The sequence below is a fragment of the Vibrio sp. HS-50-1 genome (assembly GCF_024747315.1).
In the GTDB taxonomy this organism is placed as follows: Bacteria; Pseudomonadota; Gammaproteobacteria; order Enterobacterales; family Vibrionaceae; genus Vibrio; species Vibrio diabolicus.
Genome location: NZ_JAMPZF010000048.1, coordinates 173,015 through 230,685, shown reverse-complemented (window position 1 = coordinate 230,685; position 57,671 = coordinate 173,015). Strand labels below are relative to the sequence as shown.

The 57,671-nt window shown below is 45.2% G+C and carries 51 protein-coding genes and 1 pseudogene (2 of these 52 running past the window's edge); 32 read left to right on the top strand and 20 right to left on the bottom strand.

The window, feature by feature from the left end; genetic code table 11:
- Positions 1–1,927: the 5' portion of a glycoside hydrolase family 2 protein gene (locus NDJ01_RS20405; protein ID WP_258587237.1), read on the bottom strand. 482 nt of this gene lie to the left of the window's left edge; only the first 1,927 of its 2,409 coding nucleotides appear in the window; the start codon lies at positions 1,925–1,927; the stop codon falls past the left edge of the window.
- Between the two features lie 304 nt (positions 1,928–2,231).
- Here NDJ01_RS20405 and NDJ01_RS20400 point away from each other — a divergent pair, with 304 nt between their 5' ends.
- Positions 2,232–3,818, top strand: coding sequence for a BCCT family transporter (locus NDJ01_RS20400; protein ID WP_005392697.1), 1,587 nt, complete (start codon positions 2,232–2,234; stop codon positions 3,816–3,818).
- Between the two features lie 62 nt (positions 3,819–3,880).
- Here the strand turns inward: NDJ01_RS20400 and NDJ01_RS20395 are convergent, their stop codons facing one another.
- Entirely contained in the window at positions 3,881–4,609 is a 729-nt protein-coding gene (locus NDJ01_RS20395; RefSeq protein ID WP_258587236.1) for a UTRA domain-containing protein, read from the bottom strand.
- 210 nt (positions 4,610–4,819) lie between these two features.
- Here NDJ01_RS20395 and NDJ01_RS20390 point away from each other — a divergent pair, with 210 nt between their 5' ends.
- The 6 genes from NDJ01_RS20390 to NDJ01_RS20365 are packed head-to-tail and all read left to right on the top strand — an operon-like array spanning position 4,820 to position 10,080.
- A complete protein-coding gene (locus tag NDJ01_RS20390; RefSeq protein WP_258587235.1) occupies positions 4,820–5,887 on the top strand; it encodes an ABC transporter substrate-binding protein in 1,068 nt (355 codons plus the stop codon).
- A 12-nt stretch (positions 5,888–5,899) separates the two neighbouring features.
- Positions 5,900–6,724 carry an alkaline phosphatase family protein gene (locus NDJ01_RS20385; protein ID WP_258587234.1) on the top strand — a complete coding sequence of 275 codons (825 nt, stop codon included), beginning with the start codon at positions 5,900–5,902 and terminating at the stop codon, positions 6,722–6,724.
- Positions 6,721–7,611, top strand: coding sequence for an ABC transporter permease subunit (locus NDJ01_RS20380; RefSeq protein ID WP_033906313.1), 891 nt, complete (start codon positions 6,721–6,723; stop codon positions 7,609–7,611). Before NDJ01_RS20385 ends, NDJ01_RS20380 begins: the two co-directional genes overlap by 4 nt.
- Before the next feature lie 2 nt (positions 7,612–7,613).
- Positions 7,614–8,402, top strand: coding sequence for an ABC transporter permease (locus NDJ01_RS20375; protein ID WP_258587233.1), 789 nt, complete (start codon positions 7,614–7,616; stop codon positions 8,400–8,402).
- The gene (locus NDJ01_RS20370; RefSeq protein WP_005373862.1) at positions 8,399–9,418 is read left to right on the top strand and encodes an ABC transporter ATP-binding protein; all 1,020 of its coding nucleotides are present in this window, start codon (positions 8,399–8,401) and stop codon (positions 9,416–9,418) included. Before NDJ01_RS20375 ends, NDJ01_RS20370 begins: the two co-directional genes overlap by 4 nt.
- Before the next feature lie 2 nt (positions 9,419–9,420).
- Positions 9,421–10,080, top strand: coding sequence for an HAD family phosphatase (locus NDJ01_RS20365; protein WP_258587232.1), 660 nt, complete (start codon positions 9,421–9,423; stop codon positions 10,078–10,080).
- A gap of 643 nt (positions 10,081–10,723) precedes the next feature.
- On the opposite strand, the gene NDJ01_RS20360 is transcribed toward NDJ01_RS20365, so the two are convergent.
- The 3 genes from NDJ01_RS20360 to NDJ01_RS20350 form a co-directional block, all read right to left on the bottom strand.
- A complete protein-coding gene (locus NDJ01_RS20360) occupies positions 10,724–10,990 on the bottom strand; it encodes a hypothetical protein (protein WP_046873807.1) in 267 nt (88 codons plus the stop codon).
- 341 nt (positions 10,991–11,331) lie between these two features.
- The gene (locus NDJ01_RS20355; protein ID WP_258587231.1) at positions 11,332–14,484 is read right to left on the bottom strand and encodes an efflux RND transporter permease subunit; all 3,153 of its coding nucleotides are present in this window, start codon (positions 14,482–14,484) and stop codon (positions 11,332–11,334) included.
- A gap of 13 nt (positions 14,485–14,497) precedes the next feature.
- Positions 14,498–15,655 carry an efflux RND transporter periplasmic adaptor subunit gene (locus tag NDJ01_RS20350; RefSeq protein WP_006741362.1) on the bottom strand — a complete coding sequence of 386 codons (1,158 nt, stop codon included), beginning with the start codon at positions 15,653–15,655 and terminating at the stop codon, positions 14,498–14,500.
- Between the two features lie 518 nt (positions 15,656–16,173).
- Here NDJ01_RS20350 and NDJ01_RS20345 point away from each other — a divergent pair.
- Both NDJ01_RS20345 and NDJ01_RS20340 read left to right on the top strand, forming a co-directional pair.
- A complete protein-coding gene (locus NDJ01_RS20345) occupies positions 16,174–17,691 on the top strand; it encodes a phospholipase D family protein (protein ID WP_046873810.1) in 1,518 nt (505 codons plus the stop codon).
- Positions 17,692–17,780: 89 nt separating this feature from the next.
- Positions 17,781–18,368: a bifunctional 2-polyprenyl-6-hydroxyphenol methylase/3-demethylubiquinol 3-O-methyltransferase UbiG gene (locus NDJ01_RS20340; RefSeq protein ID WP_258587230.1), complete on the top strand. Its 588-nt coding sequence runs from the start codon at positions 17,781–17,783 to the stop codon at positions 18,366–18,368.
- 50 nt (positions 18,369–18,418) lie between these two features.
- Here NDJ01_RS20340 and NDJ01_RS20335 read toward each other — a convergent pair whose 3' ends face one another.
- Positions 18,419–18,889 carry an ASCH domain-containing protein gene (locus tag NDJ01_RS20335; protein WP_258587229.1) on the bottom strand — a complete coding sequence of 157 codons (471 nt, stop codon included), beginning with the start codon at positions 18,887–18,889 and terminating at the stop codon, positions 18,419–18,421.
- 199 nt (positions 18,890–19,088) lie between these two features.
- Between NDJ01_RS20335 and NDJ01_RS20330 the strand changes: the two genes are divergently transcribed.
- Positions 19,089–19,934 (top strand): tetratricopeptide repeat protein, encoded by an 846-nt coding sequence (locus tag NDJ01_RS20330; RefSeq protein WP_005392681.1) that lies wholly within the window; start codon positions 19,089–19,091, stop codon positions 19,932–19,934.
- 13 nt (positions 19,935–19,947) lie between these two features.
- Positions 19,948–20,343, top strand: coding sequence for a DUF2391 family protein (locus NDJ01_RS20325; protein ID WP_005373896.1), 396 nt, complete (start codon positions 19,948–19,950; stop codon positions 20,341–20,343).
- Between the two features lie 9 nt (positions 20,344–20,352).
- On the opposite strand, the gene soxR is transcribed toward NDJ01_RS20325, so the two are convergent.
- Positions 20,353–20,784 (bottom strand): redox-sensitive transcriptional activator SoxR, encoded by a 432-nt coding sequence (gene soxR / locus NDJ01_RS20320; protein WP_005392679.1) that lies wholly within the window; start codon positions 20,782–20,784, stop codon positions 20,353–20,355.
- Between the two features lie 201 nt (positions 20,785–20,985).
- Between soxR and NDJ01_RS20315 the strand changes: the two genes are divergently transcribed.
- The 5 genes from NDJ01_RS20315 to fusA all read left to right on the top strand — a co-directional run bounded on the left by NDJ01_RS20315 (position 20,986) and on the right by fusA (position 27,698).
- Entirely contained in the window at positions 20,986–22,194 is a 1,209-nt protein-coding gene (locus NDJ01_RS20315) for an MFS transporter (RefSeq protein ID WP_145534404.1), read from the top strand.
- A gap of 155 nt (positions 22,195–22,349) precedes the next feature.
- Positions 22,350–23,231, top strand: coding sequence for a LysR family transcriptional regulator (locus tag NDJ01_RS20310; protein WP_258587228.1), 882 nt, complete (start codon positions 22,350–22,352; stop codon positions 23,229–23,231).
- A gap of 101 nt (positions 23,232–23,332) precedes the next feature.
- The gene (gene dgcN / locus NDJ01_RS20305) at positions 23,333–24,337 is read left to right on the top strand and encodes an N-acetyltransferase DgcN (RefSeq protein ID WP_258587569.1); all 1,005 of its coding nucleotides are present in this window, start codon (positions 23,333–23,335) and stop codon (positions 24,335–24,337) included.
- A 50-nt stretch (positions 24,338–24,387) separates the two neighbouring features.
- Positions 24,388–25,380, top strand: coding sequence for an N-acetyl-D-Glu racemase DgcA (gene dgcA / locus NDJ01_RS20300; protein ID WP_139059291.1), 993 nt, complete (start codon positions 24,388–24,390; stop codon positions 25,378–25,380).
- A 293-nt stretch (positions 25,381–25,673) separates the two neighbouring features.
- Positions 25,674–27,698, top strand: coding sequence for an elongation factor G (fusA, locus tag NDJ01_RS20295; protein ID WP_258587227.1), 2,025 nt, complete (start codon positions 25,674–25,676; stop codon positions 27,696–27,698).
- Positions 27,699–27,773: 75 nt separating this feature from the next.
- On the opposite strand, the gene NDJ01_RS20290 is transcribed toward fusA, so the two are convergent.
- Positions 27,774–27,968, bottom strand: a complete 195-nt coding sequence (locus NDJ01_RS20290; protein ID WP_005392673.1) for a hypothetical protein — start codon at positions 27,966–27,968, stop codon at positions 27,774–27,776.
- Positions 27,969–28,178: 210 nt separating this feature from the next.
- On the opposite strand from NDJ01_RS20290, the gene NDJ01_RS20285 reads away from it, so the two are divergent.
- Positions 28,179–28,973 (top strand): aminoglycoside phosphotransferase family protein, encoded by a 795-nt coding sequence (locus NDJ01_RS20285; protein ID WP_258431890.1) that lies wholly within the window; start codon positions 28,179–28,181, stop codon positions 28,971–28,973.
- Here the strand turns inward: NDJ01_RS20285 and nqrM are convergent.
- The 3 genes from nqrM to NDJ01_RS20270 are packed head-to-tail and all read right to left on the bottom strand — an operon-like array spanning position 28,951 to position 29,964.
- Positions 28,951–29,160: a (Na+)-NQR maturation NqrM gene (nqrM, locus tag NDJ01_RS20280; protein WP_005392671.1), complete on the bottom strand. Its 210-nt coding sequence runs from the start codon at positions 29,158–29,160 to the stop codon at positions 28,951–28,953. The two genes, NDJ01_RS20285 and nqrM, sit on opposite strands and share 23 nt — an antisense overlap.
- Position 29,161: 1 nt before the next feature.
- Positions 29,162–29,677, bottom strand: coding sequence for a NifB/NifX family molybdenum-iron cluster-binding protein (locus tag NDJ01_RS20275; protein ID WP_065646366.1), 516 nt, complete (start codon positions 29,675–29,677; stop codon positions 29,162–29,164).
- Positions 29,674–29,964 (bottom strand): DUF134 domain-containing protein, encoded by a 291-nt coding sequence (locus NDJ01_RS20270; RefSeq protein ID WP_005392669.1) that lies wholly within the window; start codon positions 29,962–29,964, stop codon positions 29,674–29,676. Before NDJ01_RS20270 ends, NDJ01_RS20275 begins: the two co-directional genes overlap by 4 nt.
- Before the next feature lie 503 nt (positions 29,965–30,467).
- Here NDJ01_RS20270 and NDJ01_RS20265 point away from each other — a divergent pair.
- The 4 genes from NDJ01_RS20265 (at position 30,468) to ompV (ending at position 34,379) form a co-directional block, all read left to right on the top strand.
- Positions 30,468–31,367, top strand: coding sequence for a proline/glycine betaine ABC transporter permease (locus NDJ01_RS20265; RefSeq protein WP_046873819.1), 900 nt, complete (start codon positions 30,468–30,470; stop codon positions 31,365–31,367).
- Positions 31,360–32,589, top strand: a complete 1,230-nt coding sequence (locus NDJ01_RS20260; protein ID WP_258431889.1) for a glycine betaine/L-proline ABC transporter ATP-binding protein — start codon at positions 31,360–31,362, stop codon at positions 32,587–32,589. Before NDJ01_RS20265 ends, NDJ01_RS20260 begins: the two co-directional genes overlap by 8 nt.
- 257 nt (positions 32,590–32,846) lie before the next feature.
- On the top strand, positions 32,847–33,383 hold the full coding sequence (locus tag NDJ01_RS20255; RefSeq protein WP_258587226.1) for a copper resistance protein NlpE: 537 nt from the start codon (positions 32,847–32,849) through the stop codon (positions 33,381–33,383).
- A 219-nt stretch (positions 33,384–33,602) separates the two neighbouring features.
- Entirely contained in the window at positions 33,603–34,379 is a 777-nt protein-coding gene (ompV, locus tag NDJ01_RS20250) for an outer membrane protein OmpV (RefSeq protein ID WP_005392665.1), read from the top strand.
- 75 nt (positions 34,380–34,454) lie between these two features.
- Here ompV and NDJ01_RS20245 read toward each other — a convergent pair whose 3' ends face one another.
- The 3 genes from NDJ01_RS20245 to NDJ01_RS20235 form a co-directional block, all read right to left on the bottom strand.
- Positions 34,455–36,122 carry an ABC transporter substrate-binding protein gene (locus NDJ01_RS20245; protein ID WP_065646364.1) on the bottom strand — a complete coding sequence of 556 codons (1,668 nt, stop codon included), beginning with the start codon at positions 36,120–36,122 and terminating at the stop codon, positions 34,455–34,457.
- Between the two features lie 159 nt (positions 36,123–36,281).
- Positions 36,282–36,896 carry an outer membrane beta-barrel protein gene (locus NDJ01_RS20240; RefSeq protein ID WP_005373936.1) on the bottom strand — a complete coding sequence of 205 codons (615 nt, stop codon included), beginning with the start codon at positions 36,894–36,896 and terminating at the stop codon, positions 36,282–36,284.
- A 180-nt stretch (positions 36,897–37,076) separates the two neighbouring features.
- Positions 37,077–37,961, bottom strand: coding sequence for a LysR family transcriptional regulator (locus NDJ01_RS20235; RefSeq protein WP_005392662.1), 885 nt, complete (start codon positions 37,959–37,961; stop codon positions 37,077–37,079).
- Between the two features lie 94 nt (positions 37,962–38,055).
- Between NDJ01_RS20235 and NDJ01_RS20230 the strand changes: the two genes are divergently transcribed.
- Positions 38,056–38,952: a DMT family transporter gene (locus NDJ01_RS20230; protein ID WP_046873824.1), complete on the top strand. Its 897-nt coding sequence runs from the start codon at positions 38,056–38,058 to the stop codon at positions 38,950–38,952.
- A 64-nt stretch (positions 38,953–39,016) separates the two neighbouring features.
- Here NDJ01_RS20230 and NDJ01_RS20225 read toward each other — a convergent pair whose 3' ends face one another.
- The 4 genes from NDJ01_RS20225 to pncB form a co-directional block, all read right to left on the bottom strand.
- Positions 39,017–39,796 (bottom strand): methyltransferase domain-containing protein, encoded by a 780-nt coding sequence (locus NDJ01_RS20225; RefSeq protein WP_258587225.1) that lies wholly within the window; start codon positions 39,794–39,796, stop codon positions 39,017–39,019.
- 170 nt (positions 39,797–39,966) lie between these two features.
- Positions 39,967–40,485 (bottom strand): glycine zipper 2TM domain-containing protein, encoded by a 519-nt coding sequence (locus tag NDJ01_RS20220; RefSeq protein ID WP_226420366.1) that lies wholly within the window; start codon positions 40,483–40,485, stop codon positions 39,967–39,969.
- A gap of 214 nt (positions 40,486–40,699) precedes the next feature.
- Entirely contained in the window at positions 40,700–41,059 is a 360-nt protein-coding gene (locus NDJ01_RS20215; RefSeq protein ID WP_005373947.1) for a hypothetical protein, read from the bottom strand.
- 334 nt (positions 41,060–41,393) lie between these two features.
- Positions 41,394–42,704 carry a nicotinate phosphoribosyltransferase gene (pncB, locus tag NDJ01_RS20210; protein WP_074190011.1) on the bottom strand — a complete coding sequence of 437 codons (1,311 nt, stop codon included), beginning with the start codon at positions 42,702–42,704 and terminating at the stop codon, positions 41,394–41,396.
- A gap of 299 nt (positions 42,705–43,003) precedes the next feature.
- Here pncB and NDJ01_RS20205 point away from each other — a divergent pair, with 299 nt between their 5' ends.
- From NDJ01_RS20205 to NDJ01_RS20195, 3 genes are read left to right on the top strand one after another with little or no spacing between them, the layout of a single operon-like run.
- Positions 43,004–43,729 carry an NUDIX domain-containing protein gene (locus tag NDJ01_RS20205; RefSeq protein ID WP_005373953.1) on the top strand — a complete coding sequence of 242 codons (726 nt, stop codon included), beginning with the start codon at positions 43,004–43,006 and terminating at the stop codon, positions 43,727–43,729.
- Positions 43,730–43,761: 32 nt separating this feature from the next.
- Entirely contained in the window at positions 43,762–44,415 is a 654-nt protein-coding gene (locus tag NDJ01_RS20200; protein ID WP_005392655.1) for an isochorismatase family protein, read from the top strand.
- Positions 44,416–44,444: 29 nt separating this feature from the next.
- Positions 44,445–44,801 carry a VOC family protein gene (locus tag NDJ01_RS20195; RefSeq protein WP_048624733.1) on the top strand — a complete coding sequence of 119 codons (357 nt, stop codon included), beginning with the start codon at positions 44,445–44,447 and terminating at the stop codon, positions 44,799–44,801.
- A 3-nt stretch (positions 44,802–44,804) separates the two neighbouring features.
- Here the strand turns inward: NDJ01_RS20195 and NDJ01_RS20190 are convergent, their stop codons facing one another.
- Positions 44,805–45,545 (bottom strand): DNA-binding transcriptional regulator YciT, encoded by a 741-nt coding sequence (locus NDJ01_RS20190; RefSeq protein ID WP_258587224.1) that lies wholly within the window; start codon positions 45,543–45,545, stop codon positions 44,805–44,807.
- Positions 45,546–45,636: 91 nt separating this feature from the next.
- Positions 45,637–46,026: pseudogene (locus tag NDJ01_RS20185) on the bottom strand (VOC family protein).
- Positions 46,027–46,219: 193 nt separating this feature from the next.
- Here NDJ01_RS20185 and NDJ01_RS20180 point away from each other — a divergent pair.
- The 7 genes from NDJ01_RS20180 to NDJ01_RS20150 form a co-directional block, all read left to right on the top strand.
- A complete protein-coding gene (locus tag NDJ01_RS20180) occupies positions 46,220–46,693 on the top strand; it encodes a peptide-methionine (S)-S-oxide reductase (protein ID WP_193447441.1) in 474 nt (157 codons plus the stop codon).
- A gap of 300 nt (positions 46,694–46,993) precedes the next feature.
- Positions 46,994–47,434, top strand: coding sequence for a PTS sugar transporter subunit IIA (locus NDJ01_RS20175; RefSeq protein WP_005436338.1), 441 nt, complete (start codon positions 46,994–46,996; stop codon positions 47,432–47,434).
- Positions 47,435–47,445: 11 nt separating this feature from the next.
- Positions 47,446–48,846, top strand: coding sequence for a fructose-specific PTS transporter subunit EIIC (locus NDJ01_RS20170; RefSeq protein WP_152813424.1), 1,401 nt, complete (start codon positions 47,446–47,448; stop codon positions 48,844–48,846).
- A gap of 121 nt (positions 48,847–48,967) precedes the next feature.
- Positions 48,968–51,799 (top strand): GH92 family glycosyl hydrolase, encoded by a 2,832-nt coding sequence (locus NDJ01_RS20165; RefSeq protein WP_258587223.1) that lies wholly within the window; start codon positions 48,968–48,970, stop codon positions 51,797–51,799.
- A gap of 133 nt (positions 51,800–51,932) precedes the next feature.
- Positions 51,933–54,353 carry a GH92 family glycosyl hydrolase gene (locus NDJ01_RS20160; protein WP_258587222.1) on the top strand — a complete coding sequence of 807 codons (2,421 nt, stop codon included), beginning with the start codon at positions 51,933–51,935 and terminating at the stop codon, positions 54,351–54,353.
- A gap of 47 nt (positions 54,354–54,400) precedes the next feature.
- A complete protein-coding gene (locus tag NDJ01_RS20155; protein WP_258587221.1) occupies positions 54,401–57,106 on the top strand; it encodes a GH92 family glycosyl hydrolase in 2,706 nt (901 codons plus the stop codon).
- Between the two features lie 72 nt (positions 57,107–57,178).
- Positions 57,179–57,671, top strand: partial view of a GH92 family glycosyl hydrolase gene (locus tag NDJ01_RS20150; protein ID WP_258587220.1) — the beginning only. It continues 1,964 nt past the right edge of the window; the window shows 493 of its 2,457 coding nt (coding positions 1–493); the start codon lies at positions 57,179–57,181; the stop codon falls past the right edge of the window.

Genomic DNA, 57,671 nt, shown 5'->3' with positions numbered 1-57,671 from the left:
ACTTGCCTGTATGCTCGGAAAATACCAAATACTGCGGCGCAAAAAAGCGTTTTGCATGGTAGTGTAACTGCTTCCAACGACCACTGTATTCCAAGCTAGACCAAGAACTGACAGGCCAATTGTCGTTGAGTTGCCAGTACAGCGTGCCGCGACAAACTGGAGAAATGGCACGCCAATGATCGCATGCAGTTTTGATCGCGATTGCCTGCTGAACTTGACTTAAATACAGCATGCTCTCAAATCCAGAGGGAAAACGGAAATAGCGCGTGAACATCTCTGTGATAATACTATTACCACGAGGGTTCTTCTGATGTTGTTCGAAAGTTGGGGATGTAATATTCCAGTCTTGCTCAGGGACAAACCGCTTAACTTCAGCAAAAGATGGCCAAGATTGAAAACCAAACTCAGAGCAAAAGCGAGGATTCACGTCAAGGTAGGCACTGAATGATTTTCCTGAATGCCAAACGTCCCAAAAGTGCATATCACCTTTACTATCATCATGCCACGCATCACCGAAATCCAGTTCACCATTACACGGTGAACTTGGCCAGAAACGGCGAGTGCTATCTTGCTCGGTAATCACCTGTTCAATCATGCGGTTGAGGCGATCGTAGTTAACCGTGTATTTGACTTTACTGCGCTTAGATTCGTCGTACCAACCAATAGCTCCAATCACTTCATTATCACCACACCAAAGTGCGATTGATGGGTGCTCCTTAAGCCTCGGGATTTGGTATCGAAGCTCTTCTTCTACGTCTTTTAAAAACTCGTCGTTTGATGGATACAGTGAACATGCGAACATCATGTCTTGCCACACTAACAAGCCAAGCTCATCACACAGATTGTAAAAGATCTCGCTCTCGTACTGACCTCCACCCCACACACGTATCATATTCATGTTGGCGTCAACCGCACTTTGCAAAAGGTTGCGATAACGTGTTTCGCACTCTCGCCCCGGCATTGCGTCAATAGGGATCCAGTTGGCGCCTTTGGCATTAATTGGTACGCCATTGACGATAAATTCCATCGCAGAGCCATGTTCATCAGCTTGGTTATTTAGGGTTAACTGACGCAAACCAACGTTGCGCGTTAACTTTTGCTCTCTGCAAGAAATGGTAATGGGGTAAAGATAAGCTTCGCCATAACCCGATGGCCACCAGCGTTGAGGTTCCGAAATGTGGAACTGGCAATGATAGTGACCACTTCCTTTTATTTGAATACATTGACGCTCACCATTAAATTCAACCATCATTTCATGGCGTTGACTGTCCGTTTCCACTTCAACTAATACATCAAGAAACACACTCTCATCGGCTTGCCATTGCTGCTCTGTCGAAAAGCCTTTGAGCCAAAGCTCATTCACAATGTCGATTTGAATGGGGTCGTAAATACCCGATACCATCAAGCAAATGCCCCAGTCCCATCCGGAATGACATTGCGTTTTTCGGATCAAATTCATGTGCGGAATTTGATTATTTCCCATTGCGGAAGGGATTGGGAAAGGCAATTTTTTAGCACGTTCCACACCTTCTATATCGACTCTTGCGAATTGAACAAGAACAGTATTTATGCCCTGTTTTAAATAAGGTTTGATATCAACTCTTTGTTGAGTAAACATGTTGCTGCAAGTTAGTGCTAACTCACCATTAATATAGAAGGTTGCCAAGGTATCGACACGAGTTAGCGTCATCCAAACTTGCTTGGCAGACAACGTAAACGCGTCGACTTCAAACTCACGCGAGATATGCCACTCACACTCTTCAATCCAACGAACTTTGTTTTCATTATCGGCAAAATAAGGATCCGGAATGCGCTCTGCTTGTAAAAGCGCCGAAATATTATCGCCCGGAATAGACATTGGAATTTCAATATCGGGACGCTGTGGCGAGGTAAGTAACCACTGTCCATTAAGTTCGAAGTGAGCCATTGAGTAAACCTCAGTTTGGAGAAGAAACATGTTTGCTCAATGTAATCCTGAGTAATCCATGCAAAAACAAGGGAAATGTTATTTACATACGAAATGCGGTGCACTTCACGTAAAAACACTTTCCTTTGATCTCTACCCAAAAATCAGCAACTTGGCTAACCTGTTAAAAATTAATCGAAATCTAAGGTTATATTTGCAACTTCGACATGTTAACATCATCGGATTTTTGAACATCCTCACACTTTTCGTTGAAACGATGTGAGGGGAAATGCACGGCTTCATAGCCCTAAAAAGCGAAGTAATTATGTCAAATATGACGAATGCCGCCTCCCACACAGCGCCTATTCAGGATGCTGACTATTCTGCTATTCATCCCCCATCTTTACTCAAGCGCCTCGAACTCACCAATCCTGTCTTTTGGTTAAGTGGTAGCTTCCTCACTCTATTCGTTTTACTTGCTCTAACGAATACCGACTCTCTAACCGCAATGGTTAACACCGGCTTCGGCTTTGCTACTAAATATTTCGGAGCTTACTGGCAAGTACTGCTTCTTCTGAATTTCCTAATTGGTTTGGCTCTTGCGTTTGGTCGCACTGGTTATGTGCGTCTAGGTGGTCTAGCGAAACCTGATATTGATAACTTTAAGTGGTTGTCAATTGTACTCTGTACCCTACTTGCAGGTGGTGGTGTGTTCTGGGCCGCTGCTGAGCCTATCGCGCACTTTGTGACTGCCCCACCTTTATACGGTGAAGCTTCACCGAAAACTGCCGCAATCAATGCTCTATCTCAGTCTTTTATGCACTGGGGCTTCTTAGCTTGGGCGATCCTTGGTGGTTTATCTTCCATTGTCTTAATGCACTTGCATTACGATAAAGGCCTGCCTCTTAAGCCGCGTACTCTGCTTTACCCTGTGTTTGGCGATAAAGCCATTAAAGGCTGGATTGGTGATGTTGCTGACGCATGTAGCATTATTGCCGTAGCAGCAGGAACAATCGGCCCTATCGGCTTCTTAGGTTTACAAATTAGCTACGCGCTAAACTCATTGTTTGGCCTGCCAGATACGTTCGTAACGCAAAGCATGGTTATCATGGCAGCGATCCTGATGTATACCCTTTCCGCACTAAGCGGTTTGAGCAAAGGTATTCAAATCGTCAGTCGTTACAACATTATTTTGTCTGTGCTGTTAATTGGTTACATCCTGTTCTTTGGACCGACAAGCTTTATTGTTGATGGCTACGTACAAGGCGTTGGTCGCATGGTAGATAACTTCTTCCCAATGGCGCTTTACCGTGGTGATACGGGCTGGCTAAGCTGGTGGACAGTATTCTTCTGGGGTTGGTTTATCGGTTATGGCCCAATGATGGCGATCTTTATTGCTCGTATCTCTCGTGGTCGTACAATTCGCCAGCTGATCATGTCTATTAGCATCGCAGCACCGCTGATTACTTGCTTCTGGTTTAGTATTGTTGGCGGCAGTGGCCTTGCGTTTGAGCTTGATAACCCTGGCTTGATTTCATCTGCGTTTGAAGGCTTTAACTTGCCTGCAGCACTGCTAGCGATTACCGGTGAATTACCTTACCCAATGATCATTTCGGTTCTGTTCCTGATCTTAACGACAACATTTATCGTGACGACAGGTGACTCGATGACTTACACAATCAGTGTGGTAATGACGGGCTCTACGGAACCAAACGCAGTGATTCGCTCATTCTGGGGCTTGATGATGGGTATTGTCGCTATTGCGCTTATCTCAATGGGCTCTGGTGGTATTTCTGCATTGCAGTCTTTCATTGTAATTACCGCCGTACCTGTGTCTTTCATTTTGCTGCCAAGCATTTGGAAAGCGCCTGGCATAGCAAGTAAAATGGCAAAAGAGCAAGGCCTCGTTTAAACCGCCTCTCTAACCAATATGCGAAAAAGAGCCCTTCATTGGGCTCTTTTTAATTCTGCGCTTTATCCTACGCTATCAATGCGAATCATCACTGCATCTGGACGCCAATACTCGAATTCGCAGTCCATTAATTTGCCATCTTGTTTGTAGTTTACTCGACGAATTTTCAGGACGGGTTGTCCTTCAGCTAGGTTCAACGCCTTAGCGACATGAGCAGGCGCTGACGTTGGAATCACATCAAAACGAGAGCGCTTTGTCTCGTAGCCATACTTCTCACGATAAATACCCGTCAGTGACATGGTGAGGTTCTCAGACAATATACCCTCAAACAGTGCCGCTTTGAGCACGTTCTCAACAAACAATACCGCTCGCCCATCAATAAAACGTAACCGTTCAATCACATAAATTGGGGTAATTCGCTCAACCTCTAACGATTTGGCATACTCACCTGCGGCCATTTCACTTCGCACGTTGAGTAGCTTAGTTTCTGCAATACGATGCTGCTCTCGAATCATCTGATGGAAGTGAGAACGAGACAACGGGTTGTAACAGATACGCTCAGGAGATACATACCAACCCCGGCGCTCTTCTCGATAAATAAGACCTTCCGTTTCCAAAGACACCAACGCATCTTTGATAGTGATTCGAGTCGTAGAAAACAGCTCACTGAGCTCTCTCTCTGACGGCAGTTTTTGTCCTTCCGACATGATGCCGGAAAGAATCTGCTGTTTTAAGCTGCTTCTAATTTTTCCTAATTGGGTACCAAATTGTCCGGTGCCTGCCGCTCTCATTCTGATCTAGTCCAACGATAATTTGACGAATAACATAAGGCGTTTACGTAACAAAAATATGACATTAATCAACAGAACACATACTGAACGTATGAAATATAAGTGCCATATAAAATCAGCAAAACTGTCAAATTACTTGCGCTAAATCGTCACATTCCATCCATAGCATACAAAGCGAACTTACTGACCTAGTCCAGAAGGATGGAGACAATGAAAACTTTGCTAAGTCGTTCAATTACCGCACCAGCGGCAATCATTGCGGTAACACTCGCTACGCCAACAGTAGCGAAAGAAGCCGATATTGAATCGTTGGTAGCAGCAGCACAAAAAGAAGGGGCGGTTTACAGTGTGGGTATGCCTGACAGTTGGGCAAACTGGAAAGACACTTGGGCTGATTTAAAGTCAAATTACAACCTTAAGCACCAAGACACGGATATGAGCTCGGCTCAAGAAATCGCAAAATTCGAAGCTGAGAAGAAAAACGCGACCGCAGACATTGGTGACGTAGGCTTTGCCTTTGCACGTGTAGCGGTAAAAAAAGGCGTCACTCAGCCATATAAACCAACAACTTGGAATGACATCCCAGATTGGGCAAAAGACGAAGATGGTCATTGGGCACTTGCCTACACTGGCACTATTTCTTTTATCTCCAACAATAACCTCGTAAAAGACGCGCCAAAAACGTGGGATGACCTATTAAAAGGCGACTACAAAGTGACCGTAGGTGACGTAGGCGTAGCAGCACAGGCAAACAACGCGGTTCTCGCCGCAGCGTTCGCCAACGGTGGGGACGAATCCAACCTCAAGCCTGCGCTCAAATTCTTTTCTGAACTCGCGAAGCAAGGTCGTCTTTCATTTACCGATCCGAACATCGCCAACCTAGAAAAAGGCGAAGTTGAAGTGGCGATCATGTGGGACTTCAATGCATTGAACTACCGCGACAAAATTGACCGCGACCGCTTTACAGTGAGCATTCCTCAAGATGGCTCTGTGATTTCTGGTTATACAACCATAATCAATAAATACGCGAAGAACCCTAATGGAGCAAAGCTTGCTCGTGAATACATCTTCAGCGATCAAGGGCAAATCAACTTAGCAGAAGGTTATGCGCGTCCAATCCGCACCAACATCACACTGCCTCAAGCAGTGCAAGACAAGCTAATTGCTAATGACCAATACAGCAATGTACACCCAGTGACTGACTTCTCAGCTTGGGAAAAGTCCGCACGTAAGCTGCCACGTCAATGGCAAGAAAGTGTCTTAATCCACCAGCAATAAGAGTAAGTCGTTATGAGCAATAAGGTCATCCTTGTTGTTCTAGATGGACTGAACTATCAGGTAGCCCGTGATTGCATGGGCTACCTCAATGGTCTTCTAGAACAAAGTCGTTCCCAACAAGAAACTCGCGCAACGCTTTATCCTGTGCAGTGTGAGCTGCCCTCTATGTCTCGCCCACTTTATGAGTGCATTTTAACGGGCGTTCGCCCTGTAGAAAGCGGCATCGTAAACAACAATATCGTTCGTCTATCCAAACACGATTCCATTTTCAGTTTGGCAAAAGCCCAAGGAAAAGTGACCGCTGCGGCTGCCTACCACTGGGTAAGTGAGCTTTATAATCGCGCGCCATTTGAACCTGTTCGCGATCGTTTCACGCATGATGAAACCCTGAATATCCAGCACAGCTGCTTTTACCATTGGGATCATTATCCTGATGAAGCCTTGTTCCTGGACGCAGAGTATTTACGTCGAAACTATCAACCTGATTTCTTATTGATCCATCCGATGAATATCGACGATACAGGACATAAGTTTGGCCTAGACTCTCGCCAATACCGCAATTGTGTGCGAGGTGCAGACATTATTCTTTCCAACTACATCGATCAATGGCTTGCTGATGGGTATCAAATCATTGTGACCAGCGATCATGGCATGAACAACGATCTTTCTCACGGTGGGATTTTACCTGAAGAGCGAGAAGTTCCCCTGTTTGTCATTGGTGATAAGTTTACCCATCAAGATTGTCATATTAAGCAAACTGATATTTGTGGCACCGTTTGTCAATTGCTAAACCTTGACCACACGAAGCCATACACTCAGGAATTGTTAGCACTATGAGCAGTTCAGTCCTCTCCCCAAGCTCCAGCGAATCACGCTCAAATTTGGCAAGTACTTGGTTAAAGCGCTTTAAGCCAGCCATTTGGTTGGTGCCTTTCGCGCTGTTTTTCTACCTATTTCAACTCGCACCGATGATTTGGGTGCTGTTAAACAGCTTTATCTACGATGGCGAGTTTGCCTTCGATAACTACATTGAAGTGCTCGACTCCGCCTTTATGATGCAGGCGTTTGGCAACAGTTTGTGGTTAGCTATATGGTCGAGCATTTTTGGCTTAGCCATTGCGACTCTGTTGGTCTCTTCTCTACGCAGAGTCGATTCTAAAGTCCGCGACGGTGTGATTGCGTTTACGAACATGAGCAGCAACTTTGCAGGCGTACCTCTGTCATTCGCTTTTATCATTATATTGGGCACCAATGGGGCGATTACCCTTTTGCTCAAGCAGTATGGCTTACTCGGTGATTTCGACCTTTATGGTAAATGGGGTCTGCTGGCCATTTACATCTACTTCCAAATCCCGCTGGCGGTGTTGTTGCTCTACCCTGCGTTCGACGCGTTGAGTGATGATTGGCAAGCCGCTGCTGCGCTACTGGGAGCCAAAACATCACAGTATTGGGCGAAAATCGCGCTGCCAGTGCTCTCACCAGCCTTATTCGGTACCTTTATTATCTTAATAGCCAACGCAATCGGCGCATATGCGAGTGTTTATGCGCTGACCTCCGGTAACTATAACGTCATCACAATTCGAATTGCGAGTCTGGTATCGGGAGACCTGTTCCTTGAACCTAATCTCGCCGCTGCAATTTCGGTGATTCTAATGGCGTTACTTGCCTTTATCACAGTGATTAACCAATGGCTCATTTCGAAAAGCTATGCAGGTAGGAAGTAGTCATGAACAACGTTAATACTCGATTTCATAAAACGGTGGTTTATTCCATTGTTGGGATCATGCTCATCCCGATTTTAGCGACCTTTGTCTATTCGCTTTCATCACGCTGGGGCGCCACGGTGCTTCCAGATGGTTTCACTTTTGATTGGTACGTTAAATTGCTGACCGACCCACGCTTTTTGCAAGCATTTGGGCGTTCGCTGTTTATTTGTATTGCTTCGCTAACCCTCAGTGTGATTCTAGTTCTGCCAGCGATATTCGTGGTGTTTTACTACTGTCCAAGGCTCGATAAGCTCATGAACGTATTGATTTTGCTACCATTCGCTGTACCACCAGTGGTGTCCTCCGTCGGCTTGCTTCAACTTTATGCTGACAGGGAAATCTCCCTTATCGGTACTCCTTGGATTCTAGTAGGTACTTACTTCACCATCGCGTTACCGTTCATGTATCGTGCGATTTCTAATAGCTTCGAAGCAATTAACCTTAACGATTTAATGGACGCTGCACACTTGCTAGGAGCAAGCACAACCAAAGCGTTTTTGATGGTCATTTTACCTAACCTCAAAAAAGGACTGATGGCATCGCTTTTCCTTTCATTTTCATTTCTATTGGGAGAGTTTGTGTTCGCCAATATTTTAGTCGGCACACGTTATGAAACCCTGCAAATCTACTTGTATAACATGCGTCAGACGAGCGGCCACTTTACGTCTGCCTTAGTGATGACCTACTTCCTATTTATTTTTTTACTGACTTGGTTGGCAAGTCGTTTCAGCCGAGGAGTCAAACAATGAGCTACGTAACAGCGAAAAATCTGACTAAACGTTTTGGTGATAACACCGTATTTGAGGACATTCACTTTAACATCGAGCAAGGTGAATTCATTACGCTGTTGGGCCCTAGCGGTTGTGGTAAATCGACACTACTTCGCAGCCTTGCTGGGCTTAACCCTGTCGATGGAGGCGAGATTTGGGTAAACGGAGAAGATATCACGCATCAAGTCCCGCAAGAGCGTGGTATTGGGATGGTCTTTCAATCGTATGCGCTGTTTCCCAATATGACCGTCGAAGGCAACATTGCATTTGGCTTAAAAATGAAAAAGCTTGCGAATGATGATATTCGACGTGAAGTGGCTAAAGTCATCAAACTGGTGGATCTGGCAGGTAAAGAAAAACACTATCCGCATCAACTTTCTGGCGGTCAGCGCCAGCGTGTCGCACTCGCTCGAGCGTTGGTGGTGAAACCTCGTATATTATTGCTTGATGAGCCACTTTCTGCGCTTGATGCCAAAATCCGCAAACATCTTCGTCAGCAAATCCGAGATATTCAGAAAGAGATGAATCTCACCACTATCTTCGTAACTCATGACCAAGAAGAGGCGATGATTATGTCTGATCGTATCTTCCTAATGAGTAAAGGGGAAATTGTTCAAGCAGGAACACCTGAAGAAATTTATACTCATCCTGCTAACGAGTTTGTGGCCGGTTTCATGGGGCACTACAACCTTGTAGAGGCCAATAAAGCCAAGCAACTCTTCAATATTGATACCGAATGGAAAGTAGCGATTCGCCCAGAGTCTATATATGTAAAAGAGCAAGGTCGTCAATATGATAGCCACATCTCAGCGCCACAAGTAGGTACGATCACCAACCACCAGCTTCTAGGTAATGTTATTCGCTATCAAGTGAACGTTGAAGAGTGTGAGCTCACTGTTGACTTGCTTAACCGCTCTTCAGAACGCTTACTAGCGAATGGCAGCCAACTAGAGCTACTCTTTAACCTAAACGAAATTCAACCAGTGAGAGCCTAAACATGTCCAAACCTTTGTATGTTTTTGATATGGATGAAACCCTAATAAACGCTGACTGCGCAATGATTTGGAACGAGTTTATGGTTGAGAGAGGCATCGCGACTGATCCTTTATTTATTAAGGAAGATCAGCGTCTAATGGCCTTGTACTCTGAAGGCAAAATGGACATGGAAGACTATCTAGCGTTCTCCATGAAGCCGCTAGAAAACATTCCGATTAAAGAAGTAAACGCCTTGGTTGAAGAATGTGTTGAAAGCCATATTTTGCCTAAACAGTTCCCTCAAGCCAAAACTCTGATTGAGCAACTGTCTCGTGATGGTATAGATATGGTTATCATCTCTGCCAGCGTCACTTTTTTGGTGGAAGCCGTTGGTCGCCGTCTTAATATTCCAACCGCACTTGGCATTGATTTAATCGAGAAAAACAACAGTTATACTGCTGAAATCGACGGTGTCCCTAGTTATCGTGAAGGTAAAGTCACACGCTTAAAACAGTGGCTAGAAAATCAGGCTGAGCCTTATTCAGAAATCCACTTCTATACCGATTCAATCAACGATTTGCCGCTCTGTGAGTACGCGGACTACGCTTACCTGGTAAATCCATGCCCACGCCTAAAAGAACACGCGAATCGATCAAACTGGATGCTATTACGTTGGAATTAGGCTTCAGTCTTTATAACAATAAAGGGCAGCTAACTGCTGCTCTTTTCCTTTAATTGTCTGGTTATACGTGAACTCAAATTTGAGACTATCGAAAAAACAAACACACCAGTAACAAAATGGCGTAAGCCATGTCGAATTATTAAAAATAATGAAGATTTAGCAGTGTGATATGACAAGATTTATATAACCAAAATGGATAAAGGAAGGGTCATCTATATCTCATGATGTATTCAAATTCGACAGTCAAGCTTTCCAGGAACAATAGAACAACATATTCACAATCCAGACTAACGATAATGAAAACATTGATTTAAGAATTAACATTTTAACAATCATTGCAACAATGTTAACTTTAGCTCCGTTGGTCGCGCTGGTGGTAAGCCTCTCACCAAGCCTATTGTCAGTTTTATATGGACGTTCGACCACCTCCAAAATGAATAGACACCCAATTTGGTGCCCTTTATTACGCCCGCAGAGGAAATTCTTTGCGGGCTTTTTTCTTCCAGCTTTATTGGTCTGGTAGTAAAAACAAAAAAGCCAGCCTTAAAGGCTGGCAAGTAGAGCAACAAGGTCAGTGCTTACTGCTAACTAGCACTGAACTCGTATTGGATTCATTTTCGTCTGTTAGTCTCTTTATCGGCAGTTATGACTTGCTTGCTTTCTCTTTGTGGCACGTTACCTTTACTAACTGTTCTTGCTCATCTTTAATGTTTTTCACGATACGCTCATCGCGTGCGTGGATGGCATCCATATTCATTTGCTGAATATCTGCTACAGCTTCATGCTTCATTTCAGAAAAGTCCTGACGTAAATCTGAGCTCCACTCCTCTTTGTCTAAAGTGTTAGCAGCAGCGATTGGTGATGACATTACAACAATAAGACTTAGAGTAGATAGAAATACGCTTTTCATAATAAGCTCCTTGAGGATTAGCAGTTCATTTTAGTTACAATTTATATATTGCACATACGATGCCAACTTTTATTTTGTTACTTTTCAATAACTTAAACAAGTCCATATTTTCATCATTATCTCCATCTGGTAAATTTCGCTAACCAAGTGTTAAATTAACCAAGGGAATCAAAAACGCAAATGCATTCATAAAAAGAATGATTTATCAGGGGATTTTCTCGCTGTTCTTTCATCGAATAAATTACGTAACAACCCACTCTAGAACTGCTTTGAATCAAAATACAGAAATAAAAAAGCAGCCCGAAGGCTGCTCCTAATCGTTAACATCAAGCTTGTTAACTCTATGTATTTACTTCAACGCTCGACGTCACTGGCGACTTTCTGAAACGATTGATAAAGCGATGAACAAACCCCTTAATCGATCTAAAAATATTTTTAATATCTTCAAGCATTAAATACAAACAAGGCACCAGCACTAAAGTCAGAACCGTTGCGTACAACACCGCAAAGCCCAAAGCTACAGCCATTGGTATGACAAAACGCGCCTGCAAGCTCGTTTCAAACATAATCGGCAATACACCCGCAAACGTCGTTATTGAGGTGAGCGTGATCGCTCGAAAGCGTGCACAGCCCGCTTCAACCACCGCTTGTTTGATGTTCATACCCTTTTCTCTCACTTGGTTTACGTAATCTGTCATAACTAGAGAGTCGTTGATAACCACGCCAGCAGCGGCGATCAAACCAAATGTCGACATCATACTGATATCCAAACCTAGCCAGAAGTGGCCCCAAATCGCCCCCGTCAGACTAAATGGAATGACTGACATTACAATCAAAGGTTGGGTGTAACTTTTTAACGGTACGGCTAACAAGATGTAGACGATGATCATGCCTGCAATAAAGAACAGAATCTGTTCATTACGCTGCGCTGCTTGCTCTTCAATATCACCACCCAATTCCGTTTTCACACTCGGGAAGACTTGCTTCATTTCCGGTAAGATATTGTCGTCGATGACCTTCACGACTTCTTGAGGTTCAACCAATTCTTCGTCTATCGAACCATAGACATAAACGGTTTGATACCCGCCTTCACGTCGAATGCTACTCACGCCCGGCTGCTCGTTGATCTTCACCACATCACCCAGCATGACCTTCTTACCTGCTGGCGTGGTAATCACAGCGTAACGTAATGATGAAAATGCTTCACGTGTCAGTTGCGGGTAACGCACCATAACTTTGATTTCTTCACCATCACGAATAAGACGCTGTGCTTCACCACCGTAGAAGCTGCCACCCACTTGCTCTGCGATCATGGTGAGATCCAGTCCGAGATCGTACGCTACAGGCGCAAGAGAAAGGAGCACTTCTTTGCTTCCTGAATCAATAGAAGATGAAATATCGTATAACCCTTCTTCCTGCTGTAAACGCTCTATCAAGTAACGCCCAGCCTCGTTCAATTCATTAATATTAGAACCAAACAGCAAGTAACCAAACTCATCTCTGTCACCGCCACCCGCGCTCTGCTCGCGGATTTTGATACTCTTCATTCCAGGAATAACTGGCATAGCTTCACGCCAACGTCGAGCAAGTTCAAATGTATTGAACGGGCGTAATTCCTCATCAACCAATGGCACCAAAACACGGCCTTCGGTACGGCTTCTGTTGTATGAAAGCACATCACGAATCATACCTTGACCATGTTCTGCGATGGTCTCTGATTCAATTTTTTGCATCACACGTTCGATGGTCTTAAGAGCACTGATTGTTTGCTCACTTGAAACGGTATCGTTCATTTCAATAGTGATCGCAGGATAATCAGTAGGCACTTTAGGGTTAGGGATCACCCGAACATAATTCGCGTTGATCAAAGCCGCACTGATCAGCAGCAAACCGCAAAACACAGCAAACACTGTCCAGCGCCAATGCGTACATGTCGTGACAAAGTTACGATAAGTGCCGTTTACAAAGCCAAAAAAGCGTTGGTTAAATCGGTCACGCCAGCCACCAGGTTTAACTGGCTTAAAGTGAGTATGTGCGAGGTGAGCAGGAAGGATTAACTTCGATTCAATCAAACTGAAGATCAAACAAAGAATCACAACGCCCGCAATACCATAGAAGAAAGCACTGTCAATACCGCTAGACAACAAGAAAGGGGCAAACACGGCAATTGTGGTTAAAACGCCAAAAGTAGCTGGCGTGGCAACACGTTTTACGCCGCGAACCACATTTTCTACGCCACCGCCTTTCTCTTCAATTTCGCTGTAGGCGCTCTCTCCCATCACGATGGCGTCATCGACTACAATACCGAGCACCATAATGAAGGCGAAAAGAGATACGATGTTTACCGTGATCCCTAATGCAGGCATCATCATCACCGCGCCAAGAAAACACACTGGTAGCCCAATCATTACCCACATTGCCAAGCGAAAGCGCAAGAAAATGGTCAGCATAATCGCCACTAGAGCAGCGCCTTGCAGCAAGTTTTTCAACATCATGTCGAGACGACCATTTAAATAATAGGTCGTATCCACTAAGACTTTGAGCTTAACGTCCTGCGGCAATGTCTTATTTTTTGCTTCGATATAATTACGAACAGACTCGGCAACAGGGATAATGTTCTGATCACGAGTTGCTTCAACAGACATGTAGATCGCATTTTGCCCTGAGTACTCAAAGTAGCGCTCTTCTTCCGTAAAGCCATCTTTGATCGTGGCGATATCTTGCAGTAAAACCTTCGCACCATTTGCGCCAAGCTTTACAGGAATATTCCTAAATTCATCACCACGGTAGTACTGATTTTCAATCCTTACTGCGATCATCCCTGAGTTTGTTTTGACTTCGCCCGCAGAAAAGTTGGCAGAATAACGACTGATCGCGCTGCTGATATCGCTCAACGTCAAGTCGTATTTACGAAGAACAAGTGGATCAACTTCAATCGCTATCTCTTCCTCTGGTGCACTCAAATACACCAACATGACATTTTTGAGTTGAAGTAATTCATCCTCGACTTGCTTAGCAATGGGTTTGAGCTCTTCAAGCGGTCGGTCCCCAACTAACCCCATTTCTATCACATCTTGACGCCACTCAACTTGGTAGACATTGATCGGTTCCATACCGGCAGGTAAGTTGGATAAAGTATCAATGCGTTGATTTACATCATCCAAGACACGCTTGATATCAGCATTAACGTCTACCTCGATAGAGACATACGCGCTACCTCTAGAGGCCGTTGAGACCGTTTTTTTAATCCCGGTGACATCTTTAATCGATTCCTCAACCTTAACGAGAATACTTTCTTCAATTTCTTGAGGTGAAGCGCCAGGATAAGTCGCACGAACATCAATGTAGTTCACCTCAATGTTCGGAAACATCTGCCTTTGAATAAAGAGAAAACTCACCACACCCATGATGATGATGAACACCATCAAAAGGTTAGCAGCGACGGGGTTATTCGCAAAATAGGCAATTAAGCCCTTTTGTTTAGTATCTTCCATGACAAACTCCTACTTACTGTACGACGGTTTCGGAGTCGTCACTCTTTTTTGCGATTTGTACCGCCATGCCTTTTTGAGGGTACTCCGGCAAGGTAAGTACCAACTTATCACTTTGCTCTAAGCCTTCCCCCACAAGTAAAAACTCACCTTCTGCTCTCAAGACCGTTACCGTCCGAGGTTGAAGTTGATTCTCACCATTCACTACCCATACCGTGCGATTTTTGACTAATTCCTGTGGCAGGCGATAGATATGCTTTAGCTCCTTACCTGTAAAGCTCACTTCAACGTAGGAGCCAAATTTAATTGGAGGCTGCTGATTATCAATACCATATGGGTCTGCGATTTGAATGACCATGTTAATCATTCGGGTAGCGCTATCAATCATGCCTAAATCACGAACCACTCGACCTTCTCTAGTGGTAGAAAACACACCTTGCTGCGTTACTGTCGCAGTGAGCTCACCAATGGATTCGGGTAAAAATGCACTATCAAAACCGGCAATTGGTACGTGCACCTCCGCCACTTCAATGTTGTTTAGCGTGGCAACTCGAGAGCCAGATGTGACAAATTGACCAACACCAATATCACGCTCAACAACCAGCGCATCGTAAGGTGCAACGACTTTGCAATTTTCTAAATCTCTTTTTGCTCGTTTGAGTGCTGCTTGAGCCGACTTCACTTGCGCTTGCGCGCTCAAAACGTGAGGCTTACGTAAATACAGGTCTGTCACTTGCTTATCGCTCAGTCTCTTGGCCTGGCGTTTTGCCACTTCCGCTTTGGCTTGCTCCTCAATTAAGCTCGCACGTGCGCTAGCTAAATTGGCTTCGGCTTGCAAAACCGACGCTTCGTAGTTGTCACTTTCAATCGTGAACAGTACTTCTCCTCGTTTCACGATCCCACCCGTTACAAAATTAGGGTGCCAACTTATCACTTCACCACTGACTTGCGCGGAAAGGTGTGTTTTTTCAAAAGGGACTAACTCACCATGGCTGGTTATCACCACTTTATGATCGGTAGGAAAAAGAGAAGAAGCCTGAACGGTAGGCTCTGTAATGGCATCTTTGGTTGACTCTTTTTCCGGAGCTGTCGCGGCGATTGCGGCATATCCTGCATAAGAGCCACCAACGACAACGAAAGGTAAAAGCCAACGTAATACGGGTTTTGCTAACATCGAAAATCCTTTTTTATTGTTGTTTTCATCACCATGCTTTTATTAAATCTTTGACTCCCTGTAAGCATGATGGTGAGGGAATTACATTTGAATAGACGTCAAAGCAGCGCGTACCTTGCTTTTTCGGTTGCTAACTACAGAGTTATTGCCAATTCAAAGTTAATAAAATTAACAAAAAATTAACCAACTTCGCAAGTTGCCCTGACTTAACTCTTCTTTTGAATAGCAAGGGACGTGCCAGGCATTTATTTATTAAAATTCAAATAGTTATTATTACTCAACTATTTTAACCAGTGTGCTATTGGTCATAATCACCAGATATTAGTGATTATGACCAATTCAGACACAATCATAATTAAAATAAATGATTATCTGCGTTCAAAAAGGTGAACTTAATCCCGAGAACATGACAATTCATTGATTAATAGCCCGTTATCCAACCTTGTTGGATGCACGCTGCGGCAACTTAGGTCTATAATTTCCGATAAGTAACACTCTGTAAGACAAGGAAATGTACTTTGTTACATACACTCGCTAAGCTACTCTTCCCTTCTTTATTCACAATTTTGTCGGCATGTTCATCCGTGTCATTGAACGATCCCAGTGAAAAATCCACTAGCTTCCAACTTGGGTATCAAGGTGACTCCGTGCTTGCACAGTACTTTGAAGCTTACGGGAAAGACCCAAAGTCAATAACTGGCTTTTCCCCGTTAAATCAAGGACACGATGCCCTTCTTGCTCGCACCTCTTTAATCGAGTCCGCACAAAAAAGCCTTGATCTTCAATACTATATTTACCGTGGTGACGAAACGAGTCAGCTAATAACGTGGCGCTTGTATGAAGCGGCAAAGCGTGGAGTCCGAGTAAGGCTGTTGCTTGACGATATGCAAAAGCGAAACGATGACGTGATGGCAGCCCTCAATGCACATCCTAATATCGAAATCCGCTTATTCAATCCGCATCAGTATCGCGACTCCCGCTGGTTCGCACTTGCCAGTGACTTTGAACGTCTTAATCGCCGTATGCACAATAAATCTCTGATTGCAGACAGTGTTTCTGCCATTGTCGGGGGTAGGAATATCGGCAATGAGTACTTTTCTTTTGAATCACAAGTCGAATTTGGTGATTTTGATCTACTGCTCTATGGTGAGGCGGTACAACAAACTGCAGATCAGTTCGACCTCTATTGGAATAGCGCCTATGCGATACCAATGGAATGGATAACACCGGACTCACAGCAAATTACCGACCTGGCGATTCAAAAGCAGGTCGACAAACTCCAGCTAGAGGAAAAGTTCTCAACCGGCCGTTATGACTTCACTAAACTGGATATGTACCAAGCTCTCAAACAAGGCAATCTCAAGCTCTACTGGGGAGAAGCAAAAGTATGGTTTGACTTACCCGATAAAGTTGCGACCCGAGAGAGCCAACTTATTGATAATTTAACGGAGCTGGTTAAAAGTGTTGAACATTCATTTGTTCTTATCTCCCCCTATTTCGTCCCAACCGAAGTCGGCACACAAGCATTGAGTAACGCGGCCAAGCGAGGCGTTGATATCACGATTGTGACCAATAGTCTCGCCTCTAACGACGTGTTTGCCGTGCATGGTTGGTACGCAAAATATCGAACAGACCTACTCGAAGCTGGGGTCAAGCTATGGGAAGTAAAAGCGAGCGCGAAACTCAAAAGCAAGTGGAGCCTCACGGGGAGCAGCAGAGCAAGTTTACACGCAAAAGCAATGACGATTGATGACAAAACTCTGTTTGTTGGCTCGATGAACTGGGATCCACGTTCAGCCGCTTTGAATACCGAAATGGCCGTTGTTATAGAACAGCCAGAATATGTGCAAATGTTTCTAGAACAACTGCCGAATCAATTGTCGAATAACGCCTATGCCTTAACTCTACGCGACGGAGACATTGTCTGGACTGACATAAAAACAGGCAAAGAATATGATTCTGAACCAGAGGCCGGAGTATGGCGAAAAATGGGCGCTTGGTTCTCCGGCATATTGCCAATTGAAGATCAGCTATAACAATTGCCAATGTTTCAAAACCTCCCCGATAAAGCAATACAAGAATGGACACTAGATTTGGGGAAACACAATAAATACAAGGAAGTTCAATGTCAGCACAATGGAACGAGTACTATCAGAAAATTTTAAACCAACCTCACCGCCCAAACGTGGAAAATGCCGTAAACCTACTGAAACTCGAGAGCAAAGTCGCTCTTGATATTGGCTGCGGAATAGGTCGAGACAGTCATTTCCTCCTCGAACAGGGGTTTAACGTTCACGCATTTGATAGCCATGAAGATGCAGTAAAAACTTGTTTAACACGCTTTGACGGCCATAAGCGTTTCTCAATTTCACAGTGCTGTTTTACTGAGTTTGACTACCCTCAATGCAGCCTAGTTATCGCGAATGCCAGTTTGTTCTTTTGCCCGGACGAAAGCTTTGAGCAAGTTTGGACCAAAATAGACAGTGCCTTACAACCTGGCGGTATCTTTTGCGGTGATTTCTTAGGAGTAAAAGACTCCTGGGTTGCATCAGAAATGCATCCGAACATTACCGCATTAACGCAAAAGGAAGTGGAAAGTTTATTCGCGGATTACGAACTCATTTCATTGAATGAAAGAGATGAAGACGGAACCACGGTAGTCGGAAGCCCAAAACACTGGCACATGTTTAGTGTAACCGCTCGCAAGCGCTAAAAGCGGTCTCTCAAGAAAGCAGCACTTCAAATCAGTGCTGCTATCAGCGATTAATTGACTGGATAAACCACTTCAAAACGCTCCAAAACTAGCGTACGTTTCTCATGCCAATCTATGTTCAACTCATCGCATTCAGCTTTAAAAAATGCAGTATGCGCGTCACGCCACCAGTTTAAGGTTCTATCACCTTCGCCTTCTGCGTAGGCAAACTCTGCGGTTACATCCTCATATTTGCATGTATTTACGTCAGTAATTCGTATCACACAAACGGGGTCACCGTTCCAATTCGTGACGACTTGTAAATGGCCGACTTGTGGCATGCTTTCGCCATGCTCTCGATACCAAAGCTCCATACTGCAAGATGCGGTTTTCTGTCCAATTCGAACCAAATCGGCGCATACATTGGCGTTGTATTCATCGGCACAATAATAGTCAGCACTAACTGATGGTACGGCTGCTCTTTGTTCTGGTGATAATAATTTTAGATACTGCTCTAAGTAATCCTTGGCTCTCGCGTCCATGCTTGCTCCTTAGTCATCATTCCGCAAGGAGAATAAAAGATATCTCGACAAATAACCACAGGGAACAAACTGAAAAACAACAAGAATATGACTTTTACGTAGACGACAATTATTTCTTTTGTAATAACTTTGCTAAACGTTTGTGCTATTTGCTATTGTTGCATGGTCTATCTGTACTCTTCTCGTGAAAGGACGTTATATGCGCTTATTTATTGGTATTTTTTTCTCGCTGATACTTGCCTTGCCGACGATGGCATCGGACGAAAAGTATTCAGAATCGGATCTGTTAGATAGACCATTAATGGAACGCTATATTTTAGATGAGCTAAAAGCACTGCGTCAGGACTATCAGAGCCTAGAAAAACGAATGATCACAGAGATCACCGACCGCGAGCTGACGGTTGCGGATAAATCATTGAACTATGCCAACGTGACCGTAACCTACTTCTTCTACATCATCGCAGGTGTCGCATCGCTGATCGCCTTTGTAGGCTGGCAATCTCTGCGTGAGTTTAAACACAACACCAAAGAGATGGCGGATAAACGATTAGAAAAGATCGCCCAAGAATACGAGAAGAAATTTGTAGCACTGGAGCGAGATTTAAAACGCAAAACTCGCATTATCAGTGAAAACAATAAAGAAATTGAGAAAATCAACGAGATCCATAACTTATGGTTGCGTGCGCAAAGCTCACAAACACCAGAGCAACGTATTGAAATCTATGATGAGATCTTGCTGATTCGCCCAGGTGATTTAGAAGCGTTGACTTACAAAGCAGACGCCGCGATGGAAATCAACGAATACCACTGGGCACTTAGCATCTGTAACCGCGTACTTGAAGTCGATTACACCAATGGTCCTGCACTGTATCAACGTGCTTGTGCATACTCTCGTCTTGGCATTGAAGAGCAAGCCATTGAAGACTTGGAACGCGCTATTGAATACAGCCCATCTATTCGTGACTTGCTTGCCGAAGAGCGAGACCTCGAATTGCTGCATGGTAACGAGCGCTTTGAAAAGCTCTTACACCTAGCAAACGAATAATGGAATGAGCAGCATGAGTAGTCACTTTAACTTAGAAGACGCCAGCCAAGTGTTGGTTGGCGCTTTTGCCCTCGCCGTCCCCATCTCTTTTTCTGAAGAGGCGTGGCGACTGGGTGAAAGCTTGCCAATGGCAAACCTGCTCATGCTGTTAAGCCTTTCTGTCATTTTCCTCAGTTTTTTCGCCTATCAAAGCGTGTTCCAAAGCCACATCAAAAATCGCGTATCCATTTTTATTTTTCGTGTGGTTATCGCGTACCTCATTGCGGCCGTTGTGGTAGCGTTAGTTCTTTTCTGTCTTGATAAGCTGCCACTAATGAATGAGCCTTTGGTTGCGATAAAACGCGTTATCGTCATCACAATGCCGGCGTCAATGGGCGCGATTGTGGTGGACAGTTTCGACAAAGAATAGGAATAGCACCTACTCTTCTAACGTTAAGTTAGAACCCGAGTGGTCTTTGCCTAACACATCTTCTGGGTTTCGCAGCGCGCAGGTTTCTAACGACAAACACCCGCAGCCAATGCATCCACCCAAATCGTTTTGCAGGGCTTTGAGCTTTTGAATTTTTTGCTCCAACTGTTCATGCCAATGGCTCGCCATGACTTCCCATTGCTGTTTGTTTGGCGCTTGATGTTTCGGCAGCTCATCTAGCGCATGTTTAATTTCTTCTAACGACAACCCCACTTGCTGCGCCGCTTTAATTACCGCAACGCGGCGCAACACACTGCGATGGTAGCGACGCTGATTCCCTTGATTTCTCCAGCTCGAAATCAGTCCTTTTTGTTCATAAAAATGCAGGGCAGAGACTTTCACTCCGGAACGTTTTGCCACTTCTCCTACACTGATTTCCACCCTTGACTCCCTGTGTATCAATTTTGTTAAAAAAATGCTTTACCTCAAGTTTACTTGAGGCTTTAAAGTTGCACCATCTTAATTAACGCTAAACCCAGATGGTCTCGAAATAATGCGTTCGGAATGAACAAGTTGGTTGACAAACACAGCACCGTTATAAGCCAACGTTTTGAAATCCATCGGGAGCTTGAGGCAAACATAATGAAAAATAAAACTCAGCCGTACTTAGCTGGCCGCTTCTTTGACAGTATCTCATCTGGCTTGTTTATGATGGCACTGCCATGGGTCATGCTTTCCGAGCCCCAAATGGGCACATTCGTCGCTTTAGTTTCTCTGAGCTGCACCGCGATTTCTTTTCTGGCAACGCCTTTCTTTTCCACTTTAGTTGACCGAAACTCACGCAAAGCACTCCTCGTGCTCAATCAATGGATTCAATCGGGCATGGCTTTGGTGGTGTTCATTGCTTATTGGTTGGGTTTTGAGTCCCACTGGCTGCTGGCTTTTGCGCAATTGGTGTATTGGGTTTCGAGTAACTTTGCATGGACGACCAACAACGCCTTCACCCAAGAAAATTATCAGCATCACGAATACGCAAAAATTTCGGGTCAGCAAGAAATTGTAATGCAATCCACGACCCTAGGAGCTGGTGCGTTGGGTATTGTTTTGCTTGAAATGTGGGGAATGAAAGAGTTTGCTTTGTTTGCAGCCAGCGCATCCGCTTTGGCGGCGATGTTTTATATTCTGACGCCGTATACCCAACAATTAAGGGTATCAAAATCTGTCGCTTTCATCGCACAACTCAAAGAGAGCCAACAAATATTCCGTCTCGAACCCCGCTTTTATGGCTTTATTCTGCTCTCTTGTCTCTCTTATCCTGCATTGACGTATTCGAGCAAATTGGTGCCGATTTGGTTTTCTGAACAAGGCATCTCTGGCGATTGGTTTGCAGGGTTCAACATCAGTTTTGGTCTCGGCTCGTTGCTAACTGGCTTCTTTGTCACCAAAGTGCTGAGTCGCGCCTCCCATAGCCACATTATGTTTGCTTCGATGGTCATGGTATCTCTGGCGTTTATCGGAATGAGTTTTGCGATAAGCCCTCTCATCATCTTGTTGTTTACGGCGCTGTTTGGCGTATTTAATGCGCTAAATCGCATTGCGAGAGTCAACTGGATGCATCACACCGTAGCGGTTCATCAACGAGGTCGTGTTGATGGCGGCATCAGCATGTTTTCCACCACCATTCAATCTCTCAGTTACGTCCTGATTGCGATGTTGAGTCATTACGAGCTAACACAATACGGTTTTGCAATAGCAGCTGTTGTCATGGTGTTAGCAGTGGTATTGATGGGATTACTCAGCCGAGACGTCGAGCCGTTTAACGACCTGCCCCTTCATGCAGCGGCAAAGTGAAGCATAGAAATTGAGAAGTTGAGAAATTGAAAAAGCGAGATAAGAAGATAACCAAAATCGTCTTCCTAATTTTCTACACCAGTACTTTTTTCTCTATCGCTCATCAGCAAGGTTGGGTATTCTGAGGCGACCAACATGAGCAGAAGGAATTCGCAGTGAACTTAAGACAATTGGAAGTCTTTTACGCCATTATGCAAGCAGGAACGGTGTCTGGTGCGGCTCGCTTACTGCACGTTTCCCAACCTAATGTCACTCGAGTTCTCGCCCATACAGAACAACAACTGAGCTTCGCTTTATTTGAGCGTGTAAAGGGGCGTCTCGTTCCCACTCAAGAAGCCAAAGCCTTATTGCCAGAGGCAGAAAAGGTCTATCAACAACTCGGACAATTTCGCTCTCTGACCAACAAAGTCAAACAGGGAACTCAACATTTACGAGTCGGTGCCCCGCCTGTTTTGGCTGCGCACTTGTTAGCGCCGACTGTCGCGTTGTTGTCGAAAGAACACGGCATCTCCTTTGAGCTCTTAACGGCCAATCGCGATGAGCTGTGCTCCGGGTTGCTGAAACATGAATTGGATGTCGCCATCGCGTTCGGTGAAGAAACACCACCAGCGATCATAGGGCACGTGTTATTGAAAGAAAACTTAGCACTGATCGCTCCTAAAAGCGCAGCGATACCCGCAGAAAAAACCGTCATTTTAGAAGAACTCTTCAGGCACGATTTACCCATTATCGGTTTAGATAGCCGAGACCCTCTGGGCTTATTGCTGCATCAAACCTTATCGGCGCGTGACGAGCATTATCAACATGCCATCACCGTGCGCAGCTACTCCGCAGCGGCTGAACTGGTGAAACACCAAGCAGGGTTCGCCATTGTAGACCCATGGACTGCAAAACAATATCGCCAAGATAATGCCGTCTCCGTGCATGCTTTGGAGCCAAACATGTCCTTCTCTGTCTCTATTTTATTCGCAGAGCACACGCCTCAATCCATTGCGACAAAGCAATTTATCACCGCCCTAAAACAACAGATGGTTTAAAGGTATAACTTGAAGTTATACCTGCCTAACAAATAAGCATTCGGTTTCCTAAATCAGTCTGGCTACATTAATGAGCAATAACGATGACGAAGGGAACCATCATGCAAATTGCTCAACCTTACCTACTCTTTCTTGGCGATGTAACCGATCCACTCGCTGCAAAAACCGCGCGTGGCATATATCAATGGCGACCTGAGATTTGCCTTGGCCAAATCCGCCTGACGCCAGAAACCGTATCGCTTGGTTTAACCGACATGACACTACAACAAGCGCAGCAGCAAGGAGCAAAAACGCTGGTGCTCGGAACAGCAAATCCAGGAGGCGTCATTCCCGAAGCTTGGCAAGCAACCTTACTTGAAGCGGCAGAGATGGGATTTGAAATTGCATCGGGCATGCACCAACGTTTGGCGGAATTTGCTCCCCTTGCCGATCTAGAACAACGCGGATTAACCAAACTGTATGATGTTCGCCATTATGATGCCCCGCTCAAGGTCGGCAATAGCAAAGCTCGCGCAGGCAAGCGAGTACTTACTGTAGGGACAGATTGCTCCGTTGGCAAAATGTACTCTGCCCTTGCCATTGAGCATGCATTGAAGCGTAAAAACTGTCGTGCAGAGTTCAAAGCAACGGGTCAAACCGGAATTCTCATCGCAGGCAGTGGCATTTCGATTGATGCTGTAGTTGCCGATTTTATCTCCGGCGCAGTAGAAGCGATCAGCCCTGAGTTCACCGATCACGATTGGGACATCATCGAAGGGCAAGGTTCATTGTTTAACCCTTCGTTTGCTGGCGTAAGTTTGGGCTTACTTCACGGCGCACAAGCTGACGCTCTGATACTGTGCCATGAGATTGGTCGCCCGCACATCCGCAACTTACCACATGCGAGCTTGCCAACTATTGAACAAACGATAGAAGCGAATCTGGCCGCTGCTCGTCTAACAAATCCAAACGCTCAATTAGTGGGTATTTGCTTAAACACTTCGGCGCTCAGCGAAGAAGATGCAGCCCAGTTATGCCAGGATTGGAGCGACAAATACCAAGTGCCCGTCACCGACCCTGTACGTTTTGGCGTTGATGCGGTTGCAGATAGGCTCCTTACGATTTAAGAAACATTTACGGTTTAGAAAATAACTGTGGTTTAGGGAAAACTAGTGAGATGAAAATTCATGTAGAACCTGTCACGCTTGCCATGGCGACACCATTTCGCATCTCTCGCGGCAGTCGGACAGAGTGCCACGTAGTCCGAGTGACAATTGAACATCGAGGCATGACCGCCCAAGGTGAATGCACGCCATACCCTCGTTATGGTGAATCGGTTGAATCGGTGATTAAGGCGATTTCTCACGCCGCACATGAACTGCAAAGTTTGTACGCCAAAGGCGAAGCTGATGTCATGGTTCTCAAAAGCCAGCTTCAATCGTTATTGCCCGCGGGGGCGGCAAGAAATGCATTGGATTGCGCCCTTTGGCATCTTCACGCGCTTTTGAGCCACAAGCAACAGGTTCACGACCTCTTTACGTTACCAGAGGCGATTGTGACGGCGATGACGGTTTCTATCGACACGCCGCAAGCGATGGCAAAACAGGCACAAGCTTACCTTAGCCAAGGCGCAAAACTGCTTAAGGTAAAACTGGATGGTGAACACGTGCTTGAGCGCGTTGCAGCAGTACGCGATGCTGCGCCGCACGCGCAAATTGTTTTAGATGCGAATGAAGCGTGGCAAGGCCTCGACCTCGCGACGGTATTTGCTCAACTCGAACCGCTAGACATCACCATGATCGAACAACCGTTGCCACAAGACTGCGATGACGTACTCGCCAGCATTCCGCACCCCATTCCACTTTGCGCCGATGAAAGTTGTCACACCAGAGAGCAATTGCATCAGTTGGTTGGCAAATATGAAATGGTGAATATTAAGCTAGATAAAACTGGCGGGCTCACTGAAGCACTATTATTAGCCGACGACGCCCAAAAACTCGGTTTTAGCCTCATGTCCGGTTGTATGTTGGGGACGTCGCTGGCGATGCGAGCCGCGTTACCTATTGCAGCTCAGGCGAGCGTTGTCGATCTTGATGGCCCGGTGTTACTAGGACAAGATGTAACGCCAAGCTTGGTTTATCGCGACGGCGAAATCGTTCTTTCCAAATAGCCTAAACAATCCAGAGGTTTTGCTCCAAAAGTCAGAACCTCTGAGTTTATGATCTCGATTAAAAAACAATCAGCTCCATCATGAAATAAGTCACATAAATTATATGGTTATTGAGGCATGCTAAGATTACTGTGGTCCAAGAAGGTGGTCTTATGCATCGAGTCATCCGGAAAATGACGTGGAAAACGAATAGGCGGTAATCCCGCCCTACTCCAATGCAGTGCGTGGGTTTCTATAACAACCCACTTCCTAGCAATTCGTAGGTTTTTCACGCCATCTTGCAAGGAGGCTCTATGCCTATCAATAAAATACGCAATATCGCTTTTGTCGGTCAAACCGGGACCGGTAAAACCACACTGATAGAAAAACTGCTCTTCACCTGCGATGCCACCCACCATTTAGGCAGCGTAGAAAAAGGCGATACTGTTACCGACTTCGACCCTCAATCCATCCAATATCAACACAGTATTGAAGCAACGCCAGTCGCACTGCGTTGGAATAAACACCGGCTCAATATCATCGACACTCCGGGACAAAACGAGTTACTTGGCCGTACTATCAGCGTTTTTCCTGCCGTTGAAACATCTGCCCTTGTCATCGACCCTCAAACCCCACTTAACCAAACTTCCGATCGCTTATTCACCTTTGCTAAAGAGCAGCAAAAATGTCAGATGATCATCATCAATAAGCTCGATAACCACGGTAATCAGTTAGAAAGATTGATGGAGAACATCGTTGAGCATTTTGGTGACCACTGCTTGCCGATCAACTTACCTTCGGCTGACGGGGAATCTGTAGTTGACTGCTATTTCGAACCAGAATTGGGACGAGAAACCTTACTTGCAACGGTAGATGAAGCTCATGAGACCTTAATTGACCAAGTTATCGAAGTCGATGAAGAACTGATGGAACTGTATCTGGAACAAGGCTCCGAACTCACTGCAGAGCAACTGCATGATCCGTTTGAAGAAGCACTGAGAACTGGGCATGTGATTCCGGTCTGTTTTGTCTCAGCACAAACTGGCGCGGGCGTCGAGCTGCTGCTACGCACCTTGGCGGAGATCATGCCCATGCCAAACGAAGGTAACCCTCCTCTATTGGAAAAGAACGGCAAAAAAATCAAAGTAAATTGCGAAACCTTAGAGCACACCGTCGCACACGTGTACAAAGTCAGCGTCGACCCATATATGGGAAAACTTGCCTACTTACGTGTGTATCAGGGTGAAATCAATGCGGGCAGCCAGCTTTATATTGGCGAAAGCAACAAGGCATTTAAAGTTGGGCACTTATATCAACTGCAGGGCAAAGATAGAACTGAGATCCCTCGCGCGCTTGCAGGCGACTTCTGCGTTTTAGCCAAAATGGATGATCTCGAATTCGATTCAATCGTTCATGACTCTCACGAAGAAGATGGTGTTCAACTTAAAACGTTGGACCTTCCTGACTCCATGTATTCTTTGTGCTTGAAGCCTCTTAAGCGTGGAGATGAGCAAAAATTGGGAGATGTGCTGAATAAAATCGCCAGTGAAGATCCTTCGCTGCGCATCGAACATCGCGCTCGCACCAACGAAACCATCATCAGCGGCCAAGGGGAGTTTCACCTCAAAGTCGCATTAGAAAAGATGGCGAACGTGTACAAGCTGGACGTCGAAACCTGCCAACCAAGCGTCGAATACTTTGAAACCATCACCAAACCTGCCGAAGGGCATTATCGACACAAAAAACAAAGTGGCGGTGCAGGCCAGTTTGGTGAAGTGCAATTGAAGGTTCGCCCACTCGAGCGCAGTGCCGGATTTAAGTTCATCAACAAAGTGGTGGGTGGTGCAATTCCAACCGCGCTTATTCCCGCGGTCGAAAAAGGTATTTTACAAGTACTCGAAGAAGGAGCGATTTCCGGCAACCCAATCAAGGATGTGGAAGTCACCGTTTATGACGGTAAATATCACTCCGTCGATTCGAAAGAAATTGCGTTTGTCATCGCAGGTAAGAAAGCCTTTTTAGATGCGATCAACAACGCTGATCCTATTGTGCTGGAGCCCATTGTCCAAATGGAGTTACACGTCCCAACCACAAACGTCGGTGACGTGTCTGGGGATTTGTCAGGTAATCGAGGATTAATAGAAGGCACCGAACCGATTGATGGCCAATTCACGTTGTTGAAAGCCAAATCGCCAGTAAACGAGTTGCAAGATTACGCTCGTCGATTGCGAGCTATCACGGGTGGTGAAGGCAGTTTTAGTATGACTTTAAGCCATTACGAGCCCGCGCCACCAGCAGTGCAAAAACAAGTCTGCCAAGGCAGTGCTCAACAAGGTTAATTCCCTGCGATTAAAATCAATCATACAAATAAAAAAGCGCCCTCATTTTGAGGGCGCTTTTAGGTAAATTAAAATTTATTTATCGAGAGACAAACCGATCTGACTGATTTTATTTTCAAACTCTTCGATGCTGTTCGCTTTGTAAGTCGGAGCACCGTTAAAGTAGCGCGGTTTCTCTGGCAGCATCGCATTTTTCAGCTCTTGTTCTTGATCGACATTGTCATGATAAACCGTTACACGATTTGGAATATCCTGCTTTATTACAGCCATATTGGTTCTCCTTGTTTAAATCGAATATTAAGCGTAGAACGTGGTTAACGATGCGTAAAAGCCACTGTGTAAAATTTAGACACTAGCGACAATTTTATACTCAAACCATTGCATTATTTTGTTTCAATGTTCTCTTTAAGTATTCTTGGCGCACACACCTTTCGCGTTTAAGGTAAGTGAAGGTTCCACCATCAAAAAACAGGATGTCTCATGTCAAGGCAAGAGCTTAACCAGATGGGCAGTGCCAAAGTTTATCTGGTAGAAAAACACGGCATTTCATTCATTGAAAAACAGCAGGTAGAACAGGTTGAGGTCGCTTTTTATCAACACCAGGCTAAACCATTCAATGAACTTGGCATTCTTGTACCTGAGCTCATTGATTACGATCACCAACAAAATACGTTACGAATCGAGTATATCCCGCACTCTGTCAATCAAGAATTCCTGCTTGAAGAGCCGCGCGTGATAGAACAACTAGCTAAAATACATAGACTATCTCCGACATCAAATGGTGTTTATCATCCTCATCAGTGGACACAACCTGCCACTTCCCAAGCTTTAAGCACGCTCAAACTAGACGCAAAAACAGAGCGGTTCTTCTATCAGCTACAAGAGCAATCCAGCCCGCTTTTCAACGCCAAAAATTTGATCTCTGGAGACACCAATGCCGGGAACTGGGGGCGACGAGATAATGGCGATTTGGTGCTGTTCGACTGGGAACGTTTTTCGACAGGGCATATCGCGATAGATTTAGCGCCACTAGTCAAGGGCATGGGCACATTCGAAGATTATCTTGCTGTGGCGCATACCTATACCAAGACGGCAAATCAAGGCGATGCGAGTAATTTAGCAAGAACGATTGCAATAGCTAAAACGTGGATGGTGGTAGAAGTGGTGAACATACTGGTCTCGAGACAGAACCCGCAGACCAGTAAATACATTGACTGGTTTAAACACACCTTACCGAAATGGGCAAAAGATCTTAGCGCTCAGATGACGAGTTAGGTTCGGATATTTGATACAAACGTCTTTCAGGCTCGGCACAAGAGGTTTCACAATTGCACACCTTATCAACACCGACATTATTCAATCCGCCACAACTCCCTTGAATACGCTTGTTGTGGAAAATGACGCCAAGCGACATCAACAAAATGATTGCGAGAAAACCAAGAAAGGTAAATAACCAAACCATATTAACCTGCCTTATTAGCCATCGTCTTTAGCCTAAGTATAGCAGGGCGAGATGTCACTTTAAGCAGCCCTGTTGGTGCTTTCGGTCTTGCCAGCAAGGAGGGTTTGGATTTTTTGCCACCACAACCACAGGAACCGCAACCGCCTTTTGGCTTGTGAGCATTTTTCTTATGATTGTTTGAGGGACGACCTTGAGACGGCTCAATGAGAGGCTCTCTTGGAACCGCAAGTACATCTTCCAATGAGCTACGGGTAGAAAGCCTGAATACTTGCGTGCCACTACGAAGTAATTTTTCTAGTGCGCGTTCACCGATATTTCGTACAAGTACAGCCTCCACATTATACTCTTGCAGAGACTGAACTAACTGAGACTTCGCATTGCAACCTGCTTGTGGCATCGAAGCAATGTTCGCTAAGTTTTTTAGCATACCGTCAGTATCAGAATAAATAGCAATATATGGTGCTTTAACAAAGTGGTTTGCCACCCGCTCACCATCATTAGGAATAGCATAAATCATAAGTTTGACTCCTCATCCGGAAAAACTAATGCATGACCTTCAACTAAACTTTTTGCGACTTTCAATCTTGCACTTTTTACTGTGTTACCAAAAGTTTGTCTAGAGACGCCCATCTGTTCAGCAGCTTGCTGCTGGCTAAGACCCTCTAAATCGGCCAAACGCAGTGCTTCTAGCTCTTCTGGTAATATGGCGACTTGCTCCAACTGATGAAATGGCACGCCATTGGGTTTGAAACAATGGTGTGCAGCACGTCCGCATATTCGTCTTTCTATCTTTGGTCTTGCCATCATTATCCCTCAAAAACACAGGGTCAAATTACGCCTTAAGTTGGCATATGCCAATAACATTTTTTAGCATATGCCAATAAACTAAGTTTGCAAAAATCGACACGATAAATACGTAAGACATCAGGATTAATTAGACATCTAAAAATTTACAAACTTTGGTGACAAACGAGCAAAAAGATCAATTCTAATTATCTAGATAATAAAAACGTTAGTTTGCGCAGACTTTTCATACAAATACGCGCTAATGTATTCATTTTATTGGAGAAGAAAAACTATAATCCGATCAAATCATTCATTTGAACACTAATGATTATTTTATTAAAAGGGTGTCTACCTAAGTAACTATAAAGTGCAGGTCGACTGCATTGAAATGAGCCTAACGGGTAAAACAATAGATGGAGGACCTATCGAACCACCAATCATTACTTGGTCTACGATCCCAGCCATTCTTGCTGAATCACGTCTCTTGAGGGCACCTAGATATATCAGAAAAGGAAGTAAATATGTCTGACTCGAATTGGCTCAGCGAATTCCCAGAAATGGATCGCTCTGATCTTAGAGCGATTCGCAAAACACTCGATGGCGCCTACCGAGATTTCTCTCGTGAATATGGTGAACTTATCGAGTCTCTCTTTGATCCGCTCCTTTCATTTCTTGTCTGGTTTGAAAAACTGCTTATTTCAACACCTTGGGTCGTTGTTTTAGGCGTCTGCACCGCCCTCGTTTATGCCGCTAGTCGCTCTTGGAAACTGGCTATCGCATGTTTTGGCTCACTTATCCTGATTGGCTACTTCGGCATGTGGGAAGACACAATGCGCACGCTCAGTATTATCACGGTGTGTACCATGCTGGCAATCACACTCGGGATCCCTATCGGCATCGCCATGGCGCGCTCTAATCGTATTCAGTCTGTTGTGACGCCATTACTCGACGTCATGCAGACCATGCCAGCATTTGTGTACCTCATCCCAGTTGTTATGTTACTCGGGATCGGCAAAATTCCTGGCCTCATCGCAGTAGTAATCTACGCGATTCCACCTGTTATTCGTTTAACTAATTTGGGTATTCGTTTGGTGGATAAAGAAGTGTTGGAAGCCGCAACCGCATTTGGTGCCAGCAGTAAACAGCGGCTTTTTGGGGTCCAACTTCCGCTCGCAATGCCAACCATCATGGCGGGAATCAACCAAACGATAATGATGGCACTGTCGATGGTTGTCATCGCATCGATGATTGGGGTAAAAGGTTTGGGCCAGCCCGTTCTTAAGTCGATTACCAATCAATATTTCACTCTTGGTCTTTTAAATGGTCTAGCCATTGTCGCCCTAGCGATTCTTTTCGACCGCGCTTCACAAGCGTATGCGAAACGCACTCAAGCCCATCTAGGAGATTTAAAGCATGACTAGTCCACTTATCGAAATCAGCGGTCTGTATAAAATCTTCGGCCCCAAACCCAACAGCGTGATTGAGCGCGTCAAGTTGGGACATAGTAAAGAACACGTGTTGGCGGAAACGGGGCACACGGTCGGGCTAAAAGACATCAACCTCCAAATTAAAAAGGGCGAGATTTTCGTCATCATGGGTTTATCCGGTTCAGGTAAGTCCACCATGATTCGCCACTTCAATCGCCTAATCGATCCAACCATGGGACAGATTTTGGTGGAAGGGGTAGATGTCATGCAGCTTTCTAACAAGGAGTTAGAGCAGTTTCGTCGTCATAAGATGTCGATGGTGTTTCAACGTTTTGGCTTATTGCCTCATCGCACTGTTATCGACAACATCGCTTACGGTTTGGAAATTCAAGGAATAAGTAAAGAAGCGCGCTTAGAAAAAGCAAACGAATGGTTGGATACCGTTGGATTAACGGGTTATGAGAACCAGTATCCCGCTCAGCTATCAGGTGGTCAGCAACAGCGTGTGGGCCTTGCACGGGCACTGGCTACCGACGCCGAAATACTGTTGATGGACGAGGCTTTCTCAGCATTGGACCCTCTGATTCGGAGCGAAATGCAGGATCAGTTAATAGAACTGCAACAGCAGTTACACAAAACGATTGTTTTTATTACTCACGACTTAGATGAAGCACTGCGCCTTGGCGATCGCATTGCGATCCTTAAAGACGGTGAGCTTGTCCAACAAGGTTCACCAGACGAAATATTGCTACATCCTGCCGATGAGTACGTTGAAGCCTTTGTAAAAGACGTCAATAGAGCGCGAGCATTGACGGTTGAGACTGTGATGCAGCCACCTTCATATCACATTGCCGCTAAAACCATTGAAGAAGCGCTCAGTGAGATGAAACGTGTAAAACGTGATTATGCTTATCATGTGACCGATGCAGGCTATCAAGGCGTGATAACGCAACAAGGGTTACTAGACGCGACGAAGTTAGCTCAAACCCCAAGCTGGGATGATGATATCTATGAAGAAGTACCTATCATCTCTCCCCATTCAGCCATTGAGCAAATATTGACTGAAACCATGTCGTGCGAATACTCACTGCCCGTTGTCGATGAGCATGGCCATTTGAAAGGTGAATTAGAGCGTCGTACTGTTGCTGGTTTATTCGCTGATGAAGACAGCACAAAACGAAGCACCTCACGTTCAAACATCGATAAGGCCTCTTAACTGATTTAATAAAACTGCTTACAGCAATGTGGGCTGTTTTCACTGTCTCTGCCTCCCACCCCTCTAGGTATTTATTTGTAGACTCAAGCTTGATATCCCAATCAACATTTACATTGTTCTGATTTTCCTGACAATTTCATGCTCATATTCGGTTTTATTGACATATATAGATCATTCTATTGCTTTTTGATGACGCAAATACCTGATAAATGTCTACTATTACTCTCATACAAAATCTTGATTTAAAGAGGGATAAAATGAAAAAAACAATGTTGGCACTAACAGGCGCGGTAATCATTCTTGCAGGCTGTCAAGATGAGAAACCTGCCGAAACAAGCGCAGTTGAAGTACCTCAAGCGACGGAAACTGAAGTCACTACTAGCGCAGAAGTTACTACAGAGACAATTGACACGCTGCCAGTAGCAGAAGAACAAGTCATCACTGAAGAAACATTTGTAGACTCTGAGCATAACGCACAAAATGCCCTTGACTGGAACGGCACATACAAAGGTACGCTTCCATGTGCGGATTGTTCAGGTATCGACGTGACCATCACACTAAATCAAGATGGCACTTACGTACTTGAAGAAAGCTACCAAGACAAAGAAGACGGTCAGTCAAAGTCTGAAGGCCAATTCACTTGGGATGCAAACGGCAGCATCGTAACGTTGACAAACGAAGATGCACCAAACCAATACTTTGTTGGTGAAAATGTACTTATGAAGCTAGACATGAATGGCGAAAAAGTAACAGGTGACCTAGCACCGTTATACAATTTAACGAAACAACAATAAGTCAATATCGATACCTGATAAATAATCTAAATCCGAGCTACCCCAGCTCGGATTTTTTCTTTCCATCGACGGCGGTTGTCTTTCTTATCTTCCTTCTCCGATCTTACATTCCGCTTCTTATCCTGATGGTTCATTACATTTCCATACGCTTTGCTGATAGAGGCTTACAACTTCATTTTGTACAGTGTTCAAAACAAATCAGAACAACTCGGAAAAATGATGAAAAAGACATTAATTGCACTACTAACTCTGACTGCTGCTGGTTCAGCGGTTGCTGGTGATACTTATATTCGTAACGGTAACATCTACAACAATGAAGGTGGCTGGAACGCGGAAGTCGGAGTGGCTCATGGCAGCGATCTTTTCAAAGATCAAAAATACAATACAGCTCCAATTCTAAATGGCGGTTACCATGGTGACGACTTTAACGCCGATCTAAGTGGCATTAACTACCGCTTCTTCGGTAACACCAATGAATTAATCAACATGAGTGCTTACCTTGTTGGCAGTGGTGTCATGCGTGACGGTGATATTGCAAAGAGCCTGAAAGGCACGGATAAACGTCGCTTTGCTGTCGATTTAGGTTTGAACACTGACTTTACGTTAGATCAACACAATGTGATTTCAACATACCTTCAGCATGATATCAGTGGTGCTTACAAAGGTTACTTAGCGGGCGCAACTTACTTCCACATTATGAACTTCGGTAGTGTTGATTTTGTTCCTTTTGCTAACCTAACTTATCAAAGTGAAGACTACGTAGATTACTACTTTGGCGTAAAACAACGCGAAGCAAATGCAAACCGCAAAGCGTACAAAGGTGATTCAACAGTAAGCTATGGTTTAGGCTACAAGCTAGTCATGCCAATCAACGATAACTGGCAAGTGAGCCAAATGACACAATACACTCGCCTAGGCAGCGGTATCAGCGATTCCTCGATTGTTGATAGTGCAAATCAATGGGTTGTTGGTGCGAGTGTGTCGTACAACTTCTAACTCTACATTCCACATAAAGCCATCATTGCGATGGCTTTATGTATTCATACTCTATGCTCACCGTATCGAAATATGCTAGTTAGAGTGAGCGATCCAGAGACGATGCAAATCGCTATAACCCGTATTTTTCACCTGAACACCGCGCACTTGCTGTGTTTTTGTCACCTCTTCATAGCCAACAAATAAAGGCAAATAAAGATACTGCTCTCGTAACGCTTTTTCTACACCTAAAAGAGATTGTAAAGATTGAGCATTTGTCATGGCTTCACGAAGGTTTTCTCGATGGATCAACATCTGGCTTTGATCAAAACTAAAACGCAAACCTGTTGCTATCGATAGCCATTCAAATACGCCATACTCAAACGGCGCTTCCATGACTTCTTCAATTAGGAGCAAGTCCGCTCGATGTGATACGACTTCAGGAAAACTAATGTCATCAATAATGACGATCTCTAGCTCTAATCCCGTCGCACGAATCACACGGTGCAACCACTCAGAGTGACGAATTAAACTTGGTATCGTCCAGATTGGCTCGGCTAGCGCTACTTTACCCTGTAGCTTAGGCGTCACAACAGCCTCTGCGATTAGTAAATCTTGCTCTTGAGTCGCTAACTGAATGCTGTCAACGGCACTTTGCGCCTCATAGATTCTCTTTTGCGCATTGATGTAATCGGCGAGTTGATGCCAATCTTCTTTTGCGAGATTAGAGTCCGCGCGTTCACGATAGGTCAAATATGAAAATGCGCTGATTTTTTCCACTTCAACGTGATCAGAGATTTGGTTAAAACTCAACATATTCAGGGTTTTAACATCACCATGAGACAGCGTAATTTGGTCTAACAATGCGCGCGCTGAAAAATATTCTTTGTGTGCTTGAAGAAGCATACTCTCTTGGTTCCAACCACTGATTTTAAATGGTCCGGTGCCTATGTGGTAAGAATAACCAGAACCGAAAGAAACAACATCTCGACAAAGAATAGAAGCGTGAGGAGTGGCTAGCATATATGGAAAAAACATGTTCGGATGTTTCAATGTAATTTTTAAGCAGCTCGATGTTTCGGTAATCACACTGTCAATACATTGCCAGAGCTCGTGTACTGGTCCTTTTATTTCCTTAAGTCTTTCTATGCTCCAAACAACATCTTGTATGCTGAGAAGTTCGCCATCGTGACGATATATTCCAGGTCTCAACCATAACGTCATCACATTGCCTTCCATTTTCCACTCATGTGCTAGCGAAGGCTCAATGCCACCATTGGAATTTTGAGTCAGCAAAACATCATAAACACTTTTCGCCACATGCAGTTCAGTATGACGATAAGTATTCGCAGGATCGACCTTAGACACCCAAGGGTAAGAGGAGATCAAAATAGCATTATTTGACTCATTCAACTGGTTCACTTTTTCAGAGGCAATCGTCAACGCCCTGACAGCACTTTGGCCGAACCAATCGATAAGTTTTGTTATCGAGTTCATTCTTCCCCGACCAAGCTCCTCAACCAAAAATTCGGTCATCGCTTGTTGAAGGGAAATAGTAATATTCAGACGGCTGGCGTTACTTCTGCCAATTGCAGGTTTCCAATCTACCCAACCGTAAGTGGCAAGCTTTTTCATCACAATAGAAACATTGCGCCTTGACGTACAAATTACCACTTCAAGCTCAGACAGCGTAACGAAGTGATATTGATGAGGTTCAAAGTGCTTTAACAGTAGATCCAGATACCTAAGATTGACATCGTTCACAAAGATTCCTAAGAGTTATTCCAAAGCAAAAAATAGCACAGGACGCTTAGCAACTAAACTTCCTGTGCTATATCTAAACATATTCAAAGCTTGGACTCAGCTCGACCAACAGAAGTCAAAAACGTGTACTAAGCCAAGAGGTAACTTGAATAAGTATTCTTAGAAACGGTAACTCATACCTACAGAGAACACGTTGATGTCAGCATCAACCGTTACTTTTTCATTACCAAATTTCGCAATGTCTAGCTCAGGCATCATGTATTCCCATTCAACTTGCAGAGCAAAGTTTTCTGTAATAGCGAACTCTGCGCCTAAACCGTACATGCCTGTCACAGTGCTGTCAGAAATGGTGGTATGGCCTGCGCTACCGTCAATCACAGAGTTGCTAATTTTGAATTCAGCATTGAAGTAAGAAAGACCAGCTTTAGCAAAAAGGTTGAAACGATCACCAATAGGTAGAGTCGCCTTTGGTTGAATCGATAGATACTTCATATCACCAACAGTAACAACTTTGCCGTCTAAAGCGTCGTAGCCACCAATGGCTGCTTCTAGAGAAATGTATTCGTTGAATTTGTAACCACCAAATACTTTACCTGAAAGGCTTGAGTCATCTTCAAGTTTAAGCTTAGTGCTAGCGTTGGTACCACCACCATTGATAGAGCCATTAACATCACCAAACGATGCTTGACCTACCGATGCGCCAACGTAAGGAGCTGCGTTTGCAACAGAACATGTTGCTAGAAGGGCTGTCATTAGCCATGTTTTTTTAAACATTGTATTTCACTGCCTGTTAATTATTGAGGTTGTGTTTTGCCCATCCTTAAGCACGTCATGCTATCCATTTCACTCGGTTTCAAAACCAAGTTGATGTTAATGAATAAAAACTCAATAAAACATGAAATATTTAAACACAACTTTGCCACTTTATTTCTTAATTATGACAATTTAGTCATTTTACAAGCACTGTTGCTTCAACCAATTGGTGAGTTTGATGATTTCCGCCTGCTTGGCTCGGCTCTTTTTATGAATAAAATAAAAGCTGTCCCCCGTCTCTAATCCATGAGAAGGGATATACACCAAATCATGCGCTTTATCTCTTTCATTGAGCATAAAATCATTCGCAAATGCGATGCCTTGGTCATAACGTGCAGCCTCAATTGCCAGCAACATATGACTAAAATGTTGAACATCGACATCTTTCGGCAAAGTGTAACCACCCGCTCTGCACCACTCTGCCCAGTCTTTTCCTCTCTCACGATAAATAGAGTCTGTTGACAAAATAGGATATCGCCAAAGCGCTTCTGGAATGGGTTGATCTTGTAACTCTTTCCAAATTTTATGGCTGCATACCGGATACAGCGTTTCCGCGTATAACTTCACCGACATATAGTTGCGCTTTGGCTTCTCTACCGTGATAAAACAATCACCAACGCTATCTGTCTGCTCAGGATCACCAACAACCATATTGAGTGTCAGATCGATTTCCGGATGTAACCGCTTAAAATCAGACAAACGCGGAATAAGCCACTTTACGGCAAGCGAACTATAAATCGCCAAACGTATGCTGCCTTTGTCCCCTTCTCTCACCTTTTGGCTGGCCATCGCAATAGAGCTAATTGCCGGGCTAATATCCTCTAAATAACGAGCACCAGTATCCGATAAAGAGAGCTTTCTTCCTTGACGAATAAATAATGACTCGCCCAAATAATCTTCCAATAATCGTATCTGATGACTAACGGCACTTTGCGTCACATTGAGCTCTTCAGCCGCAAGCGAAAAGCTAGAGTTTCGAGCGACAGATTCAAAACAGTGAACCGCTCTGAGTGGTGGCAATTTCATTATCTAAAAATCTCATACTTAAACTAATAAATATCACTTCACTTCATCCTATGACATCACCTACTCTTTGGCAAAGAAAGAGGAGAGGAAATAAGTGAAAGTTACATCGGTCGGCGCAGCTATGCTGCTATTAATTGTTGGGAATCTCATTGCGGTGCTTTCGGACTCTTTAATTAAAAGTGTCGGAAATGAAGTGCCTATTTTTCAGTTTGTCTTTTTCCGACAAATTTCCGCAGTGCTTTTCCTACTGCCTGTCTGCTTGCTGACAAAAAAGACTCATTTTCTTGAAGGATTTAAATGGCATGCTGTCCGCGCTCACGTGTGGTTGCTTGGTGCTATATTTATGGTTTTGGCGATTTCATCTTTACCGCTCGCAACTGCGAACGCAATCTTCTACGCCGCGCCATTAATCATGCTGCCGCTTGCCGCGATATTTTTTGGCGAACAGCTGTCTAAACAATCGGTCGCGGCTGCGATCATGGGCTTTGCTGGTGTGTTGGTCATCATTCGTCCAGATCAAATCGACTGGGCAGCGATTTCGGCTTTAGTTGTGGCTATTACCCTGGCAATCAATAACTTGCTTATTAGAAAACTGCCAAAAAATCAGTCCGTCATGCAAACGCTATTAATGACAAACTTGGCAGGTATTCCCGTGGCTTTCTTACTTGTTCTGATCGAAGCGGAACCTTGGGACTGGAGTGCTTTCCCTGTCGCTGCTGGCTCAAGTTTGTTCATCATGATTTATGCGGCAACATGTGTGATCGCTTACCGCTCGATTGATAGCAACAAAATTGCCAGCGCTGAATACAGTGGCTTAATTGGTGCCGTGTTTGTGGGATTAATCTGGTTTGGAGAAGTGCCAGACATATTCATGGCGATAGGAACAATAATGATTGTTGTGCCGCTGGTTTGGCTTTCTAAACGAGAGCGTCGCAAGAAAAAGCTGCAAGCTCAGCAAGAGCGAGAACAAAAAGAGGCTCACGTTACTTAAAATCGCGCTCTATCTCAAAGACTAAAAAAACCGAGTCGTAAGTACTCGGTTTTTTTATGTGGCTCTAATCCATTCTGATGTAAGCGACCACATGAGATAAAAACTGCCTTGCAAAACGATCATTAAACCGGATGCGATATTCATGATCGGCTTCCGATACTAAACGCCAACCTTCAGCAAAGTACGCTTTGATATCATCGACCGCTTCTTCTTCATTTTTGATGTGTTTCGCGTTCCACTGATAAGTGCAAGAGACAACCATCAGCCCGCCAACCTTGGTGGCTTCTTTTAGAGCGTTAATCACGCTAAGTGGCGACTCACATTGATCAACCACGTTCAAACATACGACTAAGTCAAAGCTAGACTGGAGAGTATCGTGCTCAAAAGGTTGGTTAATCAGCGTCAAATCAACATGAGCACATTTTTGCACGATATCTCTATTCTCTACTTCTAACGTGTTTATGGTGTTCAAATCGTGCAGATAAGTTAACTCGACCCGTTGTTCTTCTATTAAAAGCTGCTTAAAGCCATCCATTAACCTATTTGAAGGCTCAACCAGCGTCGCTTCTTTAAGACTAGGTAAGCGTTGCACTAACTCATAATAGTTTCTTCCCAGCGCCGCCCCAACCTCAAGTAGGGAACACGGCTGAACGCCGCTCTCGAGTGCCATCTGCGCAATAAAGTCAGCGACTTGGGAACAATGTGGTGATGACAAAAAAGAGAGTGGGACTTGTTTTGAGCGACTGGTTATCGTATCAATCTGCTTATCTTCGATGAACTTATCGAACCAGTGCGCTTCGAAATAACCAGCTAAACCGCGATCGGTCAGGTAAAAATCTTCCATGTTTTTTCCGTTCGTACTTTTAGAAAAGTGATTGTATCGAACGCTGAAATTAGCTGGTAATTCTGGCTGCACATTCCCGCGGGAAAATAGATGAAAACACCGCTTATGTGAAAAAGCCCTTTCATCTCAAAGATAAAAGGGCTTGTTAATTACTTCGGTTGAGGAGCTAGTTATTGCGGAAGAACAACTTTGCCATCTTGAATTGGGAACGTTTTTGTCGCTGGCTTGCTCGCTAAGCGAACCGTCGTTGGCGCACCTGAAACTTCGTAAGTGACGTCGTAACCCACTACTTTATCAGATGTCGTATATTCTGTATGACACTGTTTTTTAGTCGTTGTTACTACATCGCCTTTTTGCACATTTTCCTGGATCTTACGACCTGTCAATGCACCAGCAATCGTACCAGCTGCAGTTGCAATCACTTTACCTGAGCCACCTCCGATTTGGTTGCCCAACGCTGCTCCAGCTGCTGCGCCACCAACCGTACCAATAATTTTATTATCGTCCGTAGGGGCAACTTGCTCGGTTACTACCACGTCTTTACATACTTGGTGCGGCTTTTTCACCGTTTCAGTCACCGCTTCAACCAAAGTAATGTTTGCTTGAGTTGGAGCTGGTGGCGTTTTGTCTTTACAGCCTGCTAGTACAGCAACAACTGCCGTTGCAATTGCGATAGATTTCATATTCATGATTTACATCCCAGTATGGTTTGCTTTGATGAGCGTTATGGTAAATCGCAAAAGGGAAATCACATCAGACGAAAACAAACCCTCTGTCATTAACAAGTAAAGAAACACTGTTTTATAAAAGATACGTCAAGAAACACTCAGCAGCGTGTCAACAGAGCTAAAACTGTATCACTACTGATTATGATTGGGCTGGACTAGTCTATGAGATTTATTTTTAAGCCAAGCTCAAAAATAGTTCGTCATCCGTTAAATACTTATGACGGTGGCTTAGATTACGCACGTGCATAAACATAAAATCAGGGAAACCAGGCGCTATAATGTTGTTTGGTTCCCAGCATACACCGCCAACAAACACATATCGCCCTTGCTTGTCATCTTCGTGAAGGGGGTTATTAAGAGGAGAAGAAAACTCTGCTCGACAACCTTCAACCACACAAACAATTTGTCCTTTAAAAAGGCCGATCACGCGCTTAACAAGATTTGCCTTGATGCCACATTTCCATGCCTGCCGAGTTGCCATCTCATAGCCATATTTTCGGATCGCTTTCTTTTGCAAATGTACTACTAGGTTCATTTTGACTCCTGATTCAAGCAATTACGCGAAGCCCAAAGTCATAAAAGCAGATAGACGTCTATACCCGAGTGACCTCATGGTACGTGGGAATAAACTACGTGATTAGACTGAGTTTAGTGTCCGATGAAAATACACCTTCCACGATGCTGTAACGAATCGATTTACACCAATCATAGGCACATAGCACATCAAAAAAACAACCTCATTTTCGAGTGCTTTCCTACGCTGTATCTGGTTACTTCTGCGTATTACTATAACGAAATCACCCTCTACGTTTGTCTATATAAATTTGTCGTAACGATAGAGGGTGCTTATCAAGAAGGAGGGATAACGCCTACGCGTCGATGAGATAGTTTTGACCTTCAGTTTCTAGACGATCAATCAGTTTACGACACTCATTTAAATCAAGAGGTTGCTCGAAGCGGCGCTTGAGGTTCATCAAAAAGAAGATATCTTCACACATGGCTTTCTCAGGTTCGTCACTGATTTTTGCGACTGGTGAACCATTGCACGTGACCATTTTGATCACGATAGAAAGTGGCTGGTAGGCTTCACCCTCTTTATTGACATAATCACCCATATCGTTCGCAAGAAAAGTACCGATACCAAAACTCACCTGAATACGTCCTTGGAAATACTCGCAAATATCTAACGCTTGTTCGAAGTTAAGTCCGTCGGTAAACACCAGTGTTTTTGTTAATGGGTCTATATTAAGCGACTGGTAGTGTGCAATCATTTTTTCACCCCAGCTATAAGGACAACCACTATCGTGACGCACACCGAAATACGCGTTACTTAGCTCTTCATCAAAGTCTTTAAGGAAGGCATCAATACCAATCGTGTCGGTCAGTGCAATACCTAGTGCACCGTTAAACATTTTTTGCCAACGTTGCAAAGCCACTTTTTGCGAATCTCGCACATTCACCAGAGCTTGATGGCCCATAAACCATTCATGAGCAACGGTACCGATAGGCGTCAAATTCAGTTCTTTTGCTAAGTGGTAGTTGCTTGTTCCTGTCAAACATTCCGGCACTTCCTGGCACAAGAACTCCAGCATGGTGCGCTGAGCTTGAAAGGAAAAACGTCGACGCGTCGACATATCAGAAAACTTAAAGTTAGTGATGTTACGACGTTTTAGTTCGGATTTTAGGTACCGAACTTTCTCTTCTAAAACGGTGGTAAATTGCGCTACAGGGATATCTGACCAACGCTGACGGCTACGAACTTCAGACACGATACTCATTATGATCGTTTCGTACAAAATAGTATCTCGCCACAAGCCATTAATAGTAATGCGTAACTGGCTTGAGCCATCAGCCATGGCTTTATTGTGGAAAGAGACATCACTTTGTGGATTGAAACGGAAATGGCGCAGTGCATCAACAAAATCAGGATTCAGGTAAGGCGCGACACGCTTGATGTATTCGATCTCTTCTTGCGTAAATTGAATGTCTTGCAGTTTAAGAACTTCTGCTTTTACCTCTGGTAGCAGTTCAGAGAGATCTTCCTCGCTACGCACAATAAATTTGTATGACACCATCGCATCAGGGTAAAGCGCTGTTACTGCGCTCATCATATTGACTTTGTAGACATCAAAATCCAAAGCGCTTTGAATGATGCGGGAAGAAAATAGTTTGGTGGTCATTAGGTGCCCTTCTACACGCCCTTCCTGGGTATATAACTTTTTGTTACTAACTAATTTGCGTAAACAATAAACACCCATCTATAGTTTGTCAACTTTTGTTACTAACCACTCATTTTTATAAGGTTTTTCTGTCTAGAATTCGCACACAGATTGTGAATAAGTCAGATTAATTCGTAGATTTATACTCAAGGCGTACTATGAAGCACTAACAAAAACGTTTCGCACAACTCGTTACTTACCCATTGATTGACCACTTGTTATGCGCTAGATTACTTACAAATCAATATTAGGACCCAACCATGATCGTATCTGTCGACATTATTCCATTCAGGCTATCTGGCTGTGCCGATAAAGGACTGGAAGTGTTGTTGATTAAACGTTCAAATCCAAATCGGCCATACCATGGAGTCTGGGCACTACCGGGCGGATTTGTCTTTGATAAAGACTTAACCAGTGAAGGAGGACGCCCGGCCGATGAAAACTTTGAGGCGGCGCGTCGCCGAATTTGCCGCGAGAAAATCCATACCTACCCTCGTCATTTTAGCGAAGCGTTTATCGACGGTGATCCAAAGCGTGATCCAGAAGACTGGAGCTTAAACATTACGCACTACGCCTTGGTCGATCGTAACAATGTAGAGCAAATCAACAATGCTGGTGTACCAGAGTGCCAACTAAAATGGTTTTCGCTACAAGCTATACTCAATGGAGAAGAAACTCTCGCGTTTGACCATCAAAAAACCATTGAAAAAGCGTGGCAGAAGCTTCGTGCATCCATTGAATACACATCGGTTCTTTTGTTTGCATTAGACAAAGAGTTTTTGGTTGCGGACATCATTTCTGCTTATCAAGAGTTTGGTATTGATATTAGCCGAATGACGATTAAGCGCCGCTTGATAGATTCAGGCGTACTAAAACCTACCAATAAAGTCGCTTCTACCAACAAAGGCAAAGGTGGAAAACCCGCAATGGTATATACGCTGACTAGCGACGAAGTAACCTTTTTTCAAAACTGTTTGCGTGGATAAACGCAGGCAATCAGACAGACAAGGAGTCTGCCATGACTGTTCGAGTAAACTATCAAACTACAGCAGTGATCGACGTTGATCCAGAGAAAGGCTTTAGTGAGTTATGTCCAAATGAACTACCCGTTGCAGGTGCGTTGGAAATCGTACCGGAGCTTCTGAGTAATCATGCCAAAGGCCGATTAAAACTGGTGAGCCGTGACTTGCACCCACCGAAAGCAAAATGGGATGCAGAAACACCAGCCAACATGCTTGAACCCGTCGGTCTACCCAATGTGGATATAAAATGGAACCGCCATTGTGTGCTTGGCACAACAGGTTCTGAACTGCTAGACGGTTTACCACCTGTTTTGGACTATGATTTTCAAGTTAATAAAGGCATGGATCCTGATGCGCATCCTTACGGTATTTTCTTCCATGATATTGCCGATACTAAAACGACAGGCGCACATGAATTTCTAAAATTCAACGGGATTGATACCCTAGTGATCGGCGGTCTCGCGCTAGATTTTTGTGTGAAGAAATCCGTCATGCAAGCACTGGATCTTGGCTACAATGTGGTGGTCAACCTTGCTTCAACTCGCGCAGTACTGCCTGATAATGTTGAAAATGTGCTTACAGAGCTCAAGGATCAAGGCGCATTATTTGTCGAAAAAGCGGATGACATCATCGTAGAAAAATTCGCCTAGAGACGATAGTAACCGAGAAGGATTTCACTATGCATCAACATGAAAAATTGAATTACGTTGAATTTGGTTCCACCAATATTAACGCTACAAAACAATTTTTTGAGCGTACCTTTGACTGGACCTTTATCGATTATGGTCCTGAATACTCTGCATTTTCAGGACAAGGGTTAGATGGCGGATTCTTCAAATCTGAGTTTGTAAACCAAACCGCAAATGGTGGCGCACTTTTAGTGTTTTATAGCTCAGATATTCAGGCCACGCAGATAAAAGTTGAGCAGCATGGTGGAAAAATTATCCGCCCTATTTTCGAATTTCCCGGCGGCTGTCGATTCCACTTCACCGAACCAAGTGGAAATGAATTCGCAGTATGGTCGGAGAGCCATTAGTACTTACCCCAACACCACTTCCACACCTAGTTTTTTGATTTGCTCAAGGTCGCTTTTCGGAGCGGCTTTGTCGGTTAACAACACCGATATTTCGTTGGTATTGCCAATTGAAGAAGGATAAATCTGTCCAAATTTACTGGAGTCCGTCAGTACGATGTTACGTCTATTCTTTGCCATAATGGCCTCTGCGATGTCGGCACGCATCATGTCCCGGCTAGTAAAACCAGTGTCTTGGTGAAATCCGTCGATACCCAAGAAAGCCGTGCTGAAGTGAATGTTCTCAATACAGAGTTTGGTGAGCGGGCCAACGAGGCTCTCGCCTTGATGCTGATACACACCACCAAGCAAGATAATGTTGGCTGAGGTGTTACGGATGAGATGGGCAATGTACGCCGATGGGGTAATGATGGTCACATCGCCGCGTTCAGCTAAAGTGCGAGCCAGTAATGCGTTTGCACTCCCACCTTCAATCAGCACTGTCTCACTTGGCGCGACCAAGTCTGCCGCTTTATTTGCAAGTGATTGTTTAATATCGAAACGGACTTCTAATCGGGTATCAATATCATCACTTTGCAATGCGGTAGCTGCGCCGTGTACGCGCTTTAGATAGCCCTGTTGCTCCAGAAAATTCAAATCCTGCCTGATGGTCACGCCCGACACGCCGATAATGTCAGAAAGCTCCGTGACTTGAACGCGTTTACGATCATTCACTAATTGCAGGATTTCATTTTGTCTTGGGTTCACAGGCTCGCTCCTTATTAATGAGCTTGCAGTATACGCCCGAATACTTTCATATGAAAGCAGCCTGTGAACGATAGAAATAAGCTAAGTCGCGTTACACCGTAAGCTCAAGACGGTTGCCATCCGGATCTAATACGCAGCTTTCGTAGTAACCATCACCCGTTTGTCTCGGACCGTCGATCCATTGGTAGCCATCATCCATTATGGTTTTGGTTAATTGATCCACTGCTTATTCTGATCTTAGGGCGAAGGCAAAGTGTGCTAACCCCGTTACCTGCATCGCATGAGATTTTTCACAGGCGGTCACACCTTCCATCGACATTGACTCCAGTCGTGATCCACTTTCAAACGAAAGAAAGTAAGATGAAAACTGCTTAGTTGGATTGTGGTATTTATCGTTAGACACCGCGTTAAAATATTTCTCATAGAAGGCTTTTAACTCTTCCAAACGTTCTGTCCAAATCGCGATATGTTCAATTTTCATTGGGATTCCCCTTAGCTCTTAACTGCGCTCAATCTAACGAGGAAAAGCAGCACAAAAAAGAGAGCAAATCATCATCGAGTTGTTCCTGTTTTATGTCCGAACTGCTCATCGATGAGTCATTAAATCTATGGTTGGAGTTGTGTTTGAGCGAAAGTGATGTCCATAATGGCGCAAAGTTTTACAGGATAAAATGATGGAAGAGATTTACTTCGCAGGCGGCTGCCTTTGGGGCGTTCAAGAATTTATGCGTCACCTTCCCGGCGTAATTAGCACCGAAGCAGGACGAGCAAATGGCACGACGGATAACACTCAATCCGAATACGATGGCTACGCAGAATGCGTGAAAACCCAATTCGACCCTGAACAAGTTTCGGTTGAAACTTTAATGGGGTATCTGTTTGAGATCATCGACCCGCACAGTGTTAACAAGCAAGGTGAAGACGTCGGTGAAAAGTACCGTACCGGTGTTTATAGCCAAAACGAGCAACACCTAACGATTGCTAAAGCGTTTATCGCAGCAAGACCGGATGCCGATAAAATCGCCGTAGAAGTGCTGCCACTCACAAACTACGTGCCAAGTGATGATGAGCACCAAGACCGACTCACGCGCTTTCCAAACGACTACTGCCATATCCCGTTAGATTTGCTGCATAAATATAGAAATTAATGGCCAGCTTTTATCACTGTTTCTATTATCTCAAAACTAAGAGGCGCAACGCCTCTTTTTGCATCCTAACCAGGGCTATTGATCCTCCTCCAGTTCATTTTCATGTCCAGTTATTTATTTCAAAATAACTGGAATATAAATCACATAATAAATTTTATAATATTCCGCATTATTAATGACGGCTATCACACTTAAGATTGAGTGATACAAAAGTATAGTTATTGGTTTTTTTTTACTATTTCAGAAAACCGTAACATTAATTAAATTTGCCTCATTACTTCAGTGCCAATGAGTCAAAAAATGATTACAGAACTAACAAACGTCAATTTAATCAAAGGCAACCTTCAAGCAAATAATAAAAAAGAAGTCTTTGAAGAGCTAGCGCAAATGCTATTCGAAAATAATCGAATAAGCAGCAAAGAGGCTTTTTTAACCGACATCGAAGCACGTGAAGCATTAAGCGTGACTTCAATGGACGGCATCGCTTACCCACACGCAAAAAGCAAAGCGGTGACAGAGCCTGCAATCGCTGTTGGCGTAAAGCGCGAAGGCATCGAGTATGGCGACGAAGAGGGAGTCAAACCAACCGTATTCTTCATGATTGCTTCACCTGATAACGGTGCCGACCACCATATTTATGTTCTTCAAGAATTATTCGGAAAATTTAGCGAAGAGTTTATTGAAGATATTCATAACGCAAAAGACGAAAACCAAATACTAAATATTTTAATTAATTCATAAGGCGTGAAATTATGAGTACAATCACAGCTCAAGCTAGCAATAATAGCGATTTCAAAAAACTCCTAAGTACCATGAAAGGTCACCTTTTATTCGGTACTTCTCACATGCTTCCATTTATCGTTGCGGGTGGTGTACTACTGGCTCTGGCGGTAATGGCATCCGGTAAAGGTGCGGTTCCTGCAGACGGGTTATTGGCTGATATTTCTAATATCGGTATTAAAGGTCTGGTGTTGTTCCCAATTATTCTTGGTGGCTTCATCGGTTACTCAATTGCAGACAAACCAGCACTAGCGCCAGCGATGATCTCTTCTGGCATCATGGCTGACATGGGCGGCGGCTTCCTAGGTTGTATCGTCGCTGGTTTTATCGCTGGTGGTGTAGTTCTACAACTTAAGAAGATCCCTCTTTCTGCTAACATGACTGCGTTGGGCGCTTACTTCATCTACCCACTTGTTGGTACGCTTATCTCTGCAGGTATCGTTCTATGGGGTATCGGTGAGCCAATCAAGATCTTCATGGCTTCTATGAACGAATTCCTAGCTTCTATGGCTGGCGCTTCTAAAGTGGTTCTAGGTACGATTCTTGGTGGTATGACTGCATTCGATATGGGCGGCCCTATCAACAAAGTAGCAACGCTATTCGCTCAAACTCAAGTTGATACTCAACCATGGCTAATGGGTGGTGTTGGTATCGCAATCTGTACGCCTCCTCTAGGTATGGCGCTAGCAACATTCCTATTCAAGAAGAAGTTCACTAAGCAAGAACAAGAAGCAGGTAAAGCAGCAGCAATCATGGGTTCTATCGGTATCTCTGAAGGTGCTATCCCATTCGCAGCAAACGACCCTGTACGCGTTCTTCCTTCAATCGTTGCTGGTGGTATCGTTGGCTGTGTGTTCGGCTTCCTAACAGACGTACTGCTACACGCACCATGGGGCGGTCTAATCACAGCTCCTGTATCAAGCAACATCCCAATGTACGTTGTGGGTATCGCACTAGGCTCACTAACAACAGCAGTTATCGTTGGCTTCTGGAAACCAGTTGCTGAAGAAGAAGCAGAAGACGAAATCGTAGAAGCAGCACCTGCACAAGCTCAAGCGGCTCCAGCAGCAGGCGAAGGCGAGTACGACATCGTAGCAGTAACATGTTGCCCATCTGGCGTAGCACACACATTCATGGCAGCGAAAGCACTAGAGAAAGCAGGTGCAGCAGCGGGTCTGAAGATCAAAGTAGAAACTCAAGGTCAAAACGGTATCCAGAACCGCATCACTGACCTAGATGTAGCAAACGCGAAGCTGGTTATTCTAGCTCACGATATCCAAGTAAAAGACGCTCACCGCTTTGCAAAAGCAAACGTTGTTGAGTGTTCAACGAAAGAAGCGATGCGTAACGCAGCGACTCTTGTGAAAGCTTAAACCTTAAGCTCCTCCCCCTAAGAGCCCTTTCCCCCAAAGGGCTCTATTTCAAGTTTTTAAGTTTTAGTAATACCCCTGATTTTTTTAATTATATAACCCTACAACTTACAAGGCTTTAAAAATGAAATTCAAACCTTCCCTACTCGCTTGCGCAGTTTTAAGTGGTCTAGTCGGTCTGACAGGCTGTAACGACGACACAACCAACATTTATGAAGGCGGTGACACCAACCCTGTGCTGCCGGATATTCCTGACGGCGGCAAGCCAGTATGTCCTCCAGTTGGCGATGGCGACTGTGATGACAAGCCAAACCCAGAAACACCTGAAATCGACATGGGCGTTCACATTCCGGTAGATTTCGCCGATATGGACGTAACACGCTACGTCAACCCATTCATCGGCACAGGTAACCTAGGCAACACCTACCCTGGTGCAACCACACCACACGGCATGGTGCAGCTTTCTCCAAACAACGGTTCTAACGGCTGGGAATACATTTCAGGCTACTACTACCACGACGCACGTACTTCCGGTTTCTCTCATACCCACCTTTCTGGAGCAGGTGCTGGCGACTTGAACGACATTCTAGTCATGCCAATCAACTCGCGTTCGGATTACATGATTGATGAAGGTTCGGCAACGCTAAACCTAGAAGCGTCTCGCTTCCAACATCGTGACGAGCAAGCGACAGCAGGTTACTACAAAGTCGATCTATTGGATTACGACATCAAAGCCGAGTTGACGGCGTCGGATCGCGTTGGTGTACACCGTTACACCTTCCCTCGTGATGAGAAGTCAGAAATCATCGTTAACACTGGCTTCAAAATTAACTGGGACTACACCTCAGATTCTTACTTGAAATGGGACAAAGACAATAACTGTCTTGAAGGTCACCGTTTCTCAGATGGTTGGGCACCAAGCCAAAAAGAATTCTTCGTAATGGAATTCGACCAACCAATCAAAAACGTTCGCTTTGCTTACTACGATAAAGAGCAAGGTCGTTACATGGACGTGCCAGAAGGCATCACTGAAATCGGTAACGAAACACGCGGCAAGTATCAATACGCACGCGCTTACGTTGAGTTCGACACATCCAAAGACGGCTTAACGGTTGAAGCGAAATTAGCGCTATCAAACGTTGAGATCGGCGAGAACGGCAAGTCAGGTGCTTCTCTTAACATGACAGAAGTTGCGGGCATGAACTTCGACCAAGTACGCGAAGCGGCAACGAAGAAATGGGAAGACGAACTCGGCAAGATCCAAGTCTCTGGCGACGAAGATTACAAACAGACGTTCTACACCGCGATGTACCACTCGTACCTAGGTCAAACCATTCACTCTGACTTAGATGGTCGCTACCGCCAAGTTCACCAAGGTCGCAACGCATACCCTGATGGCAACACACCTTGGGGCGATAAGATTGATACGCTGAAAGAGTCGATCCGCACAGCCGATGCTAACAAAGATGGCAAAGCAGACTTCACGCGCTACGACACTTTCTCTTTGTGGGATACCTACCGCGCAGTTCAACCGCTGTCTTCGATTCTTGAACCTGACCGCTTAGCAGACGTGGTGCTGTCTATGCTGTCTTACGCCGAAGAAGAATGGGCGGATGACAAAGGCAACGTGCGCAAAGGTCGCCTGCCTGAGTGGACATTCAAAGGCAACGAAACAGGCATGATGATGGGCATGCACTCAACGCCTGTGATTCATGATGTGTTGTCGAAAGGCTCACTAGAAAAACGCATGATCGATCTTGGCTTCACAGAAGCAGAGCGCAAAGACGTTAAAGAACGTTTAGTTGAAGCGATGCTCACTGACGCGCACGCCGCAACGAGCCAAGGCGTAGCATGGATCAAAGAGTACGAAGAACAAGGTTACGTGCCAGCGCAATTGCACGACACTCCACCAGATTCTTACGGCGGTCACTCACCATTTAAAGACTCTTGGACAGCATCTTACTCGCTTGAATACTCAATGAACGACTGGGCAATCGCACAATCGATCAAGGAAGTCTTCGGTGAAGAAGATCCACGCTACACCGAGTTCGCTAACCGTTCTAAAAACTGGCAAGCGCAATTCGACTTTGGCGGTAAGCAATACCAAGGTTGGTTCAAAGCCCGTGACTACGAAGGCGAGTTTATCGATGCTGGTTGGGTAGACCCAATCACCGGTCGCGCGGTGGGTAAAGACTGGCGTCCAGACATGTTCAACTGGGCATTCTCTGAATCGAACGGCTGGCAATACTCGTTCAGTGTTCAGCACGACATTCATGGCTTGATTGACCTGATGACGCGCTTCGACAAGACACAAAACCCTGAAGCAGAACGTGGTGACTTGTTCGCAGCGCGCTTGGATGAGTACTGGTCAACCTACCCAGACCGCAACGCAGGCGACAACCAATTCCCAGTGTTCAACACAGGTAACGTTGGTCAGCACGTTCAAGGTAACGAACCAGATATCCACGTGCCGTACTTGTACAACTACGTCGGTCAGCCTTGGAAAGGTCAGGCAGCCATCGCCTCAGCAACCAACATTTGCTACAAGAATACCGCTGACGGCATTTGTGGTAACGACGACTTCGGTACGCTCTCTGCGTGGTTCGTATTCCGTGCACTTGGCTTCTACCCAGTGAACGCTTCTTCTGGCATCTACGAAATCGGTACTCCGCTGTTCGAAAGCGCGTCTATCGATGTCGGCAACAACCAGAAGTTCACGGTGACCGCAAAGAACGTTAGCCGCGAAAACATCTTCATTCAATCGGCTCGCTACAACGGCAAAGACTTCAACCGCACTTACCTGACTCATGACGAAATCATGTACGGCGGTGAGTTAGAGTTCGTGATGGGCGACAAACCAAATCAACGTTGGGGCTCTCTAGAGCAAGATCTTCCACCAGCACAAGGCATCGGTGAGTTCTTGCATGAAGACGAGATGCCAGCAGGTTCTCGTTAATCCCAATAGTGACAACTCAGCCGGGGGAGCGCATCTCCCGGCTATCCCTACAAGCAAATTTTATAAGCAGTCCTTTATAAACAGTCTCTTATAAACACTTTTTATATACGAATAACGACAAAACGGTATGCACATGTTTAAACGTAATCTTATCTCTTTGGCTATCCTGGTTGGTCTGACGGGTGGCTTGGCTGGCTGTAACAGCGACAACGATTCTTCCTCTTCACTGCCGGGCGATCCAATTGTTGATCTCGCGGTGTTGAAATACGTCGATCCTATGATCGGCACAGCGGCTTCTGGTCATACATTCCCGGGCGCGACGGTACCGGCAGGTATGGTTCAACTGTCTCCAGATACTTTCATCGGCTCTAACACAGACCATGAATCAGGGCTTAACCCTTGGCACTCGGCTTCTGGCTACTGGGATTCATCCAACTACGAAACTGGCGAAGTGGTTAACACTGACGTTCCGTTGTACGGCTTCTCCCATACTCACCTTTCAGGTACAGGCGCAACGGACTTAGGCGACATCTTGGTTCTGCCATACGCAGACATGGCGAACACACAGCTGAACTCTTTCGACAAAGCCAATGAAGAAGCAAGCGCAGGCTACTACAAAACCAAGCTAAACCAAGGTCAAATCGAAGTAGAACTGAGCGCAACCAAACGCGTTGGCTTGCACAAATACACCTTTGCTGATGGCGCGGACCGTAACGTGAAGTTCGATTTGGGCCATACCCTAATGAACAACAACGGCAAGTCTTTGAAGAACAAAGTAGAAGTCGTGGACGAATACACCATTCGCGGTCGTAAAACATCAACAGGCTGGTTCCAAGGGCAAGATCACCAAGGTCAGGACATCTTCTTCTACGCGAAATTCAACCAACCAATCGCCAAAGCACTGTTGGGCGAACAAGATCTAGAACCAACGCGCGAAATGCGTAGTGGTGCGGTTTACTCAGGCGATGATCTGACGGCTTACCTAAACTTCGGCACTGGCGAAGAGCCAATTGAAATCCGCGTCGGTATCTCCCCAGTTAACTGGCAAGGCGCACAGAAAAACTTAGAAGCGGAAGCACCAAGTTTCGACCTAGCACAAGTGAAAGAAGACGCGGAATACGCGTGGGCTGAGAAGCTAGCAAAAATCAAAGTAGAAGGCGGCACAGACGCAGAGAAAACCAACTTCTACACTGGCATGTACCACATGATGATCGCCCCAATCGAGTTCTACGATGTGGATGGTCAATACGTGGATATGCTTGGCACGGTGCGCACACTGAAAGATGGCGACACACCAAACTACTCGATTTACTCAACGTGGGATACGTTCCGCGCCGTTCACCCAATGTGGACTATCATCGACCCAGATCAAGCAACGCTATACGTGAAAGACTTGATTCGTAAATCCAACGACGAGTTTGGTCTATTGCCGAAATGGGAAGGTCACGGCTCAGAAACCGGCACCATGATCGGCTACCCATCGGCAGCGATTCTGGGCGATGCGGTAACCAAAGGCTTGATTGATGCAGAGCAGGCTTACACGGCGTCGGTGAAATCAGCACGTTACACACCGCATGAGTACCCACAGATTCATGACGACATCCTAAGCTCACTCATGGCAGGTCAGTTGAACTACCACGAGAAAGAACAGTGTGTTCGTTACCCGAACTGGAACTCAGTGTCGTACTCGTTGGAATTCTCCTTCTACGATTGGACGATCGCAGAAATGGCAAAAGCCGCTGGCGATATGGACGCGTATGAAGAGTTCAAAGCTCGTTCTTACAACTCTTTGAAACACTGGGATGCAAAAGCAGGTAACGCAGACGGCACGGGCTTCTTTGTACCAACAGAATTGAAAGAAGGCGATCCATGTGCACTGAAATACGCTTCAACTGACTTCGACCCTTACAAATCTGACGCGTTCTACTACACAGAAGGTAACGCGTGGCAATGGCAATGGGCGTTCATGCAAGACTTAGACAAGCTGACTGAAATCATGGGCGGCACGCAAGGTCTGAACGACAAGCTGAACAACCTATTTACTGCTGATCCAAATGGCGGCGAAGCACACCAAGACATGACAGGCTACATCGGTCAGTACATTCACGGTAATGAGCCTTCGCACCACGTTATCTACTTGTACAACCGTACTGAAGAATCTTACAAGGCGCAGGAATACCTAGACCAAGTTTACGACCAGTTCTACAAACCGACGCCAGACGGCATCATCGGTAACGAAGACGTAGGTCAAATGTCGGCGTGGTACTTGATGTCGACACTGGGCTTCTACCAAATCTCGCCAACCGATCCAACCTACAGCATCGGTCGTCCAATCTTCGACAAAGCGACGGTAGACATTGGCTCTGGCACCTTCACGGTAACGGCTGAAAACAACGGTCCAGACAACATGTACATCAAAGAAGTGACCATCAACGGCAAGCCTCTGGATGTGTACAACACCTTCCAGCACAGCGAATTCAAAGCAGGCGGCGAACTTCACTTCGTGATGACAGCAGACAAGTCTGAAGCAATGCAAGCCAACCTAGGCGAATAATGATTTTGAGGGGACCTCGTGTCCCCTTTTCTCGTGGAATAAAAACAATGAAACTAAAAAGAACCCTACTCTCTACCGCAGTGTTAACCGCCATGCTTGGTCTTGCTGGTTGTGGCAGCGACTCTGACCCAGAAACTCCGGTTATCTCTACCCCTACTTTGGAATTCGTTGATACCTTGATCGGCACTAAAGGTCTTGGCAACGTTAACCCATCTCCAGTTATGCCAGAAGGTATGATTCAACCTTCACCAGATAACTTCGATCCAAACGGTTGGAATGGCAAAGGCTCACCAGTCGAATACGATCCTGTGCACAGCCTGCTTTCTGGTTTCTCAATGACGCACATTTCTGGCGCAGGTAAAGGCGACCTAAACGACTTCGCTTTCTTGCCATACACAGGCTTCAATACTGATGCCGTGACCATGGATAAAAGCTCGGAAGTGGCAGAAGTTGGTTACTACTCGGTTGACCTTGTAGAAACTGGCGTAAAAGCAGAACTGTCGGCAACCGAGCGCGTGGCATTCCAACGTTACACCTTTAAACCGGGTGAAGATCGTAAAGTGCGTATCGACCTGCAACACGAACTGTTGGAGCAATACGGCAACCACTCTCGCAGCATCTACTACAAACGCGTTAACGACACCACAGTCGTAGGCGCACGTACCTCAAACGAATGGGGTCAATGGCAAACCGTGTTCTTCGCGGCAGAATTCTCTGATCCAATCATTGAAGAAAACCTGTACACCAAGCTGGCTTCTGAAAGCAAACTGACTCCAACTGACGCTACCGAAGTCGGCTTAGAAGATTACCGCGGCTACGCAGAACATAAACCAATGCCGGGCGAACCAGAACCTGATCCAGAACGTTTGGCAAAACGCGCAAACGATGTCCTGACGCATTTGAACTTTGGTAAGAGCGATGAGCCATTGGTGGTCAAAGTAGCGATTTCTGGCACTGGCGTTGACGGCGCATTGAAAAACCTAGAAGCAGACACTAACGGCTGGGATTTCGACAACGTCGTACAACAAAACCGCGTGGCTTGGGAAAACATCCTTGGCGAGTTTGAACTGGAAGGCGGCAACAAAGCCGACAAGACCATGTTCTACACCTCGCTCTACCGTACGTTCGTTGCTCCATTCCTATACCAAGACGTGGATGGCAAATACCGTGGCATGGATGGCAAAGTGCACCAAGCAGAAGACGGCTTAGTGAACTACTCGGTATACTCAATGTGGGATACCTTCCGCGCCGCACACCCACTGAAAACCATCATTGATAAAGACCGCGCGATTGAACACGCACGCGATCTATTGAACAAATACCAAACGGGCGGCGTGCTGCCAAAATGGGAACTGCACTCGGATTACACCGGTGAAATGGTCGGTCATCCTGCGGTCTCGGTAATTGCCGATATCATGGTCAAACACCCGGAAGCCTTTACCGCTGCTGAGTTTGATTTGGCACTGAAAGCGGCTGACGAAACAGTCAACTTCAACCTTGATAAAACAGAGAGCTGGGTGCCTTACCAAGACGCTTGGAACGGTGACAAACGCTTCACAGTAATGACGCGTCATAACGACTACCAAGAAGACGTCGGCTTTATTCCAGCCAACACCAAATGGGCGCCGGACTCTGGCGAAAAACCGGGTTACGTGGAAGGCTTGAAAGTCGATAAATACGACGAGCTCGTGAACGAATCGGTGTCTTACGGTCTTGAGAATGCTTACTACGACTGGTGTATCGCTCAGATCGCTAAACTTGCGGGCAACGACCAGCAGTACGACCGCTACATGGCTCGTTCTGAATCGTTCAAGAACTACTTCGATTACAACCCAGAGCAATACGGCAAACTGCAAGACACTAAAGGCAACGCATTGGGTGCAACGGGCTTTATGCGTCCGGCTTACATCAACAGCGGCAGCAAGGTTTGGGCAAACAACCTGAAAGCCGAATGTTTGGACGAGAACATGGCGTTGTCTATCCCAGACGGTATGGACTACAACGCGTGTAAAGACCGCAAAGCACTCAACGAAAGTGACGTGTTCTGGCCTTACCGCGCCGAACACCGAGGCGAAGACTTTACTGAAGGCAACACATGGCAATGGACATGGTTTGCACCGCACAACTTGAACGGTCTGGCTAACGTGATGGGCGGCGAGCACATCGACCGCACTGACTTCTCTCTTCCTGAAGACATAACCGAACAAGGCAAAGCGGCATTCCTCGCTAACTTGAATGCGCTGTTTAATGCGGACTCCAACGCCGATACGAGCCAATCACACGATATGTCGGGCTACATCGGTCAGTTCGTGATGGGTAACGAGCCTGATCACCACGTGCCTTACCTTTACAACTGGACGGCAGAACCTTGGAAGACACAAGAAATCGTCGACCAAGCGATGAACGAGTTCTACCACCCAACGCATGAAGGTCTGATTGGTAACGAAGACGTCGGTCAGATGTCGGCGTGGTATGTGATGTCTGCATTGGGCTTCTACCAAGTCACTCCGGGCGAAGCAAGCTACACCATCGGTCGTCCTCTGTTCGACAAAGCCGTGATTCCAGTCGCGGACGGTAAATTCACCATCACCTCAGAAAACAACAGCCAAGAGAGCATATACGTGAAGTCGGTGATCATCAACGGCAAACAATTGAGTGACAACTTCAGCTTCGCGCACAGCGATTTGAAAGACGGTGGTGAGCTGCATTTCGTCATGACTTCAGACAAATCTGAAGCGATGAAAGCGCAGTAACTGATACCCATCCAAATAACGAAAGGGGGCATCTAGCCCCCTAAAAAACTTCACTTCAGTGGAGCCATAAAAATGAAACTAAAAAGAACCCTTATCTCTACCGCTATACTCGCTGCCATGTTTGGTCTTGCTGGTTGTAACAGTGATGACGACAACAGCAAATCTGGTACTCCATCCCTCGACACCACGCTAACCCAATACGTCAACCCATTGATTGGTACAGGCGCAGATGGTCACACCTTCCCGGGGGCGGTTGTGCCTTACGGTTTAGTACAACTATCTCCTGATACCGAAATGGAAGGCTGGGGCTCTGCTGCAGGTTACTTCGACCATGGTAAGCTGACTGAAATCCCAGTGTATGGCTTCTCCCATACTCACCTTTCTGGCACAGGCATTACCGACCTTGGTGATATCTTAGTTCTGCCTTTTACCAAGAAAGAAAACGCCGTTTTCAATACCTTCGATAAAGACAACGAAACCGCAGAAGCGGGTTACTACGCGGTTGAACTGAACAAAGGCGAAATCAAAGCTGAGCTAACTACCACGCAACGTGTTGGCTTCCACC

Coding starts and splice junctions, on each gene's coding strand:
- NDJ01_RS20390 (WP_258587235.1), top strand. CDS start 4,820: ATGAAAACTTTGCTAAGTCGTTCAATTACCGCACCAGCGGCAATCATT.
- NDJ01_RS20195 (WP_048624733.1), top strand. CDS start 44,445: ATGCATCAACATGAAAAATTGAATTACGTTGAATTTGGTTCCACCAAT.
- NDJ01_RS20365 (WP_258587232.1), top strand. CDS start 9,421: ATGTCCAAACCTTTGTATGTTTTTGATATGGATGAAACCCTAATAAAC.
- NDJ01_RS20240 (WP_005373936.1), bottom strand. CDS start 36,896: ATGTTTAAAAAAACATGGCTAATGACAGCCCTTCTAGCAACATGTTCT.
- NDJ01_RS20350 (WP_006741362.1), bottom strand. CDS start 15,655: ATGTTAGCAAAACCCGTATTACGTTGGCTTTTACCTTTCGTTGTCGTT.
- NDJ01_RS20335 (WP_258587229.1), bottom strand. CDS start 18,889: ATGGACGCGAGAGCCAAGGATTACTTAGAGCAGTATCTAAAATTATTA.
- NDJ01_RS20395 (WP_258587236.1), bottom strand. CDS start 4,609: ATGAGAGCGGCAGGCACCGGACAATTTGGTACCCAATTAGGAAAAATT.
- NDJ01_RS20215 (WP_005373947.1), bottom strand. CDS start 41,059: ATGAACCTAGTAGTACATTTGCAAAAGAAAGCGATCCGAAAATATGGC.
- fusA (WP_258587227.1), top strand. CDS start 25,674: ATGCCTATCAATAAAATACGCAATATCGCTTTTGTCGGTCAAACCGGG.
- NDJ01_RS20360 (WP_046873807.1), bottom strand. CDS start 10,990: ATGAAAAGCGTATTTCTATCTACTCTAAGTCTTATTGTTGTAATGTCA.
- ompV (WP_005392665.1), top strand. CDS start 33,603: ATGAAAAAGACATTAATTGCACTACTAACTCTGACTGCTGCTGGTTCA.
- NDJ01_RS20370 (WP_005373862.1), top strand. CDS start 8,399: ATGAGCTACGTAACAGCGAAAAATCTGACTAAACGTTTTGGTGATAAC.
- NDJ01_RS20255 (WP_258587226.1), top strand. CDS start 32,847: ATGAAAAAAACAATGTTGGCACTAACAGGCGCGGTAATCATTCTTGCA.
- NDJ01_RS20340 (WP_258587230.1), top strand. CDS start 17,781: ATGTCAGCACAATGGAACGAGTACTATCAGAAAATTTTAAACCAACCT.
- pncB (WP_074190011.1), bottom strand. CDS start 42,704: ATGACCACCAAACTATTTTCTTCCCGCATCATTCAAAGCGCTTTGGAT.
- NDJ01_RS20400 (WP_005392697.1), top strand. CDS start 2,232: ATGTCAAATATGACGAATGCCGCCTCCCACACAGCGCCTATTCAGGAT.
- NDJ01_RS20220 (WP_226420366.1), bottom strand. CDS start 40,485: ATGAATATGAAATCTATCGCAATTGCAACGGCAGTTGTTGCTGTACTA.
- NDJ01_RS20260 (WP_258431889.1), top strand. CDS start 31,360: ATGACTAGTCCACTTATCGAAATCAGCGGTCTGTATAAAATCTTCGGC.
- NDJ01_RS20380 (WP_033906313.1), top strand. CDS start 6,721: ATGAGCAGTTCAGTCCTCTCCCCAAGCTCCAGCGAATCACGCTCAAAT.
- NDJ01_RS20205 (WP_005373953.1), top strand. CDS start 43,004: ATGATCGTATCTGTCGACATTATTCCATTCAGGCTATCTGGCTGTGCC.
- dgcA (WP_139059291.1), top strand. CDS start 24,388: ATGAAAATTCATGTAGAACCTGTCACGCTTGCCATGGCGACACCATTT.
- NDJ01_RS20155 (WP_258587221.1), top strand. CDS start 54,401: ATGAAACTAAAAAGAACCCTACTCTCTACCGCAGTGTTAACCGCCATG.
- NDJ01_RS20270 (WP_005392669.1), bottom strand. CDS start 29,964: ATGGCAAGACCAAAGATAGAAAGACGAATATGCGGACGTGCTGCACAC.
- NDJ01_RS20330 (WP_005392681.1), top strand. CDS start 19,089: ATGCGCTTATTTATTGGTATTTTTTTCTCGCTGATACTTGCCTTGCCG.
- dgcN (WP_258587569.1), top strand. CDS start 23,333: ATGCAAATTGCTCAACCTTACCTACTCTTTCTTGGCGATGTAACCGAT.
- NDJ01_RS20385 (WP_258587234.1), top strand. CDS start 5,900: ATGAGCAATAAGGTCATCCTTGTTGTTCTAGATGGACTGAACTATCAG.
- NDJ01_RS20290 (WP_005392673.1), bottom strand. CDS start 27,968: ATGGCTGTAATAAAGCAGGATATTCCAAATCGTGTAACGGTTTATCAT.
- NDJ01_RS20160 (WP_258587222.1), top strand. CDS start 51,933: ATGTTTAAACGTAATCTTATCTCTTTGGCTATCCTGGTTGGTCTGACG.
- nqrM (WP_005392671.1), bottom strand. CDS start 29,160: ATGGTTTGGTTATTTACCTTTCTTGGTTTTCTCGCAATCATTTTGTTG.
- NDJ01_RS20180 (WP_193447441.1), top strand. CDS start 46,220: ATGGAAGAGATTTACTTCGCAGGCGGCTGCCTTTGGGGCGTTCAAGAA.
- NDJ01_RS20375 (WP_258587233.1), top strand. CDS start 7,614: ATGAACAACGTTAATACTCGATTTCATAAAACGGTGGTTTATTCCATT.
- NDJ01_RS20285 (WP_258431890.1), top strand. CDS start 28,179: ATGTCAAGGCAAGAGCTTAACCAGATGGGCAGTGCCAAAGTTTATCTG.
- NDJ01_RS20225 (WP_258587225.1), bottom strand. CDS start 39,796: ATGGAAGATTTTTACCTGACCGATCGCGGTTTAGCTGGTTATTTCGAA.
- NDJ01_RS20235 (WP_005392662.1), bottom strand. CDS start 37,961: ATGAAATTGCCACCACTCAGAGCGGTTCACTGTTTTGAATCTGTCGCT.
- NDJ01_RS20355 (WP_258587231.1), bottom strand. CDS start 14,484: ATGGAAGATACTAAACAAAAGGGCTTAATTGCCTATTTTGCGAATAAC.
- NDJ01_RS20265 (WP_046873819.1), top strand. CDS start 30,468: ATGTCTGACTCGAATTGGCTCAGCGAATTCCCAGAAATGGATCGCTCT.
- NDJ01_RS20175 (WP_005436338.1), top strand. CDS start 46,994: ATGATTACAGAACTAACAAACGTCAATTTAATCAAAGGCAACCTTCAA.
- NDJ01_RS20325 (WP_005373896.1), top strand. CDS start 19,948: ATGAGTAGTCACTTTAACTTAGAAGACGCCAGCCAAGTGTTGGTTGGC.
- NDJ01_RS20200 (WP_005392655.1), top strand. CDS start 43,762: ATGACTGTTCGAGTAAACTATCAAACTACAGCAGTGATCGACGTTGAT.
- NDJ01_RS20165 (WP_258587223.1), top strand. CDS start 48,968: ATGAAATTCAAACCTTCCCTACTCGCTTGCGCAGTTTTAAGTGGTCTA.
- NDJ01_RS20315 (WP_145534404.1), top strand. CDS start 20,986: ATGAAAAATAAAACTCAGCCGTACTTAGCTGGCCGCTTCTTTGACAGT.
- NDJ01_RS20170 (WP_152813424.1), top strand. CDS start 47,446: ATGAGTACAATCACAGCTCAAGCTAGCAATAATAGCGATTTCAAAAAA.
- NDJ01_RS20275 (WP_065646366.1), bottom strand. CDS start 29,677: ATGATTTATGCTATTCCTAATGATGGTGAGCGGGTGGCAAACCACTTT.